54 protein-coding genes, 15 tRNA genes, 2 rRNA genes, 1 pseudogene and 1 other annotated feature (1 of these 73 running past the window's edge) are annotated in these 57,671 nt (G+C 44.4%); of the genes and pseudogenes, 6 read left to right on the top strand and 66 right to left on the bottom strand.

The window, feature by feature from the left end; translation table 11 throughout:
* The 19 genes from T355_RS0107770 to rsmD form a co-directional block, all read right to left on the bottom strand.
* Positions 1-684 carry the 5' portion of an NADH-quinone oxidoreductase subunit D gene (locus tag T355_RS0107770; RefSeq protein ID WP_027397254.1) on the bottom strand. Its footprint begins 414 nt before the window's first position, so 684 of the gene's 1,098 nt are visible here — the first part of the coding sequence; its start codon is at positions 682-684; its stop codon lies off the left edge, out of view.
* Complete coding sequence (locus T355_RS0107765) at positions 657-1,157, bottom strand: NADH-quinone oxidoreductase subunit C (RefSeq protein ID WP_027397253.1); 501 nt, start codon at positions 1,155-1,157, stop codon at positions 657-659. The genes T355_RS0107770 and T355_RS0107765 overlap by 28 nt, the downstream gene beginning before the upstream one ends.
* 1 nt (position 1,158) lies before the next feature.
* Positions 1,159-1,731 (bottom strand): NADH-quinone oxidoreductase subunit B, encoded by a 573-nt coding sequence (locus tag T355_RS13945; protein WP_051533530.1) that lies wholly within the window; start codon positions 1,729-1,731, stop codon positions 1,159-1,161.
* Positions 1,722-2,075, bottom strand: a complete 354-nt coding sequence (locus T355_RS0107755) for an NADH-quinone oxidoreductase subunit A (RefSeq protein ID WP_027397252.1) — start codon at positions 2,073-2,075, stop codon at positions 1,722-1,724. Before T355_RS0107755 ends, T355_RS13945 begins: the two co-directional genes overlap by 10 nt.
* 265 nt (positions 2,076-2,340) lie before the next feature.
* On the bottom strand, positions 2,341-3,087 hold the full coding sequence (gene sigH / locus T355_RS0107750) for an RNA polymerase sporulation sigma factor SigH (protein WP_027397251.1): 747 nt from the start codon (positions 3,085-3,087) through the stop codon (positions 2,341-2,343).
* Positions 3,088-3,227: 140 nt separating this feature from the next.
* Complete coding sequence (locus T355_RS0107745; protein ID WP_027397250.1) at positions 3,228-3,761, bottom strand: NYN domain-containing protein; 534 nt, start codon at positions 3,759-3,761, stop codon at positions 3,228-3,230.
* A gap of 2 nt (positions 3,762-3,763) precedes the next feature.
* Positions 3,764-4,534, bottom strand: coding sequence for a 23S rRNA (guanosine(2251)-2'-O)-methyltransferase RlmB (rlmB, locus tag T355_RS0107740; RefSeq protein ID WP_231483011.1), 771 nt, complete (start codon positions 4,532-4,534; stop codon positions 3,764-3,766).
* 1 nt (position 4,535) lies between these two features.
* Positions 4,536-5,225, bottom strand: a complete 690-nt coding sequence (gene thyX / locus T355_RS0107735; RefSeq protein ID WP_037330021.1) for an FAD-dependent thymidylate synthase — start codon at positions 5,223-5,225, stop codon at positions 4,536-4,538.
* 30 nt (positions 5,226-5,255) lie between these two features.
* Positions 5,256-5,744, bottom strand: a complete 489-nt coding sequence (locus tag T355_RS0107730) for a Mini-ribonuclease 3 (RefSeq protein ID WP_027397247.1) — start codon at positions 5,742-5,744, stop codon at positions 5,256-5,258.
* Positions 5,745-5,747: 3 nt separating this feature from the next.
* On the bottom strand, positions 5,748-7,187 hold the full coding sequence (gene cysS, locus T355_RS0107725) for a cysteine--tRNA ligase (RefSeq protein ID WP_027397246.1): 1,440 nt from the start codon (positions 7,185-7,187) through the stop codon (positions 5,748-5,750).
* 56 nt (positions 7,188-7,243) lie between these two features.
* Positions 7,244-7,717, bottom strand: coding sequence for a 2-C-methyl-D-erythritol 2,4-cyclodiphosphate synthase (gene ispF, locus T355_RS0107720; protein WP_037330020.1), 474 nt, complete (start codon positions 7,715-7,717; stop codon positions 7,244-7,246).
* Between the two features lie 11 nt (positions 7,718-7,728).
* Positions 7,729-8,487 carry a 2-C-methyl-D-erythritol 4-phosphate cytidylyltransferase gene (gene ispD, locus T355_RS0107715; protein WP_027397244.1) on the bottom strand — a complete coding sequence of 253 codons (759 nt, stop codon included), beginning with the start codon at positions 8,485-8,487 and terminating at the stop codon, positions 7,729-7,731.
* Positions 8,488-8,566: 79 nt separating this feature from the next.
* Positions 8,567-9,736 carry a PIN/TRAM domain-containing protein gene (locus T355_RS0107710; RefSeq protein WP_027397243.1) on the bottom strand — a complete coding sequence of 390 codons (1,170 nt, stop codon included), beginning with the start codon at positions 9,734-9,736 and terminating at the stop codon, positions 8,567-8,569.
* Positions 9,737-9,846: 110 nt separating this feature from the next.
* Positions 9,847-10,338, bottom strand: coding sequence for a CarD family transcriptional regulator (locus tag T355_RS0107705; RefSeq protein ID WP_027397242.1), 492 nt, complete (start codon positions 10,336-10,338; stop codon positions 9,847-9,849).
* A gap of 308 nt (positions 10,339-10,646) precedes the next feature.
* Positions 10,647-12,026 (bottom strand): DNA repair protein RadA, encoded by a 1,380-nt coding sequence (radA, locus tag T355_RS0107700; protein WP_027397241.1) that lies wholly within the window; start codon positions 12,024-12,026, stop codon positions 10,647-10,649.
* A gap of 171 nt (positions 12,027-12,197) precedes the next feature.
* A complete protein-coding gene (locus T355_RS0107690; protein WP_027397240.1) occupies positions 12,198-12,647 on the bottom strand; it encodes a CtsR family transcriptional regulator in 450 nt (149 codons plus the stop codon).
* A gap of 225 nt (positions 12,648-12,872) precedes the next feature.
* Positions 12,873-13,391, bottom strand: coding sequence for a hypothetical protein (locus T355_RS0107685; RefSeq protein WP_051555462.1), 519 nt, complete (start codon positions 13,389-13,391; stop codon positions 12,873-12,875).
* Positions 13,392-13,436: 45 nt separating this feature from the next.
* Complete coding sequence (gene coaD, locus T355_RS0107680) at positions 13,437-13,916, bottom strand: pantetheine-phosphate adenylyltransferase (protein WP_027397238.1); 480 nt, start codon at positions 13,914-13,916, stop codon at positions 13,437-13,439.
* Positions 13,913-14,479, bottom strand: coding sequence for a 16S rRNA (guanine(966)-N(2))-methyltransferase RsmD (gene rsmD, locus T355_RS0107675; protein WP_027397237.1), 567 nt, complete (start codon positions 14,477-14,479; stop codon positions 13,913-13,915). Before rsmD ends, coaD begins: the two co-directional genes overlap by 4 nt.
* 350 nt (positions 14,480-14,829) lie before the next feature.
* On the opposite strand from rsmD, the gene T355_RS0107670 reads away from it, so the two are divergent.
* Both T355_RS0107670 and T355_RS0107665 read left to right on the top strand, forming a co-directional pair.
* Positions 14,830-16,407 carry a DUF4127 family protein gene (locus T355_RS0107670; protein WP_197019569.1) on the top strand — a complete coding sequence of 526 codons (1,578 nt, stop codon included), beginning with the start codon at positions 14,830-14,832 and terminating at the stop codon, positions 16,405-16,407.
* A gap of 63 nt (positions 16,408-16,470) precedes the next feature.
* Positions 16,471-16,546: transfer RNA gene (locus T355_RS0107665), tRNA-Gln, on the top strand.
* A gap of 63 nt (positions 16,547-16,609) precedes the next feature.
* Here T355_RS0107665 and T355_RS0107660 read toward each other — a convergent pair.
* The 24 genes from T355_RS0107660 to tsaE form a co-directional block, all read right to left on the bottom strand.
* Positions 16,610-17,479, bottom strand: a complete 870-nt coding sequence (locus T355_RS0107660; RefSeq protein ID WP_027397235.1) for an Asp23/Gls24 family envelope stress response protein — start codon at positions 17,477-17,479, stop codon at positions 16,610-16,612.
* A 26-nt stretch (positions 17,480-17,505) separates the two neighbouring features.
* Positions 17,506-18,333, bottom strand: coding sequence for a PHP domain-containing protein (locus tag T355_RS0107655; protein ID WP_027397234.1), 828 nt, complete (start codon positions 18,331-18,333; stop codon positions 17,506-17,508).
* Between the two features lie 71 nt (positions 18,334-18,404).
* Positions 18,405-19,181 (bottom strand): TIGR00282 family metallophosphoesterase, encoded by a 777-nt coding sequence (locus tag T355_RS0107650; protein WP_027397233.1) that lies wholly within the window; start codon positions 19,179-19,181, stop codon positions 18,405-18,407.
* A gap of 14 nt (positions 19,182-19,195) precedes the next feature.
* Positions 19,196-19,714, bottom strand: a complete 519-nt coding sequence (locus T355_RS0107645; protein WP_027397232.1) for a hypothetical protein — start codon at positions 19,712-19,714, stop codon at positions 19,196-19,198.
* Between the two features lie 113 nt (positions 19,715-19,827).
* Positions 19,828-20,511: a lipid-binding SYLF domain-containing protein gene (locus T355_RS13940; RefSeq protein WP_051555460.1), complete on the bottom strand. Its 684-nt coding sequence runs from the start codon at positions 20,509-20,511 to the stop codon at positions 19,828-19,830.
* 54 nt (positions 20,512-20,565) lie between these two features.
* Positions 20,566-21,384 carry an acetolactate decarboxylase gene (gene budA / locus T355_RS0107635; RefSeq protein WP_027397231.1) on the bottom strand — a complete coding sequence of 273 codons (819 nt, stop codon included), beginning with the start codon at positions 21,382-21,384 and terminating at the stop codon, positions 20,566-20,568.
* 84 nt (positions 21,385-21,468) lie between these two features.
* Complete coding sequence (locus T355_RS15270) at positions 21,469-21,642, bottom strand: hypothetical protein (protein ID WP_155851693.1); 174 nt, start codon at positions 21,640-21,642, stop codon at positions 21,469-21,471.
* A gap of 184 nt (positions 21,643-21,826) precedes the next feature.
* Positions 21,827-23,101 (bottom strand): zinc ribbon domain-containing protein, encoded by a 1,275-nt coding sequence (locus T355_RS0107625; RefSeq protein ID WP_027397230.1) that lies wholly within the window; start codon positions 23,099-23,101, stop codon positions 21,827-21,829.
* Positions 23,102-23,303: 202 nt separating this feature from the next.
* Entirely contained in the window at positions 23,304-24,839 is a 1,536-nt protein-coding gene (rny, locus tag T355_RS0107620) for a ribonuclease Y (RefSeq protein WP_269318800.1), read from the bottom strand.
* A 156-nt stretch (positions 24,840-24,995) separates the two neighbouring features.
* Positions 24,996-25,445: a D-aminoacyl-tRNA deacylase gene (dtd, locus tag T355_RS0107615; RefSeq protein ID WP_027397228.1), complete on the bottom strand. Its 450-nt coding sequence runs from the start codon at positions 25,443-25,445 to the stop codon at positions 24,996-24,998.
* Positions 25,446-25,729: 284 nt separating this feature from the next.
* On the bottom strand, positions 25,730-27,400 hold the full coding sequence (locus tag T355_RS0107610; protein WP_027397227.1) for a 2-isopropylmalate synthase: 1,671 nt from the start codon (positions 27,398-27,400) through the stop codon (positions 25,730-25,732).
* Between the two features lie 100 nt (positions 27,401-27,500).
* Positions 27,501-27,757: a binding site (T-box leader), on the bottom strand.
* 142 nt (positions 27,758-27,899) lie between these two features.
* Positions 27,900-30,467: an ATP-dependent chaperone ClpB gene (gene clpB, locus T355_RS0107600; RefSeq protein ID WP_027397226.1), complete on the bottom strand. Its 2,568-nt coding sequence runs from the start codon at positions 30,465-30,467 to the stop codon at positions 27,900-27,902.
* A 176-nt stretch (positions 30,468-30,643) separates the two neighbouring features.
* Complete coding sequence (locus tag T355_RS0107595) at positions 30,644-31,990, bottom strand: sensor histidine kinase (RefSeq protein ID WP_231483009.1); 1,347 nt, start codon at positions 31,988-31,990, stop codon at positions 30,644-30,646.
* A complete protein-coding gene (locus tag T355_RS0107590; RefSeq protein ID WP_027397224.1) occupies positions 31,962-32,636 on the bottom strand; it encodes a response regulator transcription factor in 675 nt (224 codons plus the stop codon). The genes T355_RS0107595 and T355_RS0107590 overlap by 29 nt, the downstream gene beginning before the upstream one ends.
* A gap of 174 nt (positions 32,637-32,810) precedes the next feature.
* Positions 32,811-34,319, bottom strand: a complete 1,509-nt coding sequence (locus T355_RS0107585) for an IMP dehydrogenase (protein WP_027397223.1) — start codon at positions 34,317-34,319, stop codon at positions 32,811-32,813.
* Positions 34,320-34,471: 152 nt separating this feature from the next.
* Entirely contained in the window at positions 34,472-36,301 is a 1,830-nt protein-coding gene (gene glmS, locus T355_RS0107580; RefSeq protein ID WP_027397222.1) for a glutamine--fructose-6-phosphate transaminase (isomerizing), read from the bottom strand.
* Between the two features lie 324 nt (positions 36,302-36,625).
* Entirely contained in the window at positions 36,626-38,260 is a 1,635-nt protein-coding gene (gene groL, locus T355_RS0107575; protein ID WP_027397221.1) for a chaperonin GroEL, read from the bottom strand.
* 63 nt (positions 38,261-38,323) lie between these two features.
* Positions 38,324-38,608, bottom strand: a complete 285-nt coding sequence (gene groES / locus T355_RS0107570) for a co-chaperone GroES (protein ID WP_027397220.1) — start codon at positions 38,606-38,608, stop codon at positions 38,324-38,326.
* Between the two features lie 178 nt (positions 38,609-38,786).
* Positions 38,787-39,362 (bottom strand): ANTAR domain-containing response regulator, encoded by a 576-nt coding sequence (locus tag T355_RS0107565; protein WP_027397219.1) that lies wholly within the window; start codon positions 39,360-39,362, stop codon positions 38,787-38,789.
* 2 nt (positions 39,363-39,364) lie between these two features.
* Positions 39,365-40,792, bottom strand: coding sequence for a histidine kinase N-terminal domain-containing protein (locus T355_RS0107560; RefSeq protein ID WP_037330019.1), 1,428 nt, complete (start codon positions 40,790-40,792; stop codon positions 39,365-39,367).
* Between the two features lie 21 nt (positions 40,793-40,813).
* Complete coding sequence (gene tsaD / locus T355_RS0107555) at positions 40,814-41,854, bottom strand: tRNA (adenosine(37)-N6)-threonylcarbamoyltransferase complex transferase subunit TsaD (protein WP_027397217.1); 1,041 nt, start codon at positions 41,852-41,854, stop codon at positions 40,814-40,816.
* A gap of 26 nt (positions 41,855-41,880) precedes the next feature.
* Positions 41,881-42,330: a ribosomal protein S18-alanine N-acetyltransferase gene (gene rimI, locus T355_RS0107550; RefSeq protein WP_027397216.1), complete on the bottom strand. Its 450-nt coding sequence runs from the start codon at positions 42,328-42,330 to the stop codon at positions 41,881-41,883.
* On the bottom strand, positions 42,327-43,046 hold the full coding sequence (gene tsaB / locus T355_RS0107545) for a tRNA (adenosine(37)-N6)-threonylcarbamoyltransferase complex dimerization subunit type 1 TsaB (protein WP_027397215.1): 720 nt from the start codon (positions 43,044-43,046) through the stop codon (positions 42,327-42,329). The genes rimI and tsaB overlap by 4 nt, the downstream gene beginning before the upstream one ends.
* On the bottom strand, positions 43,034-43,510 hold the full coding sequence (gene tsaE, locus T355_RS0107540) for a tRNA (adenosine(37)-N6)-threonylcarbamoyltransferase complex ATPase subunit type 1 TsaE (RefSeq protein ID WP_027397214.1): 477 nt from the start codon (positions 43,508-43,510) through the stop codon (positions 43,034-43,036). Before tsaE ends, tsaB begins: the two co-directional genes overlap by 13 nt.
* A 198-nt stretch (positions 43,511-43,708) precedes the next feature.
* Between tsaE and T355_RS0107535 the strand changes: the two genes are divergently transcribed.
* Positions 43,709-44,707 (top strand): hypothetical protein, encoded by a 999-nt coding sequence (locus T355_RS0107535; RefSeq protein WP_027397213.1) that lies wholly within the window; start codon positions 43,709-43,711, stop codon positions 44,705-44,707.
* Between the two features lie 114 nt (positions 44,708-44,821).
* Complete coding sequence (locus T355_RS0107530; protein WP_027397212.1) at positions 44,822-45,370, top strand: NADH peroxidase; 549 nt, start codon at positions 44,822-44,824, stop codon at positions 45,368-45,370.
* Positions 45,371-45,471: 101 nt separating this feature from the next.
* Here T355_RS0107530 and recO read toward each other — a convergent pair whose 3' ends face one another.
* The 6 genes and pseudogenes from recO to T355_RS13935 all read right to left on the bottom strand — a co-directional run bounded on the left by recO (position 45,472) and on the right by T355_RS13935 (position 51,294).
* Positions 45,472-46,209, bottom strand: a complete 738-nt coding sequence (gene recO, locus T355_RS0107525; protein WP_027397211.1) for a DNA repair protein RecO — start codon at positions 46,207-46,209, stop codon at positions 45,472-45,474.
* Positions 46,209-47,102: a GTPase Era gene (gene era / locus T355_RS15145; RefSeq protein WP_027397210.1), complete on the bottom strand. Its 894-nt coding sequence runs from the start codon at positions 47,100-47,102 to the stop codon at positions 46,209-46,211. The genes recO and era overlap by 1 nt, the downstream gene beginning before the upstream one ends.
* Before the next feature lie 114 nt (positions 47,103-47,216).
* Positions 47,217-47,681: pseudogene (gene ybeY / locus T355_RS15420) on the bottom strand (rRNA maturation RNase YbeY); the annotation flags it as partial.
* A gap of 15 nt (positions 47,682-47,696) precedes the next feature.
* Positions 47,697-48,620, bottom strand: coding sequence for a PhoH family protein (locus T355_RS0107515; protein ID WP_051555474.1), 924 nt, complete (start codon positions 48,618-48,620; stop codon positions 47,697-47,699).
* A gap of 321 nt (positions 48,621-48,941) precedes the next feature.
* Positions 48,942-49,514, bottom strand: coding sequence for a DUF805 domain-containing protein (locus T355_RS0107510; RefSeq protein ID WP_027397208.1), 573 nt, complete (start codon positions 49,512-49,514; stop codon positions 48,942-48,944).
* A 40-nt stretch (positions 49,515-49,554) separates the two neighbouring features.
* The gene (locus tag T355_RS13935) at positions 49,555-51,294 is read right to left on the bottom strand and encodes a transglycosylase domain-containing protein (RefSeq protein WP_081777646.1); all 1,740 of its coding nucleotides are present in this window, start codon (positions 51,292-51,294) and stop codon (positions 49,555-49,557) included.
* Between the two features lie 235 nt (positions 51,295-51,529).
* On the opposite strand from T355_RS13935, the gene T355_RS0107500 reads away from it, so the two are divergent.
* Both T355_RS0107500 and T355_RS0107495 read left to right on the top strand, forming a co-directional pair.
* Positions 51,530-51,618: transfer RNA gene (locus T355_RS0107500), tRNA-Ser, on the top strand.
* A gap of 5 nt (positions 51,619-51,623) precedes the next feature.
* Positions 51,624-51,712 (top strand) — tRNA-Ser (locus tag T355_RS0107495).
* A 75-nt stretch (positions 51,713-51,787) separates the two neighbouring features.
* Here T355_RS0107495 and T355_RS0107490 read toward each other — a convergent pair.
* The 17 genes from T355_RS0107490 to T355_RS0107410 all read right to left on the bottom strand — a co-directional run.
* Positions 51,788-52,639, bottom strand: coding sequence for a transporter substrate-binding domain-containing protein (locus T355_RS0107490; RefSeq protein WP_027397207.1), 852 nt, complete (start codon positions 52,637-52,639; stop codon positions 51,788-51,790).
* Positions 52,640-52,724: 85 nt separating this feature from the next.
* Positions 52,725-53,870 carry a metallophosphoesterase gene (locus T355_RS0107485; protein ID WP_027397206.1) on the bottom strand — a complete coding sequence of 382 codons (1,146 nt, stop codon included), beginning with the start codon at positions 53,868-53,870 and terminating at the stop codon, positions 52,725-52,727.
* Between the two features lie 139 nt (positions 53,871-54,009).
* Positions 54,010-56,079, bottom strand: coding sequence for a methyl-accepting chemotaxis protein (locus T355_RS0107480; protein ID WP_027397205.1), 2,070 nt, complete (start codon positions 56,077-56,079; stop codon positions 54,010-54,012).
* Between the two features lie 130 nt (positions 56,080-56,209).
* Positions 56,210-56,295, bottom strand: a tRNA-Leu gene (locus T355_RS0107475).
* A gap of 20 nt (positions 56,296-56,315) precedes the next feature.
* A tRNA-Leu gene (locus T355_RS0107470) sits at positions 56,316-56,402 on the bottom strand.
* A gap of 53 nt (positions 56,403-56,455) precedes the next feature.
* Positions 56,456-56,544 (bottom strand) — tRNA-Leu (locus T355_RS0107465).
* A gap of 15 nt (positions 56,545-56,559) precedes the next feature.
* A tRNA-Gly gene (locus T355_RS0107460) sits at positions 56,560-56,633 on the bottom strand.
* 10 nt (positions 56,634-56,643) lie between these two features.
* A tRNA-Thr gene (locus T355_RS0107455) sits at positions 56,644-56,719 on the bottom strand.
* Positions 56,720-56,726: 7 nt separating this feature from the next.
* Positions 56,727-56,802, bottom strand: a tRNA-Phe gene (locus T355_RS0107450).
* Positions 56,803-56,806: 4 nt separating this feature from the next.
* A tRNA-Asp gene (locus T355_RS0107445) sits at positions 56,807-56,883 on the bottom strand.
* Positions 56,884-56,890: 7 nt separating this feature from the next.
* Positions 56,891-56,966, bottom strand: a tRNA-Val gene (locus tag T355_RS0107440).
* 7 nt (positions 56,967-56,973) lie between these two features.
* Positions 56,974-57,049, bottom strand: a tRNA-Lys gene (locus T355_RS0107435).
* Positions 57,050-57,078: 29 nt separating this feature from the next.
* Positions 57,079-57,154: transfer RNA gene (locus T355_RS0107430), tRNA-Lys, on the bottom strand.
* Positions 57,155-57,158: 4 nt separating this feature from the next.
* Positions 57,159-57,235, bottom strand: a tRNA-Gln gene (locus T355_RS0107425).
* An 18-nt stretch (positions 57,236-57,253) separates the two neighbouring features.
* Positions 57,254-57,329, bottom strand: a tRNA-Asn gene (locus T355_RS0107420).
* A gap of 4 nt (positions 57,330-57,333) precedes the next feature.
* Positions 57,334-57,450 (bottom strand): 5S ribosomal RNA (gene rrf, locus T355_RS0107415).
* 77 nt (positions 57,451-57,527) lie between these two features.
* Positions 57,528-57,671: ribosomal RNA gene (locus T355_RS0107410) — 23S ribosomal RNA — on the bottom strand; the annotation flags it as partial.

Genomic DNA, 57,671 nt, shown 5'->3' with positions numbered 1-57,671 from the left:
ATCATAATCCACACCGCTGGCTCTGATATTTGGACCAGACATGCCAAACTTCAGGGCCATTTCCTTAGTTATAATAGAAGTCTTTTTCATACGGGCCTGGAAAATTTCATTGCCACTGAACAATTTATTGTACTCATCCAGCATTTCCGGCACATAATCAATAAACTTTTGGGTATCCCTTAAAAATTCGTCCTGGGCATCAGCTGCCACACCACCAATACGAATGTAGTGGGCTGTCATGCGTGCGCCACAGATAATATTAAATAAATCCAGAATCTTTTCTCTGTCACGGAAGGCGTAAATCATACCGGTGGCAGAACCAAGGTCATTGGTCAAAGAACCGATAAATACATGGTGGCTGGCAATTCTGTTAAGCTCAGCACAAATTACCCTTATATACTCTGCCCGCTCAGGCACCTCAATCCCCGCCAGCTTTTCCACAGCCATGCAGAAACCAAGATTATTATTCATGGCGGACACATAATCCAGTCTGTCGGTAAATGGGACACACTGAACATAAGTGCGGGATTCCATCAGCTTTTCAATACCACGATGGAGGTAACCCATTACAGGCTTTGCGCCAACGATATTTTCACCGTCAAGCTCCACCTGAACCTGAAGTACACCATGGGTACTTGGATGCTGAGGTCCCATGTTTAAGACATACTTCTCTGTTTGTGCCATGTCAGCACTCCTCCTTCGATTCTAGGCTCCAGAGGTACAAAATCCTTTCTTAAAGGATGTGCCTCGTAGTTATCCGGCATCAAAATACGACGAAGATCCGGATGATGCAAGAATTTAACCCCCATGAGATCATAGGTCTCCCTTTCCTCAAAATTGGTGCCTTCCCAAATCTGAGTCATGGATTCCACCTCTGGGTTATCCCTGTCAAGCTTTACCTTTACCGTAACCCACTTGTCATACCGACGGGAATAAAGGCTATATACCATTTCAATATAATCCTTATAATCCACTGCCGTCAGCATACCCATACGGTCGAAGGAGTAGGTAGGAGTCTCCCTTAACACACGCATCAAGTCCAAGAGCTGTTCCTTACCAATATATAGAGCTGGCTCAGCCTGCTCTGCATCATATTCAGCTGTATCAAACTGGGCCTTCAAAAGGTCCAGCTTATCTAATTCAAAATAAGTTCCCATACTATTCCGCCCTTTCTTCCACATTGCATACAGGACGGGTCATCAGCTCCAGATTAGCTCTGCTGAGAGCCTTGGCATCCGCGGCATCGCGGCCCAGCTCAGGATGACGAATCAGCTTTTTCAGCTTAAGCATAGCATCAATAAGAGCCTCTGGTCTTGGAGGACAACCAGGCAGATATACATCCACCGGCATAATTTTATCCAGCCCCGTCACCACCGAATAGGAATCTGCGAAAGGTCCGCCACCTATATTACAGTTGCCCATGGCAATAACATACTTTGGCTCAGGCATCTCCTCGTAGAGACGAATAAGCGGTGGTGTCATCTTCCATGTTAAGGTTCCTGCAACGATAAGAAGGTCAGACTGGCGAGGACAGGAACGAAATACCTCGTAACCAAAACGGGCCAAGTCAAATCTGGAAGCAGCAGCACACATCATTTCAATGGAGCAGCAGGCCAGGCCAGATGACAACGGCCAAATGGAGTTGGATTTACCCCATTTAAAAAGTGCATCCACGCTGGTAACAATAACATTATTTTTCAGCTCAGGTGGCACGATATCTACTATTTCCATGAGAGCGCCCCCTTCTTCCACGCATACCAGAGACCTATTGTTAATATCCCCACAAACACCAGCATTTCCACCAGTGCAAAAAGGCCCAGCTGGCTGTATTTTACAGCCCATGGATAAAGGAATACTGTCTCAACATCAAACAGCAGAAAGACAAGTGCGTACATAAAATAGCCTATATGAAACTGCACATTGTTCTTTCCAATGGTATTTACACCACATTCATAGGGGATATCTTTTTCATTGGTTGGTTGTTTAGGCTGAATAATATTGGCAATAATAATTGGCGCAATAGGAAAGCCCAAAGCCATGATGAAAAAAATTCCCAGTGTTGCATAACCATCCATATAAACCCCTCCTTAACCCCTTTATGCGTTTTAACATAATTGTATCTTGTAAAGATTACATTTATGTTACAATAAACGCCATTAATAAAGAGTATAATATACTGATTGTAAACTTGTCAACAAAAAGGCCCACTGTAAAGCCCGTTATACTTTCAAATTGTACTTCTCTTAAAAAAAAGTACCCCAGTATGTTATTTCTATATAGAAAGGAAAAATTTTAACAATGACGTTATAAAAAATATTTATATATAAAAAAAGAGGCGCATCACTGCACCCCTTCTCCTTTTTTAATCTCAGAGAAAATACGGCCCCTACGCTTAATTGTCGTAAGTCCCTTATATATAGTTCCAATATCTACTTCATTTCCGTTCATTTCCATATAGCGCTCCAGCTTGCGTTTAACACGCTGCAAAGCATTATCTATGGATTTAACATGACGGTCCAGGTCCAACGCTATTTCCTGATAAGACTTTCCATCGAGATATGCCATAAGAACACACCACTCCAGATCAGAGAGGATGTCTTCCATCTTGGCCTCAATATCAATAAACTCCTCACGGCTGATAACCAGTTCCTCAGGATCGGTTACCTTGGCACCGGACAAAACATCCAATAAGGTGCGGTCAGAGTCCTCATCATAAATTGGCTTATTCAACGAAATATAGGAGTTAAGCGGAATATGCTTCTGTCTGGTAGCGGTCTTAATAGCAGTAATAATCTGCCGGGTAACACACAGCTCAGCAAAAGCTCTGAACGAAGACAGCTTATCATTACGGAAGTCCCTGATGGCTTTATAAAGACCAATCATGCCCTCCTGAATAATATCCTCCCTGTCAGCACCAATAAGAAAGTAAGAACGTGCCTTGGCTCTGACAAAATTTCTGTACTTATTTATAAGATAATCCATGGCCACGCCATCTTGATTATCCTGAATTTTTACTATCACATCTTCATCGGGAAGATCAATGTAATCATCAAAGGATTCATCCCAGGTCAACAAGCTGTTTTCCATTAAGCCCCTGCCCCCTATAAACTGTCAGACTGTTTAATATCTTTATATACAGCCCACAAATTGATTATACAGCCCAGCAAAAAAATAATCAAGAGTTACAACTATTTCCCCAAATTAACTATAATTGATATTTATTTTGCCTATTTCATTTTACGAAGTGCATCTAATTTTGCCAAAGTATCAGCATCAAGATGGCTGCTGATTTCATTGCGGGAAATAGGGAATACCGGCTTATTCAGATACTCACGCCGTAATTCTTTCTTGGCCCGCTTCAATATACGATGAAATTCCTTGGAAGGGTGACGATAGGCTCCGGCACCCAAAATAACAGACTGCTCCGCCCCGTCAGAGGTGACCACATGGACCTCCTTACCCAAACGAACATACTCATAGGCATTGCGCTCAATGTAGCTGTCAGCAGTTTCCCCCTTGCCTGTATATACCACCGTAAAGTGTTCATTCACCTTTTCCACATGTTCCTCGGAATCGGTAAACAGGGCATCAAAAACCACTATCATTTCGTAACGCTCATAAGCACCATATTCTGACAAAAGATGGACAAGGGTATCCCTGGCCTCAGCCAGATTATTTCTTAGCTTCATGAGCTCCGGCCAGGAATTGATTACATTATAGCCATCAATAATATAATATTCTCTTGGCTTTTTCTTCATTATAGCTAGCCCCTTTGAATTCTCTGCTTCATGGCCTCATACATGAGAATTGAGCCTGCCACAGATGCATTCAGGGAATTGATTTTTCCCATCATTGGTATACGCACAACAAAATCGCATTGTTCCTTTACAAGACGTCCAACACCATGGCCCTCGCTGCCCACGATTAGTAACAACGGCCCTGTCATATCAGCCTCATAATAGTCAGTGCCATCCATATCCGCAGCAGCTACCCACAGTCCCTCATCCTTTAAACGACGAATAGTCTGTACCATATTTCCGATACGGGCCACTGGCACATATTCCACTGCACCGGCAGAGGTTTTGGCCACAGTTGCAGACAAAGGCACACTACGCCTTTTAGGAATCAGCACCCCATGAACACCGGCTGCATCGGCAGTACGAAGGAGAGCTCCCAAATTATGCGGGTCCTCCAGTTCATCCAATAACAGGATAAATGGAGGCTCATTCTTATCCCGGGCAATCTGTAAGATATCCTCCAGCTCCACATACTGAACTGGTGCCACCTGGGCCAGTACACCCTGATGACGGATTCCCCGGGCCATGGAGTCAATTTTACTGCGCTCCATGTACATAATATTAACGCCCTTCTCCTTGGCCACAGCAATTATTTCCTTAATGGAACCTTCATTGCTGCCCTTGGCCACCATAATTTTATTGACGCTGCGACTGCCCTTTAATGCTTCCATAACCGCATTGCGTCCAGCCACCATATCCTCGGGCATTTCTCGTTCAGGACTTTTTTTATTATCCATATCAGTCTTCTCTCATCTTTATCATTTCAGCAAATTTACCACAGGTCATGGCACCCTCAGGGCAATGGCCAGTGGCCACACAGGAGGCTCCTGCATTTTTAAACAGAAGCGGTGCAACCTTCTTCGCCTGTTCCAGCATCTTATAAGCAAGCTCACGAATTTCCCACTGAGCACGGTTGCAGCAACGAAGATTAAAAAAGTGCATCAAAGAACGGGCATTCATGGTTACCACAATCTTGGTTTCAGTGGCATTTGCCAGCACATATCTGGCATCCTCCTTAGGAATTCCCATATCAGCCAATTCATTATAAGCCTTCTGAATATCATCCATTAAACTCTGGAAGCGCTCCTTGGCCTCAGGCTTTTCCTCAATACTTGGTGGCAGGATATACTCGAAATCATGCTCTGCCACATAACGCTGTGACTGCTGGCTATAGGATGCCAGACGATGGCGTACCAGCTGATGAGTCAGCACACGGGATACACCTTCAATGCCAAATGTAAAAGAAACATGCTCCATGGTGGAGGCATGACCCATTTTAATAATCTTGGCCAGCAGCTTCTGAACCTGCTCATCAGTCATTCGCTCTGACAGCTCCTCAGCACCAGAGGCAGAATAGCAAAGCCTTGCAGACATAGCCACAACACGCTCTGGCTCAGGAGTATGCTCCAATAATTTAACCTTTATCATAGTTTTTCTCCAATAATATATACACAAAATTTATTTCTTATTTGATATTTCATCCATCATGGCCTTGGAAATAATCTTAAATGACTCTTCCGCCAGCTCATAAAGGCGTTCGCTTCTTTCCATGAGATACAGATATCCCAATAAGGCTTCAAAGCCTGTACTGGAATGATACTGGGCTACACTGGCACTTCTTGGGGCATGACTTTTTGCATTGCGACCACGCTTGTAGACAGTCTTTTCTTCCTCTGTCAGCATGGATTCGATACCACGATATGCCTTATCCTGCCACACAGCAGATACAATCTGGGCGCTGAACTGATGCAGCACCTGAACCTTGCTCTGCTCATAGGAAAGAATTCGTCCCCTTACAAACAGGTGAAAATAGGCATCACCTATATAGGCCAACACCAAGGGATTAAGGCTTTTGGGGTCAACAGAATCATATCTCTGCTGAACACCACCATTGCCATCATCCACGAACATCATATCAACTAGCTTCTTTAAATGCTCAAATGTCATATTTTACGCTTTCTTCCATTTGGTTCCGGCTGCAGAATCCTCAAGAATAATTCCCTGTGCCTTTAAACTGTCACGAATTTCATCAGCACGTCCCCAATTCTTGTTTTTCTTGGCCTCAGCTCTTTCAGCAATAAGCGCCTCGATTTCCTCTGAAGAAATTCCAGCCCCGTCATCAGACTCAGGCATTTCAAGGGAGCTTTCAAAAATACCGATTACAGCCGCCATATCCTTATAAACCTGCATCAGCTTACCAAAGTGAACTGCATCAAACTCAGTTCCCTTATTAATTACATTGTTGGCATAGGTATTAATTTCCTTGGACAGTGTAAACATATAGCCAATAGCCAGAGCGGTATTGAAGTCATCATCCATGGCCTCATAAAAATCAGCCATTGCCTTTTCAGCAATTTCTTCCAGCTGAGTATCCTGTTCCGTAGTGCCTGCCTTCTTTAGCACCTCATTACCAAGGTCAAAGGCGTTTTTCAGGCGCAAAAGACCAGCCTGGGCCTCCTTGATACGCTCCTCACTGAAATCCAACGGACTTCTGTAATGGGTACGCAAAATGAAGAAGCGAACAACCTCACCAGGATACTGCTTCAAAATATCTGGTACAGTAATAAAGTTATTCAAAGACTTGCTCATTTTCTCGTTATCAATGGTAATAAAGCCATTGTGAAGCCAATACTGGGCAAAACTCTTATAATTACCACAGCAGCACTGGGACTGGGCAATCTCATTCTCATGGTGAGGGAAGATAAGGTCACTGCCACCACCATGAAAATCAAAGGTTTCTCCCAAATACTTAAGGGACATGGTGGAGCATTCGATGTGCCAGCCTGGACGTCCCTTGCCCCATGGGCTTTCCCAGAATGGTTCCCCTGGCTTTGCAGACTTCCAAAGGGCAAAATCCATTGGATTATGCTTGCGGCTGTCCACCTCTACTCTGGCTCCCGCCTGCATGTCCTCCAGCTTGCGGCCGGAGAGCTTACCATACTCAGGGAATTTCTCAACACTGAAGTATACATCCCCGTCAATGACATAGCCAAAGCCGTTGTCAATAATTCGCTGAACCATATTGATAATATCAGGAATATGCTCCGTAACCTTAGGATAGATATCTGCACGCTGAACATTAAGGGCATCAATAGACTTGAAATAGCCGTCAATATAGCGCTCGGTAATGGTCTCCCAGGAAACGCCCTCGGTATTGGCAGCCTTGATAATCTTGTCATCCATGTCAGTAAAGTTCTGAATGTGCTTTACCTCAAAGCCACGATTTCTCAAATAACGCTTGATAACATCCCAAGTCACAAAGGGACGGGCATTACCAATATGAGGATAGTTATAAGGAGTTACACCACAGACATACATGCCTACTTTTCCAGGCTCCTGTGGAATAAACTCCTCTTTTTTGCGTGTTAAGGTATTATAAACTTTCAACATAACCTATATATACTCCTTTGATGGGTAAATTCAACTGAATAAATCTCATTTTATCATTAGCCCTCTATTCCTGCAACTGCGTAAGAGGAAATCCCCTGTCCATTGCCAGTGAAGCCAAGATGCTCCTCCGTAGTGGCCTTTACATTGATTCTGTCCACATCCACATTCAGGGCTTTGGCAATGTTTTCCCGCATCTGTGGAATATGCGGCAACATCTTTGGACGCTGAGCCACAATGGTGGCATCCACATTGCCAACGGAATAGCCCTTTTCATTCAGGAGCTTGCCCACATGTTCCAAAAGAATAATACTTGATATTCCCTTGTAGCGATCATCTGTATCCGGGAAATGCTTGCCAATATCTCCCAGGGCCGCCGCCCCCAACAGGGCATCTGCAATGGCATGAAGCAGCACATCGGCATCAGAATGTCCCAAAAGCCCCTTCTCAAAGGGAATTTCCACGCCACCTATAATAAGTTTTCTATTTTCAGTAAGCTGATGAACATCATATCCCATACCAAATCTTGTCATAAAACCGCCTCCTATTGCCAGCAATCCTTAATTAAATCATTTATTTCAGCCATAATCTGTTTATTTTCTTCAATGAGCGGGCTTTGCCCCTGGCTCTTAATAAAAGCCTCACCGACAATTATATCCTCCGGTGTGGTAATCTTTATATTCCTGTAATCGCTTTTTACTATATGAACCGAATGACCAATACGCTCCACCAGACTGGCATCATCTGTTCCCAAAAAGCCATCAGCTTGGGCCCTGTCATTGGCCTCAAGAAGTATTTTCCTCGTAAAGCCCTGAGGTGTCTGTATTTCCCACAAAGTTGAACGGTCCGGTGTTTCCTTGACCACCCCTTCATTATCACAGACCTTAATGGTATTCTTGGCAGCCACCGCCGCAATTACACCGCCATACTTTTTGGCACCATCAATTACTGCAGTTATGGTTTCATGGCTGATAAGAGGACGGGCTGCATCATGGACCAGAATAATATCATCATCACTTCCATTGACGCTTTTTATACCATTCAGTACAGAGTATTGCCTTTCACTGCCTCCCGCCACAACATTATAAGGCTTCAACCCCTGCACCTTACTCAGTACGGATTTAACAAAATCCACCTCTGCAGCAGCCACAACGACCACCATCTGATCAATTTCAGAACAGCTGGAATACCGCAACAGTGTTCTGATGAGTATTGGTACACCACCTAATGGCATAAACACTTTATTCATGCCGGCCTGCATTCTGCTCCCCTTGCCGGCGGCAGGAAAAATAACTGTAACCATAGTACCTCCAGAATTACCGAAATATCAGAAAAGGGCTCCAAAGGAGCCCTAAACCTTTAGTTTTTGAATCAAACAATAATCAAACCACCGGTTTGGCAAAAATCATTCTGCCAGCAGCAGTCTGCAGAGCAGAAGTAACCTCCACCGTAATGTTTTCGTTAATGTACCGACGACCATTTTCCACCACGATCATGGTACCATCCTCCAAGTAAGCCACGCCCTGGCCTTGTTCCTTTCCTTCACGAACAATCTGAACCTTCATGCTCTCACCTGGAATAGCCACTGGCTTAATGGCATTTGACAGCTCGTTGATATTAAGAACGGAAACACCTCTAAGCTCTGCCACCTTATTAAGGTTATAATCATTGGTTATGATTTTTCCCCCAGTAAGCTGCCCCAGCTCCACCAGCTTGGAATCCACTTCAGTAATATCATCAAAATCGTGATTTACAATCTCAACCTGAGAACCGAATTCATTTTGAAGCTGCTGTAAAATATCCAGTCCACGTCTTCCACGAACTCGCTTAAGGGAATCTGACATATCAGCTATATGCTGTAATTCCTCCAGCACAAAAACCGGAATCAGCAGCTTGCCATCTATAAACCCAGTACGGCAAATATCTGCAATGCGTCCATCGATGATTACGCTGGTATCCAGCAGCTTGCAAGGAATCTGAGATGAAGCAAATTCCTTAATGGCATCAAGGCCTGCCCCTTTAATCTTTTTATTGTTGCGAGATTGTTCCATATGCTGGCTGGTTTCCTTGAAAAATCTAGGGAGCTTGCCAATAAGGTCACCTAATTCCTTCTGCTTACGAATAACTATATGAATCCCTAAATAACCAAAAACGATACTGAAGATACCAGGAATATAATCTCCCACAACTGGTATCTTGGAAAATGCTATACCTAACAAATTAGCAATTATAAGTCCTATTGCCAGGCCAATAAGTCCAGCTATAACATCATGCAATGGCATTTTGTTTAGCTGCCCCTCAACCCAGACTGAAAATCTCTGAAGCTTTGAAGCGAAATAAGGTGATGTGGTGTAACCTATTGCTGCACCAGCTGCAATACCCAACACTAGAAATATCAGATGAGCCGCTGTCATCTTGAAGAGGCCGAGCTCACTCTTTAATACCTCTGTACTGATAAACTCCGTCAAAAACGGGCTGGCAATATGCATTGCAATACCGCCAATAATCGCCAGCAATGCAACCACAAATACTCTTAAAACTTTTTCCAACATCTTTCTCACCTCCTTTACCACATAATTTAATATAAAATGAAAAGTGGCTGCGATACCATTACCCAACGCTATGGCAGTGCAGCCTAAATCTTTCCATTGCAACCATAAAATCAATTTTCTCGCTCTAACATCTTCTGAAGCCATGCTTCAGTCGTCTCCATGGTGCCATCCAGGACATATACCATTTCCGTCAAAAAAATCTGCTTCGCCGTATCTAATAGGCGACGTTCGCCGCTGGATATTTTTTTAATCCTGTCCTGAAGCGCAAGATTACGAAGGACAGCGGCTACTTCCAAAATATCACCAGTCTTTAAACGGTTCAGGTTTGCATGAAACCTTTTATTCCAGCTTCCTACAGCCTTGACAGGGTCGCCCTTAAGCACTTCTTCGATCTTATCCACCATGTCAGTTGGGCTGACCTCTCGCAAACCAACCTTATCAATATTATCAGCAGGAAGCATAATTCTCATTCCGCCGATGGGCATCTCCATGACATAATACGACTTCATCTGTCCTTGCCCCATAACATCGTACTCTTCAATGCCAGTGATTTCTCCAGCACCATGCATCGGGTACACTACCCGGTCACCAATCTGCAGCAAACATTCACCCCCTATCGACATCTCTACACGTAAAATTATACCAAAAATTTCGTCAATAAAAAAGAATGAATTTTATCATATAAAAAAAAATATGTCAAGAAACGACACAGGGGCAATTCCCTGTCGCACGTCACCGTAACTAAAACTTTGTATTGCTATTAACAATAGCGAAAAAAATCATAACTCGCTTCGCTCAAACAGATGATTTTTTCCGCTAAAGCAGAAGAAAAGCAATAAAAGTTTCTATACGTTACGGTTCCTAATTGCTCCAGGCAACCGCCCCTGTGTCTTTTATCCGTATATATTTGCTATCTTGGCATAGCACTTGATAATGCTTCCGTTATATTTGATACTCCATAAAGTGTCATATCAGTAAACTTTTTATCAGCCAAAAGCTGCTCATAATTTTTCTGAGGCAGTACGATACTCTTGAAGCCAAGGCGTTTTGCCTCCCGAACTCTGTTTTCGGCCTGACTTACAGCGCGAATTTCTCCAGAGAGCCCTACCTCACCAAAGGCCACAGTAGCGGGGCGAAGGGGTCTGCTGGCGAAGCTGGAGGCCATGGCAACACAAATCCCTAAATCAGCTGCCGGCTCATCGATGCGGATTCCCCCCGCAGCCTTTACAAATACATCACATGCCCCCATGGCAAGATGAACCTTCTTTTCAAGGACCGCCAACAAAAGCTGCAGTCTTTTTAGATCCACTGAATCGGAAATTCTCTTAGGTGGCACATAGGGTGTCTTGGCCACCAGGGCCTGAATCTCCACCAACAAAGGTCGTGTTCCCTCCACCGTTGGCACAATTACGCTGCCATTATCATCCTGACGCTCAGACAAAAACAGCTTCGAGGCATCGGAAACATCCACAAGGCCTACATCACGCATTTCAAATACACCAATTTCATTGGTACTGCCGAAACGGTTTTTTATGGCCCGCAGCATACGGTATTCGGCATTATTACCACCTTCGAAATAAAGCACCGTATCCACAATGTGCTCCAGAACCCTTGGCCCAGCCAAGGTCCCATCCTTGGTCACATGTCCCACGATAAAGGCTGCAATACCATTTGTTTTTGCTACACGCAGGATTTCCACAGCACACTCCCGCACCTGGCTGACACTGCCCGGAGCACTTTGAATATCCGGGCGGAATACGGTCTGAATAGAGTCAATAACCAATACATCTGGTTTAAGATCAAGAATATGCTTTTCTATAACCTCAAGATTTGTCTCGCTTACCACCATCAAAGTATCCGAAACCGCATCAATACGGTCGGCACGCATACGAACCTGCTGTACACTTTCCTCGCCTGTGACATACAGCACCTTTCGGCCATCTCTGGCCTCATTGGCACATACTCTAAGCGTAAGACTTGACTTTCCTATTCCAGGATCACCTACAATCAGCACCATGGAGCCCGGTATCAAACCGCCTCCCAGCACCCTGTCCAGCTCAGCAGAACCAGTGGTGATGCGGGGCATTTTTTCCAGCACCACATCGCTGATGGGACAAGGCTTGCTCTGATTGGAAAGGCCCAAATTTAGCCCTCTCTGTTTTGTATTATCAGGCTTTATTACCTCTTCCACCAATGTATTCCATTGACCGCAGCCAGGACACTTTCCCAGCCATTTAGGAGTATCATAGCCACACTCCTGACAAACAAACATGGTCTTTGATTTTGCCATTACCGCTGCTTCCCTTTCCCGATAAACGGCTTAGCCAACAGCTTAAGAAGTGATCTGAATAACCATACCACCGCTATGCCAAAGCTAAGCAAAAAATTAACAATCCCCTTTAGAATGCCCCCTTCTGTGGGAGCCAATTTGTTTCTGCCCATAAGCTTATCACGAAGTCATTTAACGGGAAAATTCCGCCAGGGTTATAAACAACGTCTTTAGCATATTTACCCTGTCCTTAGTCTCCATACCATCATAGGCACAGTTTGCCGCCTGAATAACCAGAGCTCCCTCACGGGAATTAATCATCTGATGTTGAATAAGATAACGTACCATGCCCTTTATTTCTATAAATTCTGTATCAGCGTCAATCTTGCTGATCATGTCCTCATAAATAATATTCTGCAAAGGCACACGCACAATACGGATAAAGCCACCAAGCCCACGGCGGGATTCTACGGCAAACCCCTTGTCATGAGTAAAGCGGGTATTCAGAACATAGCTAATCTGGGAAGGCGCACAGGATATTTCGTCTGCTATATCGGTACGCCTCAGTTCCACCTGACCATTCTGCTGTTCAGCCAGCCGACGCAGGATATATTCTTCAATTAAATCTGCAATATTGCTCATAAGCTCACCTTCTTATACAATTAATTGATTAATTGACTATTTGACTTTATTATAACGCAATTGTTCAGATTTTGCCACAAGCAAAATTACCTCTGTCATCGTTTCGTCGAGGCATTAGACTCGACATAACGCAATTGTTCAAATTTTGCCATAAGCAAAATTACCTCTGTCAAAACCAAAAAAGGATGCCGCATCTGCGACATCCTAATCAAAACATATTCTATATTACTGCTGATTATTAAGCTGACCCTTGGCCTCCTGAACAGCCTGCAGGGCACTGCCCACAGTCTCCAGTACATGGTCAAAAATTTGGTTGGCATAATCATCAGCACTGGTTCTGAGCTGAGTAGCATACTGCTCAGTTTCATCCTTCATCTGCTGAGCGGCAGCCATAGTCTGATCCATAATAGCCTTTTCCTGTTCCTTGGCTCTCACAACGATTTCATTCTCGTCAACTGCCTTCTGGGCATAAGCATTAGCACGCTCAATGGTCTGCTCAGCCTCACGCTTCGCACCATCTACCAAACGCTCTGCTTCCATCTGAGCTGCACTGATAATCTCATCACGACGATTGACAATATCTCCTGCCTCCTGAATCTGCCGAGGAAGCTCACTCCTCAAAACATCCATCAGGCGAAACAGCTCTACGTCATCTATCATAACTTTATCCAAAAAAGGAACTCGATTGGAAGAAGCAACCAAATTCTCAATTTCTTCTAAGATCTTATCTATTTCCATTTCCATGAGCCCAAACCCACTTTCTTAATTATAATCTACCTTATTAGGATATCATTTATTGTTAAAATGTTCAATAGCTATTAAGACCGATTCTGGTACTAACGTGCTAATATCGCCACCGAATTTGTGCATTTCCCTTATCACTGAAGAACTTACATAAGACAATTTGGGCTTTGTCAACAGGAAAAATGTATCCAGCTCAGGGTGCATGCTCTTTATAATCTGTGCCTGTCCCTGCTCATACTCAAAATCAGTAACGGAACGAAGGCCACGTACAATAACCTGGATATCATTCTCAATCATATAATCCGCCAAAAGCCCATCAAAGGAAACCACTTCCACGTTTTCCATATCCGCTACTGCTTCCTTAAGGGCTTTCACCCTGGCTTCCACCGGCAGAAATGACTGCTTTCTGATATTGTTAAATACCCCTACCACCAGCCGGTCAAATATTTTGGCAGCTCTTTTTATTATATCGATATGACCATTGGTAACTGGGTCAAAGCTTCCTGGAAAAATTGCTGAACTCATTTGTCCGCACCTGCCTTCTTGTACTCGAAAATATAAATCTGGGTTGTTTTGCCATATTTCTGATTTCTCAAAATTCTCATGTGGGGAAGCTCCGGAATATTATTCTCATCCCCACCCATCTCGGCAATAATCAAAGCATCATCTGCCAGAATATCACTGGAATCCAGCCATAAAAGAGCCCTCTCCCATAGCCCCAAATGATATGGCGGATCACAAAATACCACATCGAACTCCTTTCCCTGAGTGGAAAGACGTTGCATTATGGCAAATACATCACCTTTATAAATCTCTGTTCTGTCCGCCAAATGTGTATGCTCTGCATTGTATTTCAAAATATCTGCTGTAGCCTTATCGACCAGGCAGGCATGCTCCGCCCCACGGCTAAGTGCCTCCAGCCCCAAGCCTCCAGTACCGGCAAATATATCAAGTATTCTCTTGCCTACGACCTCGCGCCCCAAAATACTGAACAGTGACTCCTTTACCCTGTCAGATGTTGGGCGGGTATTCATTCCTTTGGGTGTTTTTAAATTGCATCCCCGGGCCGAGCCAGTAATTATACGCATATAGAAACCTCATTACATTATTTTTTCCTTCATAATTCTAACACAAAATACTGCCACAAAAAAATATTAAAATTTTCATGTTATTTCCATAGTCTTCCATGGTTTTTCCATATTTCTTTAGTATTATATGACCATAGCAAATCGCTATACAACCCATTTTTTCATATTCCATCCCTCGAAAAGGAAGCCATTGCCCGTGGCTTCCTTTTCTTTTGCTTTTAAAGGGTATATTTTACACAGATAGGGTATAATATAGCAAGAATTTTTATTAAATAACAGAGGCTAATATGAAAAGATACATTCCTATATATCTAACAATAATATGTATTTTGCTTGGATCAGGATTCCTCATGTCACAAAAGCAACAGGGAGAAATAATAGATCAGATGCCAGCAACCACCAAGAAGGTGTTACTGGTACCTCTGGACAGCCGCCCACCATGTGGACAGCTGGTGGCAGACAACGGCCGCACCGCCGGCGTTGAAATTATCCTCCCCCCAAGTGAAACCATGGACTTTTACACCCTGCCGGGAGATACCTCAAAAATGCGGAAGTGGCTTTACGACGAAATAAAGAACTGCGACGAAGCCATTATTTCCATCGACCAGCTCCTTTACGGAGGGCTTATAGCATCCAGAAATAAGACCATAAAGGATGAGGATATCACTGCTCTGGCAGAATATCTGAAAAAGCTGCATGGAGATAACCCTAACATAAAAATACATGCCTTTTCCATTCTCCCTCGCATGAACCCTCCTGATTTTGTGGAAAAATATCAGGACCGCAAAAAGCTAATGGAATGGTCTCGTCTGGTTCACAAATACGATGATAATCCCCTGTCTGAAACTGCTGAGAAAATCCAAATACTGGAGAGAGAAATTCCATCAGAGCAAATAAAAGCATATACTGAAATATATAACAGAAATCTACGTCTTAACTGCCTGCTGGCAAATCTTGTAGCTGACGGAACACTTGAGGATCTGACCTTTGGACAGGACGACGGCGAAGTCTACAGCCTGCCAAATCTGAAGCTAAAGGAATTCATGCACTATCTCCACAAAAATCAGATTGCTAAAGACAAGCTGGCCATTTTGCACGGTGCCGACGAGGTTGCCCTGTCCATACTGACCAACATTATATCGAGGTCAAACAGCTTCAAGGTATATGTGGATTACAGCAGTGAAAAAGCCGCCACGAAAGTGATGCCCTATATGGCTATCTGCAATCAGGATACAGCCCACGAACGCTTGAATTTTCATCACGACGTTATTGTAAGCACCCCTGAAGAAGCAGATTATATTCTCTTTATAAGTGCCACAGATGAAGAAACCATGGATAGGCGACGCTACAACGCAGAAAAGCTGTTAGACTATCAGCAAAGAGGAAAGCCAGTGGCATTAGTGGATTTAAGCAAAAACTTCATAGCTCAGGAGGCACTTTTGCCTATCCTCATAAAGGAAGGTTATCCCGTAAATTCCCTAATAGCCTACGCTGGATGGAACACTGCCAGCAACTCCATAGGCACAGCCGTATCCCAGGCAGAAATATATCTTACTGCACTTAATCAAGGCTTGGAACAAGATAGCGTAGTATATAGCAACATAAACAATCTCAACAATCGAATTTGCGAAGACTATTATTATTTGAAAGATGTAATTGATCTGGTGAACATCAACCTTAAGAAAAAGGGTTACAGCAACGTATACGATCTGGATTTGGAGCACAATTATAAATGGGCAGTGGATATGATGGAAGCCGCCATGAATCAACGGCTTGTTCAATATAAGACTTCAGATGCTTTCACCAAATCTTTTTGGCTAAAAAACACTGAGTATACTGTAACTGATATGCAGATAAGCTCATATTTCCCTTGGCCAAGGACCTTCGAAATAAATCTAAAGGCTTCCCCAACTCTTCGTAAAAAATAAGTAAATTATTCTTGACAATCCCCTTTCTTTCACTTATACTAATTATCGTTGTGAAAACAGCATAGGGGTATCGCCAAGTTGGTAAGGCACTGGATTCTGAATCCAGCATTCGTAGGTTCGAGTCCTGCTACCCCTGCCATATAAAAAACTTAAGGGTTCTGCTAATGCAGAACCCTTTTTTGCTTTCTAAAAATTGAACATTTCATATATTTTTCGGCTGTACAAACAGTGCTTTAATGGTGATATTAACCTTTTTCACTGCCATACCTGTCAGTCGCTCTACTTCTTTCTTAATCTCCATCTGCATCTGCTGAACCAAAGTAGGTATGTGCTTGCCAAAGGATATGATAACTGCACAATCAAGCTCTATACCTTGAGATTCATATCCCACTGCACCATCCCCCCGATACACATGACGCACCTCTGCATCAGCCACCTTGGTAACATTTCCGCTATCTGTGAGAATACGACGCACGATGGCCTCAATACAGGAATCATCAATAATCAGCTTGCCATAATAGCTGAATACCGGGCGGACAATGGATTTTTCTCCCAGCAGGTGGCGCTGACGACGCTTCTGTTCATCCTCTCTTTTTACCATGGACTTCAAAGAATCCACTAAATACCCGGAAAAATGAGGCTTCAGTTCAATGGTAGGCACCGGAATAACGTGCTTGCCCTGCTCCAAACGATGCTTTCTGGCCTTATCCATCTCTCCCTGGGTAGCAATATCCTCAATGTGAACGAACTTGGATATCTCAGGCAATTTAAGGGCCTTGGCAATCTTAATAACCATATTTTCCGATGTTCCCAAAATGAGAATCCGCTTTGGCTGGGTCTCCTCAATAGCCCTGCTTACTTCCTTGGCATGGCCTGGCAATACGAAAATAGCCCTTTTAACAGCCAGCACCTTATTCTGCTCCTTCTTGGCAGAAGTACCAGCAATTATCTTGCCATCTTTAATGAAAAGACCATCATCAATAATGGCATCGGCCTGATTATTGTGGGCTACCAAAAGAGCTCTATGACTTTTTCCTGTCCCGCTGGGACCAACAAATGCAATAACGTCCATGTAACCACCCCTATTTAACGGCTTGTTCACATCCCTGGTTCGCGATAAATCTCAGCTGCATAGCTGTCCTCAATAACAAACTCGCCTAAATTTTCAGGCAAACGGCCAGGAATACCGTGAAAATCAGAACCGCCAGTAATCATAAGATTGTATTTATTGGCCATATCTATATAACGCTGAGTATCCTCAGGACTATGCTTTGGATAAATGGCCTCTACCCCTTCAATGCCTTTCTTAAGCAGCTCCTCCACCAGCTCATCATCGTGAATCAATCTTGGATGAGCCAATACGGGAATTCCGCCGCTTTGTTTTATTAAATCAATAATCTCCTCAGGCTCCAACAGGAAATGCGAAACATAAGCAGGACATCCCTTGCCCAACACCTTGTCAAAGCACTCCTTCACTGAGCCGAAGGCTCCCTTCTTCATCAGCGCCTGTGCAATATGGGAGCGACTTATAGAGGTGCTGTCGCCGGCGATTTCCAAAACATCCGTCTCGGAAATATCATAATCCAGCTCCTGTAATTTCTGCACTATACTGGAAAAGCGCAACCATCTGGCCTCCACCACATCATTAAGCCTATCAGCCAGCACCTTGTCATAAATATCAATGTTATAACCAAGAATATGAATTTCATGTAGCTCGTGATGAGCACTGAATTCAATTCCCGGAATAATTTTTATACCCTTGGCAGGATATAGACCTGCCTCATATAACTGACGGATACCATCAACAGTATCATGATCAGTTACTGCAATATAATTAAGGCCAGCAGCCTTAGCTGCATCAACCAGCTCCTCAGGAGTCAAATGACCATCAGAACTGGTAGTATGCATGTGTAAATCACTAGACATGATTTTTCTCCCCATAACATACTTTAGCATAATATATTCGTAGAAAAGAACTAAATATCCTGCTAAAATACTTATTCTTTAATCAGAATCCGCTCAACGCCCACTGGCTTATTGGTAGCATCATCAATTTCCACCACAATGGCCGAATACACAGCTGGTCCATCTGCCAAATCAAATCTTGCAGGCATACAGGTGGTAAATTTCTTGATGATAATATCGGATTTTACCCCCAGTACGGAATTCCACGGTCCAACCATTCCCAGATCGGTAATATAGGCTGTACCCTCAGGCAAAATGCGCTCATCAGCAGTCTGGATATGGGTATGGGTCCCCACCACCACCTGCACACGGCCATCGAGATAAAAGCCCATGGCCATCTTTTCCGAAGTAGTCTCCGCATGGAAATCCAAAATCTTTATATCCGCCTGATCCCCAATCTCAGACAACACATCCTCAATTTTCTGGAACGGGCAGTCCATCTCAGGCATAAAAGCGCGTCCGGACATATTAATCACTGCCAGATTTTTTGCTTTAAACGGATACAGGCACCAGCCCTTGCCAGGAGCCCCCTCAGGATAATTAGCAGGGCGAACAAGATAAGGATCAGTATCTATAACCTCATATACCTCACGCTTATCCCAAATATGATTGCCCGAGGTCACAATATCTGCTCCACCCGCATAAAGCTCATCAAGGGATTTACGGCTTACCCCTTTTCCAGCAGCAGAATTTTCACCATTTACAATAACTACATCTATATTATTTTTTTCGCGAAGCTCCTTGGTGTACTTCTTGAAAGCCTTACGGCCTGGACGTCCCACCACATCACCAACAATTAAAATCTTCACAGACAATACCTCATTTATATTAAATCATTGTCATAAACCATGACCCTGCCCTCTTCACGGACTCCCACCATGGACTCAGGAATCTTGTTTTCCTTTAGGAATCTGATGCGATGATCTATCATTTCCGACTGCATGTAGATCAAATCCTCATCAGGATTTCTCACCTCATCGGTTATGATAATATCAGCAAATTTTTCCTTTAGCAAGCTAACAATCAGACCAACCTCTCCTCTGGAAAGACTGGCAATATCTCTATATATTTGCAGAGAAAAATTCTCGTATGTAAATCCCAATTTTCCACCACTGGTATGCTCAATATTATGATAAAGCATAAGGCTGTCTTCAATAAGTCGTTCAGCCTCTTCAAATTTTTCTTTCTCAGGAGCCTCCCTTACGGAAATCTCCATAATAACAGCCTTCTCCTTGGAGTCCAGGCGAATCTTGGAAAATTCAGGGAAACAGATAAGAAGCCCTGCCACCAGCTGTACGCTATCCATGCTCACTTCACTCTCAGTGCCGTTAGAATAATCCATATTTCCCGCCTCCTTTGCAAAACAGTATAAAAAAACTCCAAAGAGCCGGCTAATGCCGGCTCAATTATTTCTACTTACAATACTCTTATATTATACCATATTTCCCCAGAGCTTTATGTATTTTTTACATCATTTAACTTTTTGTCTGGATAAATATTGGTCCCCTTAATGGATGCGTCCAATGCCAATCCCTTTTTGGTTATCTGGTAAACCCACAATCCATCATCTATAACAGTGGCACCTTCCAGTGAGGCACCATCTTCGCCGTCATTAGCAGCTGCTTCTGCAGAACCGCCAACCTTCCAGTCATCCTTGGTAAAGGAGTTCCAGGCTTGCTCATTGGCAATGACAAATACCAGATCATATTCCTTTACGCCGAGTCCTATGCCAACCCCCGCTTCACTCATCCGCATATATACCCGTTCTCCGGTATTATTGTTGATGGCCACCCCTCGTCCGTGAGCACTTCCGAAAAGTCCCAGCTTCATACCGGTATTACTAAGAGTGGCATAGGCGTAAGATTCGCCAATAACCCGCTGGGCCGATGGAACCTTTTCATATAGGCGTTCCAAGGCTTTTTGTGACAGCTCATCAATTTCAGCCCGCTCTTTTTGAGCCTTTTCAAGCTGTTTGCGTTCCTTTTCAGCTTTTTTATCAAGTTCCTTTTGTTCTTTTGACGTGTTGGTCGTTACCGTTTCTGTACCATTATCATTATTGGCCGCATATACGGGCATAGGCAACATCACACAGAGCAAAAATACCAGAGACATCGTCATAAAAACCTTTAAGTAACGCATATAATCCTCCCTATCCTTGCATATACTATTGCTATTTTACCAAAACCTTGCATTTTATTTCATGCCTGCCTGTTTATCCTGCTCCGCACTTCGGATTTCCTCTTTCATATCCTTTGCCAGGTTAAATTCATGAAAATGCTTATCATCAGGCAACATCATGGTAAATTTGTCGGTTTTATCAAAATGTACAGTGCCTTTATTCAATGACAGCTCCAAAATATGTCCACCCTGTTTTTTATCATCGGAGATAAAATGGAAATGCCATCCAGGTGTATTAAGGCCGCCCATATAGTTTGGACAATACAGACCAACCAAAGTACCCTTAATATTCTTTGCCGTAAATTCCGTCTGCTTTCCCTTTAGGGCTTCCAATAATGTTGGATAAGGTTGCTGGCTGCCATACTCACTACGAAACAGTATGGAAGAAAATTCAGCATGCATTTTCACCATGTAGAAGCTATTTTCACCGTATTCCTTTACGGCCTTATTCAAGGCATTTTCAAAGGCAGTTTTATCTGCAACATTGGTTAAATCTAAGGCTACATCATCATCAAACATCGTCACAGTAGCGTATGGCACTACCACCTTATCATCAGCCACAACGACTCTGCCATCCCCCAAAGCCTGATAAACGGTTCCATCCAATACAATCATTTCGCCATTTACCCCTTCAAAGGTTCCGATACCAGTATCCCCGACGGCTCTTATATCCTTTACTTTAATTGTGCCCCCTAAATAGCCCTGGGCCAAGGATTGCAGGAGAGCTACCTGATTAATGCTTTCCCGCTCCACAAGAGACGGAGTGGCATTTACCACACTTCCAGCTAAAAGACCGGCTAACAGGGTAACTGCTATCTTTTTCTTTATACTCATAATACTCAACCTCCACAATACAGTTATTAACTTCCGTTAATTTCGCCATTAGCCGTAAACATTCCTCTATTTTGATTATTTATTTTACTTATAACGCCTATATAATCGTTCCTTAGCTTCGGCTATGGAAATAGTTTCACTTCCTTCTATTCTGTACTGCTCCGCCGTCATAACTTTTTTCCTTAAAACGATTATCTCATGCTGTCTTTCGGAGTTAGTAGTATCATTATCTTCTTCCATAGGCATAAAATGTGCCATGTTCACCCCTCCAGATTATAAAAGCAACGAAATGTAATTTAGCTTACCATTCTATATTGACATACGAAATGCAAAAAAGGTTTACCACAATCAACTCGTGTAGTCCTTTCATAATATACCCCCAAACTTGAAATTTATATTTGACTATATGGCTCTATACATTGCATCCCCAAAGTCACTCTTCTCATAAATTTTTAATATTTGTAAGTCGCTCTTTCTCAGCCTTATACTTTGCCATGAAGTTATCATAGGAAGCTTGAATCTGTGGATCCATTTCCTTTGCCTTTTGTTCCACACGGCCAGCGGATACATAGTAATCACGGAATTGGAGATTAGCAGCGATACGCATCTGTTCACAATAACGAATTGATTCACTTAAAATATCTATCAATTCAGAACGCAATGCTTCGGTTCCCGCCGGAGCACTTAAACCAGATACCTTATTTTTTACCCCTTGCCTTGCAGATTTTACATTATCTAACTGGCGGAAATAATCCATCCAAAGCATATCACCTTTACGGGCTGTCTGAAGTAGCTGATGCATATCAGTTTTAGATGTATCATATTTCTGTATTGCATCATCCATGGCATTGAAGAATTTCTTCATTGCCTCAAGTTTTTCCATTTTCTCCTTATTAATCTTGCGTTGTTCTGTAACAATATTCTGCAAATGCTGATAAAGCATTGTAATATCAGAAGCTGTAGTCAAGCTTGTATTAGGAACAGAAATATCAGCACTCAATGTCTTTATAGCATCTGTATCATTCTTAACCTTCTCCAAAAGTGCATCATTATCTGGGGTTATAGGATTTGAACATATTGTTATAACACTGTCAAAAACTGAACTTTCTTTCTGAAGAAGCTCAATTACATCTTTATGTTGTTTTTCGTAATTTCTAAACGGTTTCATCCCGGCAAATGTCTCTGCCAAGGCATCTATCTCCTGCTTTTCCTGTTCCAAATCCTTCTTTAATTGCCCCACCTGTTCTTCTTTTACACTTGACATTGTTACATTATTGACAAGCATGTCATGAGATTCCGATAAAGTTCTGGAAACAGCACCATAGTTTTTTAAATAGTCATCTTCACTCATGCCACGGAAAAATAAAAATGATGCTATACCAACAATCAATGTCAATACTACACCTATTATAAGAAAGCGTTTATTATTACCTTCTGCCAGCCATGCCTGGAATCCTGTTAGTTCTTCATCATTGTAATCGTAGTTTTCTGGCGGAGATGGCTTGGTTGAAACCATAGATACATTACGAACCGCTGGAACACTATTTTTAGCAGTACCGCATTTACTGCAAAAACTGTCGCTTTCGTCATTATTGGCACCACATGAAGAACAAGTCCACCCTGCAGCAGCAGTTGAAGCTACTTTAGCTCCACATTTTGGGCAAAATACAGCTTCTTCATCGAGTTTATTTCCACATTTATGACAATACTGCGCCATGCTTATCCCTCCAAATTACATAAGTAACATAATAAGTATTAAACTCTTTTTCTGTTCTTTATTCGATATTACTTCTATAAATCCTTTAATTATTTTTAACAACATGGGACGTGGTTTCCATGGCATTATAAACGCAACCAAAAACCGGTGTAGTGCATCATTTATTGATGAACCACACCGGTTTTAATTTTGTTATTTAATATTATTTTGCGTAATCTACTACGCGGGTTTCGCGGATGATGGTTGCCTTGATCTGGCCTGGATATTCCAGCTCAGCCTCAATCTTCTTAACGATATCATGAGCAAGTGCAACTGCTTCCACATCATCAACCTTATCCGGCTTAACCATTACGCGGATTTCGCGGCCAGCCTGAATGGCGAAGCAACGCTCAACACCATTGAAGGACTCAGCGATTTCCTCGAGACGGGTAAGACGCTTCAGATAAGTTTCAAGGCTTTCACGACGGGCACCAGGACGGGCTGCAGATACAGCATCCGCTGCTGCCACCAGAACTGCCTCAACAGTCATAGGCTCCTCGTCGCCATGATGAGCGGCGATGGCATTAATAACATTCTTGGACTCTCTGTACTTCTTGGCAATATCAGCACCAATAGTAACATGAGTACCCTCAACCTCATTGTCGATAGACTTACCAATATCATGGATAAGACCTGCACGCTTTGCCAGCATAACATCTACGCCCAGCTCTGCAGCCATCATACCAGCCAAGTGAGAAACCTCAATAGAATGATTCAGTACATTCTGACCATAGCTTGTACGATATCTCAGACGACCCAGCAGCTTAATCATCTCTGGGTGCAGGCCATGAACACCAGTATCAAAGGTTGCCTGCTCGCCGGCTTCCTTAATACGCTGCTCCACCTCACGGCGGGCCTTGTCAACCATTTCCTCGATTCTTGCTGGATGAATACGGCCATCGGTAATTAGCTTTTCCAGTGCGATACGTGCCACCTCACGGCGAACAGGATCAAAACCGGAAAGGATAACAGCCTCTGGGGTGTCATCAATAATCAGGTCAATACCAGTCATGGTTTCAAGAGCGCGAATGTTACGGCCCTCGCGACCGATGATACGGCCCTTCATTTCGTCATTTGGCAGGGCTACAACAGAAACTGTAGTCTCTGCAACATGATCAGCAGCACAACGCTGAATTGCCAAAGAAATAATATTTCTTGCCTTCTTTTCAGCCTCGTCCTTAGTCTGCTGCTCATATTCCTTAATCATAATGGCCTTTTCATGCTTCAGCTCTTCCTCTACCTCTGCCAACAACATGTTCTTGGCCTCTTCAGGAGAAAGACCGGAAATACGCTCCAGCTCTTCCTTCTGCTTTTCATGCAGCTCCGTAATCTCAGCCTGGCTCTTTTCCAGCTTGGCCTCCCGAGAAGCAAGGTTCTCCTCCTTCTTCTCCAGGGCATCAATCTTGCGGTCAAGATTTTCTTCCTTCTGAACTATACGGCGCTCATGGCGCTGAATCTCGGAGCGACGCTCACGAGTATCCTTATCAAGCTCCTGACGCAGACGATGGACATCCTCCTTCGCCTCCAGCAGCTTCATTTTCTTTGCTGCTTCACCTTTTTCCTCAGCATCACGAACGATACGCTTTGCTTCTTCCTCAGCAGAACCAATCTGCTGCTCGGCTGCCTGCTTACGCATCATATATCCGCCAAAGCCGCCCAATACCAGGGCAACAACAGCTGCTCCAACTATTTCAATGATAATAACACACCTCCCTACTAATTTTTAAGCCTCTCTAAGCATTAATTATCATTATTTTTGACTGGAATGGTTTACCCAGCCATACTATTTTATTTTACTGAAATATGCAAATAGTGTCAAGGAAGGCAGGGGCTAAAGCATCACTAATTTAGCCTATTATTTGCGCCATTCGGCAGTATCAAACAATAAGGTTACAGGGCCATCATTTTCGGAAGAAACCTTCATCATAGCACCGAATTCACCATGCTCCACCCTAAATCCCTTTTCCCGGCAAATGGACATGAATTTCTCATAAAGAGGTATGGCTATATCAGGCTTGCCTGCTCCTGAAAAGCTGGGACGGCGCTTTTTCACATCGGCAAACAAGGTAAACTGGGACACCACCAGCAAGCTCCCACCCACTGCCTCCAAATTAAGATTCATCTTGTCCTCTTCATCAGGAAAGATACGGCAGTTGCAGATTTTCTCCGCCATAATAGCCGCATCCTCCTCTGTATCATCCGGGCCAACCCCCAGCAATACCAAAAAGCCCTTATCTATAGCTCCATGAATTTTACCATCAATTTCCACGGAAGCAGAATTAACACGGGTAACAACAGCTCTCATTTTTTCCTCCTGCTTACTGACAATAATAAAGAGGAGCAAAATACTCCTCTTAAAAGTACATAATACAATTATAGTGAATAATATGGGACGAGGACAAGTAGATAGCGCAGTTAAGTTTCGGTGCGTTAAGAAACTATTTTTTGCATTCTTACACATTGAGAAAACATCCATTGTTTGAGCGAAGCGAGTTTGGATTTTTCTCAATGACTAATTAAAAGCAAAACAATAGTTTTAGCAACGAAACTGTGCGATAGATACTTGTCCTTGTCCCTGATAGTTTCGTTTTATTTTCCAGCCTTCATTCTGTTCATGGCACTAAAGAGAGCCATTATGGACGCCGTGATAATATCTGTATCCATACCAGCACCCCATGTTATCTTGCCATCTGTGCCTGTAATACCAATATAGGCCATGGCCCGTGAATTGGCACCGATTTCCAAAGCATGCTCACTGTATGTCAGGTCTGTGTATTTTATATCGGTATTCTCCTGAATAGCGTTAGACACTGCATCCAGACGGCCGTTACCGCGGGCATTGAAGGTTACCATCTTACCGTCGATTTCCAGATCAACAACGCCACAGCGGCTGCCATCCACATCCTTTCTCAAAGTAAAATCAATGAGCTTATATGGAGTCTCCACATTTACATAATTATCATGGAAAATCTGATAGATTTCATCCGGCATAAGCTCCTTATGCTTGTGGTCAGATACACTCTTTACGCAATAGCCAAAATCCTCGCGCATCTTCTTAGGCATGGTAATGCCATATTTCTGCTCCATAATAAAGGCCACGCCACCCTTGCCGGACTGGCTGTTAATACGGATAACATCCCCATCATATTCGCGGCCCACATCGTGTGGATCAATAGGAAGATATGGTGTAGTCCAGTGGTCAGGATCCTTTTCATCACGCCACTTCATGCCCTTGGCAATAGCATCCTGATGAGAGCCGGAGAAGGCGGCAAATACCAGAGCCCCGGCATAAGGCTGACGAGGTGGCACCTGCATACGGGTTACCTTTTCATAAAGATCAACCAGCTTTGGCATATCGGTGAAATCCAGCTCAGGATCAACTCCTAAAACAAACATATTCATGGCAAGAGTGACAATATCCACGTTACCTGTACGCTCGCCGTTTCCAAAGAGAGTACCCTCAACGCGGTCAGCACCTGCCAGCAGCCCCAGCTCTGTATCTGCTACGCCACAGCCTCTGTCGTTGTGCGGATGAAGTGAAAGCTCCACTGCATCACGATATTTAAGGTTCTGGGAAATATATGCCACCTGCATGGCATATACATGGGGCATGGACATTTCCACAGTTACCGGGATATTAATAATGGCCTTGTGATCAGGAGTTGGCTGCCATACATCCAATACCGCATTACAAACCTCCAGAGCGTACTCTGGCTCAGTGCCAGTAAAGCTCTCTGGGGAATACTCGAAGCGATAATCTGCCCCAGCCTCTTCCGTCAGTTTCTTTAACAGCTTGGCACCATCCACGGCAATCTGCTTGATTTCTTCCTTGGACATTCTGAAAACCTGCTGACGCTGGGCCACAGAGGTGGAATTGTACACATGAACAATGGCGTTCTTTACACCTTCCAGTGCCTCAAAGGTTTTCTTTATAATATGCTCACGGGCCTGGGTCAGCACCTGAACCGTTACATCATCAGGAATAAGATTATCCTCTACCAATTTGCGCAGGAAGGTGTACTCCGTCTCGGAAGCAGCAGGGAAGCCAACTTCGATTTCCTTAAAGCCTACCTCCACCAGCATCTTAAAGAACTCTATCTTTTCATCCAAACTCATAGGAATAATAAGGGCCTGGTTGCCATCTCGAAGATCCACAGAACACCATTTAGGTGCCTTTTCCGGATGTTCCTTGTACATCCAGCTCATATCTGGCTTTGGTGGCATATAATACCCCTTGGAATATTTTGTAAAATTCTTCATTATATTCTCCCCCTATGTTGTATTGCCTTCCCCTATGGGAAAGGTGGCACGCGAAGCGTGACGGATGAGGCCAGCTTGCAATAAAAAAGCCTCTCATCTCCAAAGAGACGAAAGGCTGTCTTTCGTGGTACCACTCAATTTCGTGCCAAAGCACGCACTCAACGGATACGGTCAAACACCATGACTTCATATCCCCCTGATATAACGGTCAGACCCGGCGTCACCTACTATCACCTATAAGATGAATTCAGCTGGCTGTTCAAAGGCCAGTTCACAAAAGCTCACCTGCTGTCTCACACCTCCCGACAGCTCTCTGAAAGGCTCCCTTATGCTAATATTCCTCATCAACACATTCTCATATTTACTTACCCGTTAAATATATCACACCCATAGGTGTTTTTCAAGAAATTTTATAAAAAATATGGGTATCTGTAAAGTTTTTGTCCTCTACAAATACCCATTTGTTTATCTATTTGCAATTATTACATTGCAAGCCACCTTATTTAAAAGAAATATGTCCATCTGTCACTGTCATAGCTACATTATCTCCTTCTGCCACATCTCCTCGGATTATAGCCTTGGAAAGCTCCGTTTCCACTACACGGGTCAACAGACGGCGGAGAGGTCGGGCACCGAAGTTTGGTTCATAGCCCTCATCGGAAAGATACTGCAATACCTCATCATCCCAGCTGAGAGTAATCTTAACCTGCTTGCTTACACGCTCGTTGAGGTTCTTCAGCATCAGATCGGCAATCTCCCTTACCTGTGCCTTTGCCAAAGCCTTGAATACCACAATATCATCCACACGGTTCAGGAACTCAGGACGGAAATAATCCTTCAAAATTTCCTTTACAGCTGCCTCAGCCTCCTCATAATCCTTATTAAGAATCTCATGGGAGCCCAAATTTGAGGTCATAATTATTACGGTATTCTTGAAGTTTACCACACGTCCCTTGCCATCAGTAAGACGGCCATCATCCAAAATCTGCAGCAAGACATTAAATACATCACGATGTGCTTTCTCAATTTCATCCAGCAAAATAACACTATATGGCTGACGGCGAACTGCTTCCGTAAGCTGTCCACCTTCCTCATAGCCCACATAGCCAGGAGGCGCACCGATAAGACGAGCCACAGAATGCTTCTCCATGTACTCACTCATATCAATACGAATCATACTACGCTCAGAATCAAAGAGCGACTCTGCCAGTGTCTTGGCCAGCTCAGTCTTGCCCACTCCAGTAGGACCAAGGAATATAAAGGAACCAATTGGTCTGTCTGGAGCCTTGATACCAGCACGGGCACGGAGTATAGCCTCACTTACCACCGTTACAGCCTCGTCCTGACCTATAACCCGCTGATGCAGATTGTCTTCCAAATGCAGTAATTTTTCACGCTCGCCGGTCATCATCTTGGTAACAGGAATACCAGTCCAACGGCTGACAACCTTGGCAATATCTTCCTCGCCAACCTCTTCCTTCAAAAGCTGTTCATCACCGGCCTTGGCAGCCATTTCCTCCTCCTGCTCCTTAAGCTGTTTTTCCAGCTCCGGCAGTTTGCCGTATTTAAGCTCAGAGAGGCGGTTAAGATCATAGTCACGCTCTGCTGCTTCCATTTGACTGCGGACTGCATCCATTTCCTTCTTTATACCACGGATACGGAGAATGGCCTGGTGCTCAGAATCCCATTCCTCCTGTAAGGCCTCCTGCTCCTGCTGAAGCTGGGCTTTTTCCTTTTGAATAGCTGCCAGTTTTTCCTTACCAGCCTCATCTGTTTCCTTCTGCAGGGCCTGTTCTTCAATTTCCAGCTGTAAAATCTTACGACGAACCTCATCAAGAGGAGCCGGCATAGACTCAATTTCTGTACGGAGCTTGGCCGCAGCCTCATCCACCAAATCAATGGCCTTATCTGGCAGGAAACGGTCAGATATATATCTGTCTGAAAGAACTGCCGCTGAAACCAGAGCCGCATCACGAATTCTTACTCCGTGATGAACCTCATAGCGCTCCTTCAAGCCACGGAGAATGGAAATTGTATCCTCCACACTTGGCTCACCAACCATAACCGGCTGGAAACGACGCTCCAGGGCAGTATCCTTTTCAATGTATTTGCGGTATTCATTTAATGTTGTGGCACCAATACATCTAAGCTCACCGCGGGCCATCATTGGCTTCAGGAGATTTCCTGCATCCATAGAGCCCTCGGAAGCCCCTGCCCCGACAACGGTATGAACCTCATCAATAAAGAGAAGTATCTGGCCGTCAGATTTTACTACCTCATTAAGCACAGCCTTTAAGCGCTCCTCAAACTCACCACGATACTTGGCTCCGGCAATAAGGGCACCCATATCCAGTGAGTAAAGGGTCTTGCTCTTTAATGATTCAGGCACATCTCCAGCCACAATACGACGGGCCAGGCCCTCCACAATGGCAGTTTTACCAACACCTGGCTCACCGATAAGCACAGGATTGTTCTTGGTACGACGGGACAAAATCTCAATTGTTCTACGTATTTCCTCATCACGGCCAATTACAGGATCCAGCTTCCCCTGACGGGCCACTTGGGTCAGATCACGGCCATATTTTTCCAGTGCCTGATAGCTTTCCTCCGGGTTGCTGGAGTTAACATTCTGCTTTCTGTTTTTCTTGATGGAATCCTTCACCTTGCCGCTGGTAAGTCCGAAGCTCTTGCAAATCTCTCTGGCCTCATCCCCACCATCCTCGCAGATGGCAAGCAGCAGATGTTCAGTGCTGATATAGGAATCTCCCATCTTGCCAGCCAGCTGTTCAGCCTTGGCCATAACCCGTCCCAGCTCAATGCTCATGGTCAGACGGTCCTGTCCCTTGACGCTAGGAATCTTCTTTAAATGTTCCTCAACACTGGTCTGCAACATTCTGTTATCCACGCCAGCCTCCTGGAAAATAGTTCCAAGAAGTCCCTCAGGCTCCTGAGCCAGTGCCATAAGCACATGCAATGATGTGATTTCCTGATGATAACGAAGTGCCGCATTCTGTTGTGCGGACTGTAAGGTATTTAAAACTCTCTGAGTGTATTTTTCCTGTTCCATATTCCGCTCCCTCCATTCTCCATGAAAGTGATATTTAGTCTTCTAAGGTTATTATAGCTTAATAAGTCAAAAAGTCAATTAATATTTTAGACTTTTTGACTTTTATGATAAATGAAAAAAAAAGCTGTCCTCTCCTTGCTTTTGAGAAAGAACAGCTCTAAATTATGCATCATAATTTAATTTTTCTTAGGGATTTTCAAATTTTTAAGGGTAACCTTGAAAACCGTCCCCTTGCCCAGCTCACTGTCCACGTCTATATTACCGTGATGCGCATCAACGATAGTCTTGGCAATGGCAAGTCCCAGTCCATTGCCCCCCATGGAGCGGGAGCGGGCCTTATCAACCCTGAAGAAACGCTGAAAGAGCTTATCCAGGTCCTCAGCGGATATACCAATACCATTATCCCTTACAGAAAAATGAATACCGCCTAAATTGCCCAGCCCTTTACCATCATAGGACAGGGTGACAGTTCCACCTTCAGGAGTGTACTTCACGGCATTATCCACCAAAATCAGCATTAGCTGCTGAATCTTCTGCTCATCCCCTCTGTACATAACCTCACCAGAGGCATTTACATTAAGGGTAATATTCTTCTTTTCCGCCAATGGCTGCATTTTGCGGCCCAGCTGCTCCATCATGGCGATAATGTCAAACTCCTTGATGTCCAGAGATTCAGCGTTATTATCAGACCGGGCAATCTGCAAAAGAGAGCCCACAAGGTTGGACATCTTCTTAACCTCATCCTTCATGTCCTGAATTACCTGTTGCAGGAATGGCGACTGAATGGATTTGTCGTTGGAAAGGAGGTCCGCCGACGCCATAATAACACTAAGGGGGGTCCTAAGCTCATGGGAAGCATCTGCTGCAAACTGACGCTGCCTTATATAGGCCTGCTGCATATTGGCCACAACCCTGCCAGAAACCACATGTCCCAGCATAATAGCCGTAAGCAGTGCAATAAAGGAAATGGCCCCATAAAAATACGTAGCCTTTTTTATACCCTTATAAAGAGCCGACACGTCCTTGCCCAAATAAACCATACCGATTTTCTCGCCGGTAACCAGGCGTACATCACAAGCAGTCATCATCAGCACCTTTGGCTTGTCCTCATCCTGCTGTTGAACGTATATAGCCACTTCACCAGTTGGCACATCACCATGCTTTATTACCTCCAGCACATCATCCTCTATACGCTCCGGTGCCCTGGAATAATTCTGCAGATTACCATTTTTGTCATAGGTGTAAAAAAACATTCTCTCCCGCTTTCCCAGATCATCGTTGCCCACATAAACGCCATTGCGTATCATTGTGGACTCCGTTTCCGATACTGCGTGTACCGTTTCAGAAAGCTCCCTGGCCTGCTCTGATGTTACTGCCCATTCCATTGTCTGATGAGCCAAAAAAATAATTATGATGAACAAGCCAAACATCAACAGGGAATAGGCAAAGGTGAGCCTCATGCGGCTGCGGGAAAACAAGCCGCCAAACTTTAACCTATTTTGTTTCCAGTTTATAGCCAACACCTCTAATCGTGCTGATCATAATCTTACCATCAGCAGTATCCAGCTTTTTACGAATAAGTTTTACATAGGAATCGATGTTATTTGAGCTAACATCAGACTCAATACCCCAGATGCGGTCCAAAATAATTTCACGGGGCACAACGATGCCAATATTCTGCACCAACAAATCAAAAATCTGGAACTCTCTTGGAGAAAGCTGTATCTCCTGCTCTCCCTTTAAAAGCAGCTTGGATGTGCGATCCAGGGTAAATCCCCCTAACTCCACCACATCCTGCTGAATCTTCTGGCTGCTGCGGCGACTAAGAGCACGCAGACGGGCCATAAGCTCAGAAAACTCAAATGGTTTTACCAGATAATCATCCGCACCTGCATCAAGGCCGGTAACCCTGTCCTCCACTGCATCACGGGCAGTAAGAAGCAATATCGCCTTCTGATACCCCTCAGCACGAAGTCTACGGCAGGCATCCACGCCTGTTTCCTTGGGCATCATCCAGTCCAAAATCAGCACATCATAATCATCGTACATTGCACATTCATATATCATATCACCAGTGGTAACCCACTCAGTATTGATACCATCCTGCTCCAGCATATACTGGGTGAGCTTTCCCAGCTTCATATCATCCTCTGCCAACAAAACCCGCATATATATCACCTCATTGTTATCTGTCAAAATAATCTATTTAAACACCATGGAGCCACCGCTCCACTGTACTAATAATAGTATCATATTTTGAAAACTTTATGAAATAACAAGTAACTTTTCACCATGTAAAAAAGGACTGCAACCACTACAGTTACAGTCCGTAATAATTACTTTTTAAACATTTGAACGGGTAAACTGATCACGCAGAATTACATCATGGGAACCGCCCTCTACAATGGAAGTAGAAGATACCAGAGTCAGACGTGCCTTCTCCTGAAGCTCAGGAATGGTAAGAGCACCGCAGTTGCACATGGTAGAGCGAATCTTGCTGAGGGTTACACCTACATTATCATGGAGGGAACCGGCATAAGGTACATAGGAGTCAACGCCTTCCTCGAAGGACAGCTTCTTGGCACCGCCCAGATCATAGCGCATCCAGTTACGGGCACGGTTGGAACCCTCGCCCCAGTATTCCTTATAGTAGGTACCATTAATCTTAATTTTGTCAGTTGGGGACTCATCGAAGCGGGAGAAATATCTGCCCAGCATCATGAAGTCGGCACCCATAGCCAAAGCCAAAGTCATATGATGGTCATGTACGATACCACCGTCGGAGCATACAGGAATGTATACACCTGTCTTTTCATAATACTCATCACGAGCCTTGCAAACATCAATGAGAGCAGTTGCCTGGCCACGGCCAATACCCTTGGTCTCACGGGTGATACAGATGGAACCGCCACCGATACCGACCTTGATAAAGTCTGCTCCAGCCTCTGCCAGGAACATGAAGCCATCACGGTCAACAACATTACCGGCACCCACCTTTACATCCTCACCAAAGTGCTCATGGATGTACTTCAAGGTTATACGCTGCCACTCAGAGAAGCCCTCGGAGGAGTCAATACACAGTACATCAGCACCAGCCTTCAGCAGAGCAGGTACACGCTCAGCGTAGTCACGAGTGTTGATACCGGCACCAACGATGTAACGCTTGTTGGAATCAATGAGCTCCAGCTCGTGTTCCTTGTTGGCAGTATAATCCTTGCGGAATACCATATATACAAGGCGCTGATTTGCATCTACCAATGGCAGCATGTTCAGCTTGTGCTCCCAAATAAGGTCGTTGGCTTCGGACAGGGTGGTGTTTGCACCAGCATAAACCAGCTTGTCGAAAGGAGTCATAAACTCAGAAGCAGGAGTGTCCATAGTCATGCGGGTAATGCGATAATCACGGGAGGTTACGATACCCAGCAGCTTGCCTGTTGGTTCACCATTCTCGGTAACTGCCATAGTAGAATGGCCGGTCTTCTCCTTCAAATCGAGAATCTCACCCAGGGTGGTGGAAGGCATGATATTGGAATCGCTACGAACGAAACCGGACTTAAAGTTCTTAACCTTAGCCACCATAGCTGCTTCTTCTTCTATTGTCTGAGAACCATAGATAAAGGACACGCCGCCCTCACGAGCCAGTGCAATAGCCAAAGTGTCGTTGGATACGGACTGCATGATAGCAGAGGTCATAGGAATATTCATAGAAATCTTTGGTTCTTCACCCTTCTTGAACTTTACAAGAGGAGTCTTCAGAGAAACATTCGCAGGAATGCACTTATCAGAAGAATAACCAGGAACTAATAAATACTCTCCAAAAGTGTGTGATGGTTCTTCAAAATAGAATGCCAACTTAATCCCTTCTTTTCTGTAAATTTTTAAATATATTTCAGCCTTTAAACCCAGTCGGGTCAAAAGATATTGTTACTATACTAGTACAAACCATGCACCTTGTCAACAAAAAAAGGACTGTCCTTTCAGTAAGGACAGTCCTCTATTTAACCTTATTCTACTGTTACAGATTTAGCCAAATTTCTTGGCTTATCAACATCTGCACCACGGGTAATTGCGGTATAGTAGCTGAGGAGCTGGAGTGGCAGAACAGCCAAAAGTGGAATCAACAGCTCATCAGTGTTAGGAACGGAGATAACATGGTCAGCATACTTCTTCAGCTCGGTATCCCCCTCGGCAGCAATACCGATAACAACAGCATCACGGGCCTTAACTTCCTTGATGTTGCTGAGGGTCTTCTCATAAACGCTCTTCTGGGTAGCCAAAGCCACTACAGGAACGCCTGTGGTGATAAGAGCCAGAGTACCATGCTTCAGCTCACCTGCGGCATAGGCCTCAGCGTGAATATAGGAAATCTCCTTCAGCTTCAAGGAGCCCTCCAGAGCTACCTCATAGTCCAAAGCACGGCCAATGAAGAATACGTCGGTATTGAAGCCATACTTCTTGGCAAATACCTTAATAGGCTCCACATCCTCCAAAGTCTCACTGATCTGGGAAGGTATCTCACGCAGCTTACCCAAAAGCTCCTTCATTCGACGAGGAGCAACGGTGCCACGGAGGCCTGCCATATAAGCACCCAGCAGGAACATAACGATGAGCTGGGTAGTATAAGCCTTGGTGGATGCTACAGCAATCTCAGGACCTGCCATGGTGTAAATAACCTGATCTGCCTCACGGGCAATAGAAGAACCAACAACATTGGTTACAGCCAAGGTCTTGGCACCAAGACGCTTAGCCTCCTTCATGGCAGCCATAGTGTCGCTAGTCTCACCGGACTGACTTACCACGATGCAGAGAGTGTTATCATCGATAATTGGCTGACGATAACGGAACTCAGAGGCAATATCCACCTCTACCGGGATACGGGCCAAACGCTCAATATAATACTTACCTACAAGACCTGCATGGTATGCAGTACCACAGGCAACAATGAAAATCTTGGAGAAGGAATTTACATATTCCTCAGTCCAGCTGAGCTCCTCAAGAACTACAGCAGAATTGTCCTTGGCAATACGGGAAGCCAAGGTGTCGCGAACTGCCTTAGGCTGCTCGTGAATTTCCTTCAGCATGAAATGCTCATAGCCGCCCTTTTCAGCTGCCTCAGCATTCCAGTTAACCTCAAATACCTTCTTGGTAATAGGCTCGCCCAAGCTATTGGTAATCCATACGGAATCCTTCTTTACAACAGCAACCTCACCATCATTTACAATATAGGTGCGACGGGTACGGGAAATAATAGCAGGAATATCAGAAGCGATGAAATTCTCATCATCCCCCAGACCAATTACCATAGGGTTGTCCTGCTTGGTGCAAATCAGCTTATCAGGGTCATTCTTGCTCATGAATACGATGGCATAGGAACCCTCAATACGCTTAATAACCTCACGAACAGATGCCTCGAAATCGCCGTTATAAACTTCTTCCAAAAGATGAGGCAAAACCTCAGTATCTGTGTCAGACAGGAACTTGTGGCCCTTTGCAATCAAATCCTCTTTAAGAGTCATGTAGTTCTCAATAATACCGTTATGTACTACCGCAAAATCACCATGACAGTCAGTATGAGGATGAGAGTTATTGTCGGATGGACGACCATGGGTTGCCCAACGGGTATGACCGATACCAATGCTGCCCTCAGGAACATTGCCTTCAATCTTTTCCTCCAAAGCAGCCAGACGGCCTACAGACTTCTCTACGCGAATCTTCTCCCCATTGAGAACAGCAATACCAGCAGAGTCATAGCCACGATACTCCAGTTTGGTAAGACCCTCAATAAGGAATGGGGTAGCCTGCTTGCTACCAATGTAACCAACGATACCACACATAATAAAAAACCTCCAATATAAAACTGGAAGTCCCATGTCCTGCCCAAATACCGCTCTGGCCTGTCAGTCACCCAACAGTTTTAACAGCATTCTAACGACCGGCAAGCCGAGAGGCATCCGCTGATAAATCGACAACCTCTTCCTCGTCACCTTGCTTTATTCCAAAACAAGGCCATGCGCTAGAACAATAAGTTCTTTCATTAATATGAACATAAAGACTTCAAAAATAATATTACCGTGATTTTGACCCTAAAGCCAAAATCACGGTACGTATTATAGACTATTAATATATCTAAGTCAAGTATTATATACTATCCGACTTTTTTACATCATACCAGGCATGCCGCCCATTGCGCCTGCACCAGCCATAGGGTTTGCAGCACCCTCTGGAGCTGGCTTATCAGCAACCAAGGTCTCAGTGGTGAGAACCATAGCAGCGATGGAAGCAGCATTCTGCAGAGCAGAACGGGTAACCTTTGCAGGGTCAACAATACCATTGGCAATCATATCAACATACTCACCCTTGTAAGCATCGAAGCCAACACCTACAGCGCTGTTCTTAACCTCAGCAACTACTACAGAACCCTCAAGGCCTGCATTATTGGCAATCTGGCGAACTGGCTCCTCAACTGCACGGCGTACAATGTTGATACCAGTCTTAACATCACCATCAGCCTCCAGAGCATCCAGAGCTGGGAGAATATCGATAAAGGTAGTACCACCACCAGCAACTATACCTTCTTCAACAGCAGCACGGGTAGCATGGAGAGCATCCTCAACACGGAGCTTCTTGTCCTTCATCTCTACCTCGGTAGCAGCACCGATTTCAATAACAGCTACACCGCCGGAGAGCTTAGCCAGACGTTCCTGGAGCTTCTCCTTATCGAAGTCGGAGGTAGTGTCAGCAATCTGCTTCTTAATCTGCTCGATACGAGAAGTGATTGCACTCTTTTCACCCATACCATCAACAATAGTAGTATTTTCCTTGGAGGAATGTACCTGACGGGCACGACCAAGATCCTCGATAGTTACGCTGTCCAGCTTACGGCCCAGCTCCTCAGAAATCAGCTGGCCACCGGTGAGGATTGCAATATCCTCCAACATAGCCTTACGTCGATCACCAAAGCCAGGTGCCTTAACAGCCAGAGCCTTGAAGGTACCACGGAGCTTGTTTACAACGATGGTAGCCAGTGCCTCGCCATCCAAATCCTCAGCGATGATAACCAGCTCCTTACCCATCTTAACAACCTGCTCAAGAATTGGGAGAATATCGTTAACAGTGGAAATCTTCTTATCAGTAATGAGGATATAAGGATCGTTCATTACAGCTTCCATCTTATCAGTATCAGTAACCATGTAAGGGGAGATGTAGCCACGATCGAACTGCATACCCTCTACAACGGAAAGGCTGGTCTCCATACCCTTGGATTCCTCAACGGTGATAACACCTTCCTTACCAACCTTCTCCATAGCGTCAGCAATATACTGACCGATTTCCTCATCAGCAGAGGATACAGTTGCAACCTGTGCAATTGCCTTCTGGGACTCTACTGGCTTGGAAACCTTCTTAAGCTCAGCTACCAGAGTCTTAACTGCCTTTTCGATACCCTTCTTCAGAACCATAGGGTTAGCACCAGCAGCTACGTTACGCATACCCTCATGAATCATAGCCTGAGCCAAGAGAGTTGCAGTGGTAGTACCATCACCGGCAATGTCGTTGGTCTTGGTAGCAACCTGGCGAACCAGCTGTGCACCCATATTCTCAAATGGATCATCCAGCTCAATGTCACGGGCAATGGTAACACCATCATTAGTAATGGTAGGTGCACCAAACTTCTTATCAAGAACTACGTTACGGCCCTTTGGACCAAGAGTAACCTTTACTGCATTTGCCAATGCATCAACGCCCTTTTCCAGAGCACGACGAGCTTCTTCATCAAATAAAATCTGCTTTGCCATTTTAAATGCCTCCAATAATATATATTAGAAATAAGATAAACGATAGTTTCAGGCTTATTGTGATTACTCGATTACGCCGAGAATATCGCTCTGGCGCATAATGAGATAATCCTTGCCATCAATCTTAACCTCAGTGCCTGCATACTTGGAATAGAGAACGCTGTCCCCAGCCTTAACCTCCATAGCAATACGATTGCCGTCCTTATCAATGCTACCTGGGCCTGCTGCAATAACCTTGCCCTTCATAGGCTTTTCCTTTGCAGTGTCTGCAAGGATAATACCGCTGGCAGTCTTGGTTTCTGCCTCAGCAACTTCAATAACGACTCTGTCACCTAATGGTCTAATCATATTTATCTGCCTCCTAAAAGATAGTTTGTAAACTATTTTGTTAGCACTCCATATAGTTGAGTGCTAACTCCGAGTATTATGATAAATCTATTTGAGCAAAAAATCAAGTAAAAAGTCAAAAAAACAAAACTTCGTTCCCAAAGTGGAAACGAAGTTTATATGTGCATATATTATTGAATTATTTGGTTGCTGCCCTGATAATGGCCTCGGCAACCTCCTTTATCGTCTTTCGCTTTGCCATACTGTATTTTTGAATACGATTAAAGGCTTCACTTTCGCTGATATTATGGGCATCCATAAGAATTCCCTTGGCTCTGTCCAGCAGCTTTCGCATTTCCAGAGTATCCTTTACCTTGAAAAGCTCATCCTCCAGGCCCTGCAAATCCTGATATCTGGACATGGCCACCTCGATGGCAGGGAAAAGATTTGCTTCCTGCACCGGCTTTACCAGATAGGCCTGCACTCCGGCATCACTGGCCCGTTTTACAAATTCCGGCTGGCTAAAGGCTGTCAGCAAAACCACAGGGGCAATTTTTTCCTTACCCACTATTTTGGCCGCCTCAATGCCATCCATTTCCGGCATTTTCACATCAAATATACAAAGGTCTGGCTTTAGCTTCTTGGCCAGCTCCACAGCTCTGCGGCCATTTGGAGCCTCACCCACCACTTCGTGGCCGGCTTCTTCCAGCAGCTCCTTCATATCCATACGGATTAAGGCTTCATCATCGGCAATAAGGATTTTCAAGGGATTCATACTTACTCTCCTCCCACATTACTTACTGGTATACGCAAAATACAACGGGTTCCTTGATTGTTCTTCATTTCAAAGCTGCCACCTATATCATCCTGCACCAAAGTCTTTATTATTTGCAGTCCCAAAGATTTGGACTTGCTAATATCGAAATCATCAGGCAAACCTACGCCATCATCATACAACTCTATCAGATAGCCATCTTCCTCAATGGCAGTCCTAAGACCAATCATACCATGGCTGCGGCCTTCAAAGCCATGCTCTATGGCATTTAATATCAGCTCGTTTATTATGACTGCCAGATTGCTGGCATTCTGGGATGGCAGCACCACCTCCGGGCCTTCTATTTTGCTGGTAAGAACAAAATCCTTGTCCACCATATTAGGTACCACCCGCTCAATTATGCCCTTGGTAACTTCATTGACATTTATTTCTTCCGTATCATGCTGGGACAAAAATTCATGGGCCACAGCCATACTCAATATACGGTTGGTACTTTCCTGCAAGGCCGCCTTAACCTCTGGCGACTTGGACCGCCGCCCCTGAAGTCTCAACAGGCTGGCAATGGTCTGAAGGTTATTCTTTACACGATGATGTATCTCCTGAATAACCGCTGTTTTTATCTTAATCTCCCGCTCTTTTTTCCGAACCTCCGTAACATCAGAAAGCAACAAAATCCGCCGCTGCATTACCCCGGCTTCCTCCAGCTTAATATCCCGCTGAAGCAGTATCATGTCCCCTATCTGAATTTCCTTTTCAAAGGGACGACTGCTGTCGAAGGTTTCCCTATGAAGCATGGCACTAATCTCACGATCCGGAAGCCTTGCCCCCAAAAGATGATTTATGCCCAAGGCCCGGTATATTCTCTTGGCTGAAAGATTTACATAGGTAATGCGATTCTTCTTATCCGCAATAACCACACCAGTTCCGGCAAAAATAGGGCTAAACATTTCCAAATCAATATTCCGTTTGGAATACTGCATAAGGAGCTCCGCTGTATCCAGAGTCTGATAATAATTACTTCCGGAGGCATATTCCTTGCTTGTCTCAAGGGTAATAACACCAATAACCTCATTGCCTTCCTTTATAGGATAAGCGTACATATCAAGGGTCATGCCCAAACGCCACTCCCTACGGCCATGAATGGATTTTTCCTTCTCAAAAACATAGGCCACCAATGGCTCCATCTGGGCCTGCACCGTGCTTCCCACCTTTGGGAGCTCCACCTGACTATAAAAGGTATGGGGCTTATGATGCTTCATAATCATGTAAACATCAGGATTCTTGGTTTTCACATACAAAAGAAGATGGGCGTGGGCAAAATCAGCGATAAAGCCAAAGCAGCCGCTCATGCGCCGTATCAGCTCTATCTGCACCGCAGTAAGATTCGTATTTTGTCTGTATATTGAAGTATCACTTTCATTGTGGCTCATAAGAAAGAACTCCTCGTTATTTTACAAATCCTGTAACGCCAGCCCCGGCACCGCATTCAAATATAAGTCTGAGTAATTACCCGCCAAGGACTGATAGTATCCCCGGCAGCCTATCATGGCAGCATTATCAGTGCAAAGGATTTTATCCGGGAAATAGAATTTAATATTATTCTTGGCTGTTACCTCACGGAGTCTCTTTTCCAAAGAGCTGTTTGCGGCCACACCCCCGGCCAATACCAGAGTGTCACAGCCAGTTTCCTTTACAGCGTCCAAAGCCTTGGCCAACAACACCTCAATAACAGTATGCTGGAAAGAAGCTGCCACATCAGCCTTATTTACTTCAATACCCTTCAGCTTCATGCTGTTAAGATAGTTAAGCACCGCAGACTTCAAACCGCTGAAACTGAATTCGTAGTTGCCCTTTTCCTGTAATGCCCTAGGAAAGTCAATGGCCATAGGGTCACCCTCCTGGGCCAGCTTATCTATCTGCGGGCCACCAGGATATGGCAGTCCCATAACCCTTGCCACCTTGTCAAAGGCCTCCCCAGCCGCGTCATCCCTGGTCTGACCCATAAGGCTGAAGGAATTATAATCCTTTACATGAACCAGAGAGGTATGTCCACCGGAAACTACCAATGCCATAAATGGCGGTTTTAAATCGGGAGCACTGAGGAAATTGGCAAAAATGTGTCCCTCCAAATGATTTACTCCGATAAGGGGCACTCCCAAAGTAAAGGCCAACGCCTTGGCAGCAGATACACCTACCAACAAGGCTCCCACAAGCCCCGGGCCGTAGGTTACAGCCACCTGATCGATATCCTGCAGAGTAACGCCGGCCTTTTCCAAAGCCTCATCAATAACTGGCATCACATTGACAATATGCTTACGGGAGGCAATTTCCGGTACCACCCCTCCGAATTTTCTATGTATTGGAATCTGGGTAGCTATAATGTTGGAAAGCACAGTTCTGCCACCAACCAGCACAGCCGCCGAGGTCTCATCACAACTGGACTCAATGGCCAGAGTAACAATCTTTTCTTTATCCTTATTAACCTTATCCATATTTTTCTCCATATCAATAACCAGCCTTAAATATGGGTATTCCACATTATTTCGGCATCCTCCACAGGACTGGTATAATATTTCGGTCTCTGGCCTACACTTTTAAAGCCCAGGCCTTCATATAATTTAATAGCAGGAGTATTGGAAACCCTTGCCTCCAAAGTCATAGCTGTAACCCCACGGGCCTTAACCTCCTCAATTAACTTAAGGAGCATCTGCCGCCCAATTCCCTGACGGCGATAGTCTGGAGCTATGGCCACATTGGTAATACTGCCTTCATAGGCCAAAATCCAGCACCCCACATAGCCGATTACTTTGTTATCAGCTTCCTCATCAACAGCAAGAAGATAATAGGTATCACTGCTGGAGGCATCACGCCAGAAGGATTCGCGGGACCATGGCGTAGCAAAGCACTGCTTTTCAACCTCAGCCACCGCATCAGCATCCTCAGGCACCATTTTACGAAAGCTAATCATTTTGCCTCCTGCTGCAGCTTTTCCTGACGCTTTTCCCAAAGCACCTCTGCCTCAGACTTTCTTATATAAATAGGCTCCATATCCATCACTGAGCCCACCTGACCTGCCGCCAGCTTCTTCAAACCAGACATGGCGATATTGGCTGCCCGCGGCATCATGGTGTGCTTAGGTGGAATGATGAGATTTTCCGGCAGATTATCCAGCTTGGTCATCTTCTTGGAAACCATATCTCCCACAGCCACCACTGGGCCATCAATATCACTGCATATTTTAATTGCATTATCCAGAGATACTACCTCAATAGACTTTACCTCATCAAAATCACTGCCGTTCCACATGTAATGGGCGGTGTATACATTACCCTTTTGGGCATCAATAAAGCCAGCCACCCTTATTCCGGGAACAGGGTAATGCCAGGCCAGCCCCTCCATGGTGGGAATACCAATGAGAGGAATATTAAGACCATAGGCTATAGCCTTTGCAGCAGCCAGTCCGATACGAAGGCCAGTAAAGGAGCCTGGGCCAACGCTTACAGCCACAGCCTCCAGGGCATCTTTTTTTACCCCTGCCATATTGAGAACCTGCTCCACATGTGGAAGCAATGTCTCGGAATGGGTCAGCTTATTTTCTACAATTAATTCAGCCAGTAATTTTTTATTATCTGCAACTGCCACGCTGGAAACCATGGTAGCAGTATCCATTGCTAAAATTGGCACAGCCCTTCCACCTCCCGGAAAATATCTGTATAAACATCCCCTCTGATATCAAAAATCAGGCGACGCTCATTTTCGTCTGCTTCGGTTCTTTCAATAGTAAGCAACACAAAATCATCAGGCAGGCAGTCGGCAAACTTGTCCGCCCATTCAATAACCACAATACCGTCAGGATCATCCACATAGTCGTAAAAGCCAATATCCTCCAGCTCATATTCCTGCTCCAGACGATACAAATCAAAATGATAAAGGGGTAGCCTTCCTTCGTAAACATTCATTATATTAAATGTAGGAGAGGTAACATCCTCATCTATCTCCAAGCCCTTGGCCAAATTCTGCACAAACAGTGTCTTGCCGGCTCCCAAATCACCATATAGACAAATTACTGTCCCGGCAGAAAATAGCCTGCCGATTTTCTCCCCTATGGCCGCCGTTTCCTCAGGGGATTTTGTAATTATTTCAAACATTGTTTTCTCCTAGAAATTCCATGCTCTGTACGCATATTACAAAATAATACTAACATGCAATTTTATCATATTTGCCATGCAACTACAAATTATAACGCCCGCATACTGAAGTAGCAGCAGGATTTTTTCTGCACATGTGGAATTTACCTAAGTACAAAACCGAATGAAGATTCAAGACGATAGGAGGTTGCATAATTTATGTTAATGAAAAAAAATCGAATAGAGAAATCCGCTTGCAGTATATTTGCTGTGGTCTGTTCTCTGCTTATTATGCTAATGGCAACAGCCCAGGCCGCTGAAAAACAGGAGGCACCTATTTGGCGACTTGATTCCAAGCCAGGAGCCGTACTCCCCCGCAGCTTAAGATTTATGACAGATGAATTTCCGCAGGATTTAAATTCTGTGCCATCCCGTAAGGGAATGGACACCCTAAGATGTTCTGCCAGTGCAGAATTTTCTGGTTTTGGACTCTCCATGATCAGGGATAAAATTTACGAGCATGCTGGCAAAAATGCGGTCATCTATATGGTGGATTTACGGAAAGAATCCCACGGCTTTGTCAACGGTGAATTTGCCGTAAGCCATTACTTCAAAAAAAATTTAGGCAACCGTAACCTGGCTTCCGCAGCAGTACCACAGGCTGAGGAAAAAGCATTACAATCCATAATGGGCCAGGAAATAACCTTTGTTCCTTTGGGCAAAACAGATACAAAGCTGTTTACTGCTTCCACTGTAAAGGTGGAGCAGATTGAAACTGAGGAAGCAATCACTGCACGGCTGGGAATACATTATAAACGCATTCCTATTGCAGACCAATGTGCACCTAGCGATGAGGATATAGATGAATTTATGAACTTCTACAAAAATCTTCCTTCCAATTCCTGGCTGCATTTTCATTGCCATGCAGGACATGGACGTACTACAACCTTCATGGTATTCTATGACATTCTATGCAATCCGGATGTAGCTTTGGATGATATTGTGGCACGGCAGCATGCTTTGGGTGGCACGAATTTGTTCGCTCCAGGAAAAAAGAATAATTGGAAGGGCGAGGAAATTCGCAAACGTGCCCAACAGGTTCGTAACTTCTATGCTTATGTACAGGCCAATCACAGAAATAAATATGCACAGCCTTACTCCCAATGGATGAAGGCCCAAAATAGCAGAGTAGATAACGCTCAAAAAAGTAAGTCCTAAAAATAGCAAATACGATTCGTGAAAAATGTCAAATTATTCTTTATTTTTGCACCATTTTCGATATAATTATATGTAAGAAGCTGAGTGTGTGTACTATTATTAAGGAGGTACAGTATGGCTAAATATGTATGCAGCGTTTGTGGTTACGTTCACGAGGGAGATGCTCCACCAGATGAGTGCCCTATCTGCCATGTTGGTTCTGAAAAGTTCAACAAAATGGAAGAAGGCGGTCAGCAGTTAGCTGATGAGCACAAGCTGGGTGTAGCTCAGGGTGTTGACTCCGAAATTGTTGAAGGGCTGAAGCAGAACTTCAACGGCGAATGCACCGAGGTTGGTATGTATCTGGCAATGTCCCGTGTAGCTGACCGTGAAGGCTATCCTGAAGTAGCAGAGGCCTTCAAGCGTTATGCTTGGGAAGAAGCTGAGCATGCAGCAAAATTTGCAGAGCTGCTGGGTGAGGTGTTAACCGACAGCACAGAGAAAAATCTAAAGATGCGTGTTGATGCTGAGTTTGGTGCCTGCGAGGGCAAGAAGAAACTGGCAGTTCATGCCAAGAAGCTGAATCTTGACGCTATCCATGACACCGTTCATGAAATGTGCAAGGACGAGGCACGTCATTGCAAGGGCTTTGAAGGTCTGTTAAAGAGATACTTCGGTAAATAATTAAACGAAAAAGGGATGTCCCAAATGTGATATTTGGGTTCATCCCTCTTTTTTTGCAAAATAGCCTTCCCCTCTGGGGTGCCCGAATGGCGGAGCAGGTATCACAGCTGTTGAATAAATTTCAAGGATTTCATAGGCTTACCAAACATGCTGTATAAATACCCCAATAACAGGGATTCAGCCTGGACCATAATACTGCCGCTAACCTTAAAGGCTGGCTTTTCCAGCCAATTTAGCTTCAAAAGCTGGCCAATAAATACCCGCATAGCTTCAGGGTATTCCATAATCCCCTTATCATCTGGCTGCACCATTTTCGGAAGCAATGCTCCCCCCTCCTGAATGGAAAAAAAGGCGTCGCCCTCAATATCCAGACCGCTTCTGACACATCTTTCATAGGAAAGCTGCATACCGGAAAATTCCAGAATCTGAAAAGCCGCCGCCAGAGCCGCAATTCTTGGATTGCGGCTGCCAAAGGCGTTAAAGACCTCCAACAGCTTATCGTACATATCACTCTGAGGAAAGCCCTCCACCGCCAAGTTTGTGGCCAGCTCCGCCACAAAAGCCCCATAGGCCATGGCTGAAAAATCCGTACTCATTGTGCGGTTGGCATGCTTTAAGGAAGCCTGGCGAACGGTATCCAGACGATTGCCCTTGGTAAGCTGGATATCCACCTCATTGAACATCTGCAAGGCTCCCGCCAAAGGGCTTTTAGGGCGACGACAGCCAAAGGCCGTTGCCGTTATTTTCCCATGCTCACGGGAAAGCAGGGTAATTATTTTATCTGCTTCGCCCCAGTTCTTTACCCCCAGCACCAGGGCATCAGTCTGATACTGTCCCATTATTCAAAACCGAATCCTTTAAGGATATTGTCGCGGTTACGCCAATCCTTCTTTACCTTAACCCAAAGGTCAAGGAACACCTTACCTCCCAGGAGCATTTGAACATCCTGACGGGCCTGGGCACCGATTTCCTTCAGCATGGCACCCTTCTTGCCAATAATGATACCCTTTTGGGAATCACGCTCCACATAAATGGTCACCCGGACATAATTATCCCCGTTGTCACGAATCTTCATTTCATCCACATCAACAGCAATGGAATGAGGCACCTCATCACGGGTAAGATGCAGCACCTTTTCACGGACCATTTCCGCAATAATCAAACGCTCCGGCTGGTCAGTAACCATATCCTCCGGATAATACTGAGGTCCCTTTGGAAGGTACTTCTTTACCTCATCCAATAAACCCTCCAGATTGTTTTCCTCCAGAGCTGAAATAGGAACGGTAGCCGCAAAATCGTACTTACCGTTATAATTGGTGATAATCGGCAGCAACGCTTCCTTGTCCTCCAGCAAGTCCACCTTATTAATAGCCAACACAACAGGCTTTTTAGTGGCTTTGAGGCGCTCAAGAATATAATGCTCACCAGGACCAAACTTCTCGTTGGCATCCACCACGAAAATAATGGCGTCAACCTCCTGCAAAGTACCTTCAGCAGCCTTTACCATGTATTCTCCCAGCTTATCAATAGGCTTATGAATACCAGGAGTATCCAAAAATACCAGCTGGGCATCTGGCTTGGTCAGCACACACATAATTCTGTTGCGGGTAGTCTGAGGCTTATCGGACATAATGGCGATTTTCTGGCCGATAAGGCTGTTTATCAAAGTGGACTTGCCCACATTAGGACGGCCGATTACTGCCACAAAGCCGGACTTATAATCCTTTGGCAATTTCTTTGGCTCGTTTTTAGGAATAGAATTTATATCAATTTCTACGCCCTTGCCCTTTACAACATCAGGGGCCTGAGCCAGTGGAAGCTGCATATCCTTGTCATCACCGTCATCCCGGCTTATACCCAGCTTACCCATTACATAACGCTGCTCCTCCTCCATTTCAAGGCGTTCTTCCTCATCCATATGGTCATACCCCATAAGATGAAGCATGCCATGAACTGTAAGGAAGGACAGCTCCCTTTTAAGGCTGTGACCATATTCCTTGGCCTGCTCCTGAGCCTTTTCCACGGAAATAATAATATCTCCCAAAATCTCAGTCTCCAGACCGCCCTCTATCTCAGGCTCATCCTCCTGACTATCTGCAAAGGCAAAGGACAGTACATCAGTAGGACGGTCCAGCCCACGATATTTATTGTTAAGCTCATGGATATATTCATTATTGGTGAGGGTAATGCTTACCTCCCCATTTTCCACTCCATAAAGAGGCCCAGTAACCTCGGCAGCATTGCGCACAATTTCCTCAATTTCCGGCTCCAGCTTTAAATCTTCAGGCTCACGGCTGATAATAACATCCATTGGCAAATTCTCCTATTAATCTTCTTTGCGGGAAGCCTCATAACGGTCATAGGCCTCCACTATTCTTGATACAACGTCATGTCTGATTACATCCATGGCTTCCATACGTACTATTTCAATGCCCTTAACCTTTTCAAGGACCTTTGTTGCTTCTATCAAGCCTGAGGTAACTCCCCTTGGCAAGTCAATCTGCCCTGGGTCACCGGTTACCACCATCTTGGAGCCAAAGCCAAGACGTGTCAAAAACATTTTCATCTGCTTGGCAGTGGTGTTCTGTGCCTCATCGAGAATAACATAGGCATTTTCCAGAGTACGGCCACGCATATAGGCCAAGGGAGCAATCTCAATAACCCCTTTGGTCATCAGCTTCTGATATGTGTCCTGCCCCAATATATCCTGCAAGGCATCGTAAAGAGGACGAAGATATGGATCAACCTTTTCCTGCAAATCTCCTGGCAAAAAGCCCAGCTTTTCTCCAGCCTCCACCGCCGGGCGGGTAAGAATCAGCTTTTCCACCTCACGATTGCGAAGGGCTGCACAGGCCAAAACCACCGCCAGATATGTTTTTCCCGTTCCCGCAGGCCCCACACCAAAGGTGATGGAATTTCTTTTAATAGCATCCACATAAACACGCTGACCCAAAGTCTTAGGGCGTACATGACGGCCACGGGAGGTTACCAAAATGGTATCCCCAAATAAGCTGTGAAGGGCCTCGCCCTTGCCACCCTTTACCAAGCCTATACTATATCTTACTTCGTGCATGGTGATGGCATTGCCCTGTCTGTACAGGTACTGCAGCTCCCGCATAATTTTGGCAGCCGGCTCCACCTGTGAGGACTCACCGCTGATTTCCAGCACCTCTCCACGGCTAATGAACCGCGCGTCAAAATTCTCCATCAGTACACGAACATATTCGTCTCTTTCTCCCAGCAAAGCCATGGCTTCGCTTCTATCGGCAAATTCAATAATTTCTTCTGCTATATTCTGCAACTATTCACCGTAGCCTAATCTGCCAACTACGGTGTTTTCACCTCGCTTATAAAATGCTTCAAATACTCAGTCATATTATTTTACCGCAACTGGTATCCTAACACAATGGTATTTTATTGAGTAATCAAATGAAATAAAAAAGAACTGCCGCAATATATGCGACAGTTCCGAATAACGTATTATTGTATAAGCTACCATAATCACTACGATCAGCTATTACTCAGTCTATATTTTTCCTAAACTTCTTAAATCTTAGTCAAATAATACACTTTATATGGAGCCAGCATATTTAAGTGGGTTTTCACCATACTGGTTTGTTCCATCATTCCCCTCGGCAACGGCCAAATATATTGAAAGGAAAAAAGAGGCACCTAACAAACTAATAATTACAACAACCCAACCAGGAATATTCAAGTCATGTCCTCTCTTTATGGATATGAAAATACTTAATACAGTAAGTGGTAAGAAAAAAAACAATACACATAATAGCAGAATAACTATTACTCCAATAACGGTATCCTCGTTGTGGCCGCTCATCACTACATTAGTTCCTAACAAACTAGTCACCCCAAAAAGTATAATTCCAACCACAACAGTAATTGCCATAAGTATAAGATATCTAAATATAAATCTTTGCCTATTTAACCTACCTCTACAATTCCACCAGCTTAACGCCTCATCTTCGGTTGCATAGTCCGGTCCCAGAGATTGTCCATTACTATTATAAAAAAGTGCTGATGGTGCTGGCAACGAGCCACCACTAGCCACTTTTGTGCCGCAATTATCACAAAATACCGCATCATCATCAATTTTTTTGCCACATTTTTTACAAAACTTAGCCAATACCTTCACTCCTCTTTGTTACCATATTTAGATTATCACATTAGTGTCCCGTCGACTTCATAAAAATTCTCCATATATCCGCAGGTAGTGTACCACCAGTCATTGAACCCATAGGCTGGTTGTCATCTGTACCAATCCATACCCCCACCACCAGATCAGGAACATAGCCCACAAACCAGGCGTCGTGATAATCACTGGTGGTACCGGTTTTTCCTGCCACATGACCGCCGATATTGGCTCTGGTTCCTGTACCGTGGCTGACAACTCCCTGTAGCATGCTGTCAAGATTTGCAGCAGTCTCCTCCTTTAGCACTCGTCTGGAATTATTTGGATTAGGATATTCCTCCAGAACATTGCCATCACGGTCCAGCACTTTTACTATAGGAGTGCCCTTAGCGTAAATTCCCTTGTTGGCAAAGGTGCAATAGGCACTGGTAAGCTCCAATGGAGTTACGCCCCTTGTTATTCCGCCCAGCGCGGTGGAAAGATTAACATCATTACGTTCTCCCTCCAGTACCAAGGTGGATATCCCCATATCCTTGGCATACTTTATAACCTTATCAATACCTATATCATCTGCCACACGCACCGTTGCCACATTTAATGACTGAGCACAAACAGAGCTTAGTGGAACACTTCCATAAAAACTGCGGTCATAATTTTGTGGGTTCCAGCCATACTTAGTAAATGGTGTATCAGCAACAACTGAATCAGGCCTATAGCCAGACTCCAGGGCAGCAGCATAAACAAATGGTTTGAAGGCAGAACCAGGCTGTCTTTCCGCCAATGCTGCACGATTAAACATATCTGTCCCCCGACCACCTACCATAGCCTTGATATAGCCACTATGAGGCTCAATAGCCACCAATGCCCCCTGAGGTTGTTTCAGTCCATTAGCCTCATTCATCTCTGGAAGATTTTTCATGGCCTCCTCAGCGGCCCGCTGCATATCCATGTCAAGGGTGGTATAAATCTTCAGCCCACCCTTATATAATCCGTCATCGCCATATTTATCTATGATTGTCTGCTTTACATAATTAATAAAATAATAAGCATCCCCTACTTCTTTGGGAGCTGACTGAACTAAATGTACTTCCTGCTTAGCCGTCTTTTGGGCAGTTGAGGAACTTATGAAACCATATTTGGCCATTTGGTGTAGAACCACAGCCTTCCTTTTCTGAGCTTCCTCCAAATTATTTAAAGGAGAATAATGATTAGGGCTTTTCGGTATCCCTGCCAGCATAGCACATTCATTTAGGTCCAAGTCTTTCACGTTCTTGTTAAAATAATATTTTGATGCTGCTTGGATACCATAAACACCGCGCCCAAAGTAAATCTGATTAAGGTACATTTCCAAGATTTCTTCCTTGGTATGCCTATGTTCAATTTTAAGTGCCAAAAACATCTCCTGAATTTTGCGGCTAAAGGTACGCTCCTGATTTAAGTAAGCATTTCGTGCCAGCTGCTGAGTAATAGTGGAGCCACCCTCGGCAACTGCACGGTGTGTAATATTCTCCCACATAGCACGCATAACTCCACGATAATCAATGCCTATATGTTCGTAAAACCGCACATCCTCCGTTGCCAAAAAGGCTTTCTTTAAATTTTCCGGTATTTCCTCACTTTTGACTGGTTCCCTGTCCTCCTCAGCATGTACAACCGCTATTTCATTTCCTTTTATATCGTAAATGTGTGATGTAAGAGCTGGCTGAATATCCGGCAGGTTGCTTGGAATATTGGCCGAAGCCACCAAGAATCCACAGGCACTACCAATCCCCATCACTATTAAAGCAATAATAAAAACTGTAGAAATTTTCACATCTGTCCATCTTTCTAGTTATCTATCAAAAATCGTACATCGATTTCAAATACTACTATATAAATCTTAATTTATCAATAATTTTTTCAAAACATCGTACTCCCAGTCCAATTTCAGATTAACCGAACCATATTCATTTCATGGAGTTCTTTCCTTGACATGAATTATTTGATTTTGTTATAATGTTTATTGCTATGGAGAGGTGTCCGAGTGGTTTAAGGAGCTGGTCTTGAAAACCAGTGATGTCGCAAGGCACCGTGGGTTCGAATCCCACCCTCTCCGCCATATATGGAGTGGTACTCAAGAGGCTGAAGAGGACGGTTTGCTAAATCGTTAGGGTCGCAAGGCCGCGAGGGTTCGAACCCCTCCCACTCCGCCATGTATAAAAAATATCAGGGCACCGATTAATATCGGTGCCCTGTTTTTTATTTGTTACAAATATAGCTATATTAAATTATTTTTTCAGACCAACGTGAACTATTTTGTCCTGATAATATGGAGTAGTCATCTCCATATTCTGTGGTTTATCAATATCAGCCGGAACCTTTGAGTCTCCCTTTGGTACTGCTACCCAGAATACCACATCCACTTTCTTGGAGGCCAGAGCCGATGCACGTGCCGCACTGTCTATCTGCACCAGTTCCACGTCCATGTTTAGGCGCTTACCAATTTCCGACAGCACTGCTGTGTTGAAGCCTGCCGGTGTACCATCTGCCAAAACCAAATCCAAAGGAGGCAAATCGCCTGTTACTGCAATCTTCAGCTTTTTACCATTAGTAGTCGGCATCGTAACTGCAGGTGGTTCCTCCCCTTTTTTTAAATCAGTAATATAGGTTTTCACAAATTTATCAAGGGTACCATCCGCCTTCATCTCGCCAATTGCCTTATCCAGATCAGCCTTCAGCTGTTTATCTTCCGTGCGGACAGCGCAACAAAAGGAATCCTCCAAATTCATACCACGATGCTCTACTATATCCAGCTTGTCATTTCGTCCCATCAGGTACTGTGCCACACTATTGTAGAGGCTCACTTCCTTTACACTGCCGGATTCGAGCCCCATCAACATGGAGGTTAGCTTATCATAATAAGCATAATCATGGGCAAGGTTAACGTCTGTCTCTTCATCAATCTTCTTCATTACTTCGTTGATTCTTTCTTCACTGGCATTCAGATGAGTCAACGTACCAATCTTAATCTGAGTATCATGTGTTCCTACCTGATTACCCTGCTGTCCTCCGCAGCCAACGAGTACCGCGCCTGCCATGATGCAGCCAAACAAAACAGTACCCAGTTTTTTCATGTTCATGATGCATCCCTCCTATGATATTTCCAGTACGAACCTATCATATTCTCAATACGACGCCTAGTCATGAAAATCCTGCTTTTCTCTCTTACTTTTCTGTAAGCGTGAATACAGCAATCTCCGGTGGACAGCCAAAACGGAATGGGAACCAGCTGCCATTTCCTGAATGCACATACCCCATAGTATTTCCCACATGATATACACCACGCAAATATTTGAATATTGGCGGTACAAGAGGAATACCAAAGAAGCCCAGCTGTCCTCCATGGGTATGTCCTGTAAGTACCAAATTGGTTTTATACTTAGCCGCTGAGTCTATAAAGTCAGGATGATGGGCCAGCAATATCTTTACTGAGTTTGCCGGAATCTCCTTTAGAGCAAGCTCCGTATATTTTTCCTTCAAAAAATCAAACTGATCCCGTTTAATCGGATAATCCACTCCTGCAACATAAACTGGCAATGCTTCCCCTGTAACCATATCAAAGGAATTTTCCAGCTTCTTTATTCTGGTTCCCTCTATTGCGATATCAATGGCGGGAATACCACGCATGTGCTCATGATTTCCCCAGCAGTAATAAATCCCGTATTTAAATTTGTCAACATAGCTGTCCACCAGCTTGGCAGCCTTATAATTGATTTTATTATCATCAAATAAGTCACCGGTAATGGCCAGCATATCACATTCCAAACCGCTAACTTGCTGCAGCAGATTATCCAACTCCTCCAGCCCCATAAAAGGTCCGAGATGAATATCACTGAGCTGCGCTACAGAGAACCCATTTATATCATCAGGTATATTTTCCACTGGCACATTAAAGTGTCTTACCACAGTCTGATGTCTTTCGATAAGTCCGCCATAAGCAGAAACAGCCACTGCCGCAGCTGGCAAGACTGCAGCTCCCTTCAAAAATTTACGGCGCTGCGGATTCTCCGGCACATCAAACAGCTTTTTCTTTAAATATTTTACCAATACATAGGCCAAAGCCAACCAATCATAGACAATTTGAGCCATAAAAATCAGGGTGGACACCTGTAAAATAATGCCACCTGCTGTTGTACCATGCAGCTTGGTAAACCCAAGAATCATGCCAACTATTAAAATAAGATCAACATAAAGCAGTCTTCGCTGTGCCTTACCCAGTTTTTCAGGTGATATAATAACTCCCAATGCTTTTTGAGTAATCATTATAATTGCTGTCAGCACAACAAATAAAATAGAGAAAAATAATAACATAGCCTAACCTCTATACTAATATATAAATTAAAAGTAATGGTATTGTATCATATATTTATGGAAAAATTCTATACGTCACCCTTTTTATGGCAAAACAAAACCAGTGCCCCGAAAGACACTGGTTTTTATTAATGAAAAATTAGAATCTGAATTTCTTAAGCTCTCTCTGAAGCTCATCAGCCAAATCAGACAGATTGCGGGTAGAAGCAGCAATCTCTTCCATGGTAGCTGACTGTTCCTCAGTAGCAGAAGATATAGCATCTATGCTGGCGGTTACGGTCTTGGTAACCTGTTCAACATCCTCAGCGGAATTCAGTACAGCCATACTGGAATCAGCAGTTGCATTTGCAGCCTTGGCAGCCTCCTTGATAAGAGCATCTACCTCATTTACGTTGTCTACAATCTGCTGGAACTGAGTACCAGCCTCAGCCACTACTTCACTACCAGTTCTAACTGCAGCAGTACCTTCCTTCATGCTGTTTACAGCCTTCTGAGTTTCACTCTGGATGGCCTGGATGATGGAAGCAACCTCAGCAGCAGCTTCGGAGGACTGCTCTGCCAGCTTACGTACCTCATCAGCAACAACGGCGAAGCCACGACCATGCTCACCAGCTCTTGCCGCCTCGATAGCCGCATTGAGAGCCAGCAGGTTGGTCTGATCTGCAATACCGGAAATGGTATTAATAATCTCGCCAATTTCCTGGGAACGAACACCAAGGTTAGCAACTGCACCAGCAGACTGCTCCACAGTGGTAGAAATCTGATTCATCTGACTAACTGCACGCTTAATAGAGGCTTCACCCTTATTAGCAGCCTCCCCTGCATTTGCAGATGCACTGCTCATGCGCTCAGCACTGGATGCAATGGAAGATACATTATCAGTCATGTTACGAATCTGATCAACAACAGTAATCATGGTATCATTCTGCTGCTGAGCAGCACCGGCAATATCAGAAACCTTACCAGCAACATGGGTAATTGTCTCTGCACACTGATCGGAACCATCAGACAGGTCATTAGATGCCGCAGAAACCTGCTGAGAGCTGGACTGAATCTGCTCTAAAAGGCTCTTTAAATGCTCAGTCATCTGGACAAAGGCAGTACAAAGACGACCAATTTCATCGTTGGCATCATAATCCATACGGAACTGACGAATATTACCATCAGCAATCTCTTCAGACGCATTAGCCAATACTCTAAGAGGTCTAAAGAGAGCAGTACACATCATGTAGATCATACCAAGAACAAGAGCAAGAGCTACAACAAGAACAATAACCAAGGTAATACGCATATGACGAACCGGTGCTAGAAGCTGAGATTCATCAACAACAGTCAAATACTTGTAACCAGTCTGCTGGGATGTATAAACAGAAACAACCTTTTTTACACCATCCATTTCAATCTCTACCATGCCATCATTTACAGATGCCAGGGAACTGAACTCACCTTCAACCTCAGATAACTTCTTAAAGTTCAAATCTGGATTTGCAGGATCAGCAAATATGGTACCCTCGGAATCAACCACTACCATGTAACCACTTTCACCGATTTTAATCTCACTGATCATATCAGTAATAACTGGAAGGTCAATGTTAATACCAAGAACACCAATAGGATTATTTACATTGTCCTTAAGTACCATAAAAATACCGATAGTAGGAGTACCCTTGGATGTCATAAATGGAGCAGTAATACGAACCTTGTCCATTGCTGCCATGCTCTCCTTATACCAGTCACGGGTACGGGAATCATAGCCCTTCTTACGCTTAACAGCAGGATACTGTAGATAACCGCCATCGGTGGTACCAAGACTTACAACAGACACTGAACCCTTATTAGCTTCAGCAAAGCGATGGAAAACATCGTATGCAGCAAGCTCATATCCGCCCTTGGCTGCAGGATCCATAGCAATCATGCCCTTGGAATCAACCTCACCATCACTATAGACGGTAATATTACCGCCCGCACGCAAAACAGGGTCATTACTCATGTTAACTAAACCATCACGAAGTCCCTCCAGGAAAATGTGCATGGTGTTATCCACCTGAACAGCCTGAAGTTTTGTTTCTTCCTGGAATGATTCTTTCTGATTACTGGTAATTATCCCGTTAAGAACAATACCCATAACCAGCATTGCTATAAAGATGGTCACTCCAGCTACCAGCATCAATTTAGTCTTAACACTGGAATCTTTCATAAAATCTGCCATAAAATCCCTCCAAATTAATGTAAAACGTTAACTAACATAATCACCCTTAGTACGGTTATATTTCGTCATAAACCTCTAAATTCCTTTTAAAGTCACAAAAAAACCGAGTATAAACTCGGTTATTTTTTAATGGTGCGGTTGGTGGGACTTGAACCCACACGACTTGTGATCACTACCCCCTCAAAGTAGCGCGTCTGCCTATTCCGCCACAACCGCATGTTATTGCTTAATATATATGGTGCGGCCGAGTGGATTTGAACCACCACGGGGTCAACCCCCACTAGCGCCTGAAGCTAGCGCGTCTGCCGTTTCGCCACGGCCGCATAACATCAAATATTATAGCATATTAAATTAGCACAATCAAGCATTTTATTAGTGGTGCCGAGGACCGGAATCGAACCGGTACGGTAGTCTCCTACCGCGGGATTTTAAGTCCCGTGCGTCTGCCAGTTCCGCCACCCCGGCAAAAATACTTTATTATGGAGCGGGTGATGGGAATCGAACCCACGTGACCAGCTTGGAAGGCTGGGGCTCTACCATTGAGCTACACCCGCGAAGGATCAATGGAGCTGGCGAGAGGAATTGAACCCCCAACCTGCTGATTACAAGTCAGCTGCTCTACCTATTGAGCTACACCAGCATAAAAATGGTGCCTCAGAGCGGAATCGAACCACTGACACGGGGATTTTCAGTCCCCTGCTCTACCAACTGAGCTACCGAGGCATAATGGCGACCCGAAGGGGACTTGAACCCCTGACCTCCGCCGTGACAGGGCGGCATTCTAACCAACTAAACTACCGGGCCATAATAATGGTGGGCGCTAACGGGATCGAACCGCTGACATTCTGCTTGTAAGGCAGACGCTCTCCCAGCTGAGCTAAGCGCCCATATAAATGGTGACCCACCGGGGACTCGAACCCCGAACCTGCTGATTAAGAGTCAGATGCTCTACCAGTTGAGCTAGTGAGTCATAATATTAACTTTCCAAAACAGAACTCATGGTGGCTCACCCGGGATTTGAACCCGGGACACCCTGATTAAAAGTCAGGTGCTCTGCCAACTGAGCTAGTGAACCGTTTTGGCTGGGGTAGTTGGACTCGAACCAACGAGTGCGGGAGTCAAAGTCCCGTGCCTTAACCAACTTGGCTATACCCCAATCACCCCAGGGGTAAAATGGCTCCTCGAGTAGGACTCGAACCTACGACATACGGATTAACAGTCCGTCGTTCTACCGGCTGAACTATCGAGGAATGTAACTGGCAACTTCCTATCCTCCCAGGCCGTCTCCAGCCAAGTACTTTCGGCGTTTATGTGCTTAACTACTGTGTTCGGAATGGGAACAGGTGGGACCACATAGCCATCATCACCAGATATACAATCAGAAAATACATTTTTATATGTACTCTCAAAACTATACAGAAACAAGAACCATCTTAGTAAGCGCTTTTTAAGTTAAGCCCTCGACTTATTAGTACTGGTCCGCTTCACATGTCACCACGCTTCCACTTCCAGCCTATCTACCTTATCGTCTATAAGGAGTCTTACCAGATTACTCTGTGAGAGATCTCATCTCAAGGCGGGTTTCACGCTTA

Origin of the sequence: Anaerovibrio lipolyticus LB2005, assembly GCF_000621545.1 — a bacterium.
Lineage (GTDB): Bacteria > Bacillota > Negativicutes > Selenomonadales > Selenomonadaceae > Anaerovibrio > Anaerovibrio lipolyticus_A.
The sequence above is the reverse complement of the archived record's forward strand: the minus strand, read 5'-3'. Positions and strand labels throughout refer to the sequence as shown.

Coding starts and splice junctions, on each gene's coding strand:
- T355_RS0107490 (WP_027397207.1), bottom strand. CDS start 52,639: ATGAACATGAAAAAACTGGGTACTGTTTTGTTTGGCTGCATCATGGCA.
- tsaE (WP_027397214.1), bottom strand. CDS start 43,510: ATGTTTGAAATAATTACAAAATCCCCTGAGGAAACGGCGGCCATAGGG.
- rsmD (WP_027397237.1), bottom strand. CDS start 14,479: ATGCGTATAATTACTGGCTCGGCCCGGGGATGCAATTTAAAAACACCC.
- sigH (WP_027397251.1), bottom strand. CDS start 3,087: ATGGAAAACAGCTTGTTGACCTGGGATGAATCCTTTGATGATTACATT.
- T355_RS0107690 (WP_027397240.1), bottom strand. CDS start 12,647: ATGAGCAATATTGCAGATTTAATTGAAGAATATATCCTGCGTCGGCTG.
- T355_RS13945 (WP_051533530.1), bottom strand. CDS start 1,731: ATGGAAATAGTAGATATCGTGCCACCTGAGCTGAAAAATAATGTTATT.
- dtd (WP_027397228.1), bottom strand. CDS start 25,445: ATGAGAGCTGTTGTTACCCGTGTTAATTCTGCTTCCGTGGAAATTGAT.
- cysS (WP_027397246.1), bottom strand. CDS start 7,187: ATGTTGAAAGTTTATAATACCTTAACACGCAAAAAAGAGGAGTTTATT.
- rlmB (WP_231483011.1), bottom strand. CDS start 4,534: ATGGATAATAAAAAAAGTCCTGAACGAGAAATGCCCGAGGATATGGTG.
- T355_RS0107530 (WP_027397212.1), top strand. CDS start 44,822: ATGGCTAAATATGTATGCAGCGTTTGTGGTTACGTTCACGAGGGAGAT.
- T355_RS13935 (WP_081777646.1), bottom strand. CDS start 51,294: ATGGGGATTGGTAGTGCCTGTGGATTCTTGGTGGCTTCGGCCAATATT.
- T355_RS0107625 (WP_027397230.1), bottom strand. CDS start 23,101: ATGGCGCAGTATTGTCATAAATGTGGAAATAAACTCGATGAAGAAGCT.
- recO (WP_027397211.1), bottom strand. CDS start 46,209: ATGGGACAGTATCAGACTGATGCCCTGGTGCTGGGGGTAAAGAACTGG.
- glmS (WP_027397222.1), bottom strand. CDS start 36,301: ATGTGTGGTATCGTTGGTTACATTGGTAGCAAGCAGGCTACCCCATTC.
- T355_RS0107610 (WP_027397227.1), bottom strand. CDS start 27,400: ATGAAGAATTTTACAAAATATTCCAAGGGGTATTATATGCCACCAAAG.
- T355_RS0107765 (WP_027397253.1), bottom strand. CDS start 1,157: ATGGGAACTTATTTTGAATTAGATAAGCTGGACCTTTTGAAGGCCCAG.
- thyX (WP_037330021.1), bottom strand. CDS start 5,225: ATGATAAAGGTTAAATTATTGGAGCATACTCCTGAGCCAGAGCGTGTT.
- T355_RS0107685 (WP_051555462.1), bottom strand. CDS start 13,391: ATGGAAATGGAAATAGATAAGATCTTAGAAGAAATTGAGAATTTGGTT.
- T355_RS0107560 (WP_037330019.1), bottom strand. CDS start 40,792: ATGAGCCACAATGAAAGTGATACTTCAATATACAGACAAAATACGAAT.
- budA (WP_027397231.1), bottom strand. CDS start 21,384: ATGAGTATAAAGAAAAAGATAGCAGTTACCCTGTTAGCCGGTCTTTTA.
- T355_RS0107535 (WP_027397213.1), top strand. CDS start 43,709: ATGTTAATGAAAAAAAATCGAATAGAGAAATCCGCTTGCAGTATATTT.
- rimI (WP_027397216.1), bottom strand. CDS start 42,330: ATGATTAGCTTTCGTAAAATGGTGCCTGAGGATGCTGATGCGGTGGCT.
- T355_RS13940 (WP_051555460.1), bottom strand. CDS start 20,511: ATGCGTTACTTAAAGGTTTTTATGACGATGTCTCTGGTATTTTTGCTC.
- clpB (WP_027397226.1), bottom strand. CDS start 30,467: ATGGAACAGGAAAAATACACTCAGAGAGTTTTAAATACCTTACAGTCC.
- tsaD (WP_027397217.1), bottom strand. CDS start 41,854: ATGGATAAGGTTAATAAGGATAAAGAAAAGATTGTTACTCTGGCCATT.
- radA (WP_027397241.1), bottom strand. CDS start 12,026: ATGGCAAAATCAAAGACCATGTTTGTTTGTCAGGAGTGTGGCTATGAT.
- T355_RS0107660 (WP_027397235.1), bottom strand. CDS start 17,479: ATGGACGTTATTGCATTTGTTGGTCCCAGCGGGACAGGAAAAAGTCAT.
- coaD (WP_027397238.1), bottom strand. CDS start 13,916: ATGAGTTCAGCAATTTTTCCAGGAAGCTTTGACCCAGTTACCAATGGT.
- T355_RS0107515 (WP_051555474.1), bottom strand. CDS start 48,620: ATGGCTTTGCTGGGAGAAAGAGACGAATATGTTCGTGTACTGATGGAG.
- ispF (WP_037330020.1), bottom strand. CDS start 7,717: ATGACAAGATTTGGTATGGGATATGATGTTCATCAGCTTACTGAAAAT.
- groES (WP_027397220.1), bottom strand. CDS start 38,608: ATGATTAGACCATTAGGTGACAGAGTCGTTATTGAAGTTGCTGAGGCA.
- T355_RS0107655 (WP_027397234.1), bottom strand. CDS start 18,333: ATGTCTAGTGATTTACACATGCATACTACCAGTTCTGATGGTCATTTG.
- ispD (WP_027397244.1), bottom strand. CDS start 8,487: ATGGTTACAGTTATTTTTCCTGCCGCCGGCAAGGGGAGCAGAATGCAG.
- T355_RS0107645 (WP_027397232.1), bottom strand. CDS start 19,714: ATGGATTATTCTAACGGCACTGAGAGTGAAGTGAGCATGGATAGCGTA.
- T355_RS0107565 (WP_027397219.1), bottom strand. CDS start 39,362: ATGAATCCCTTGAAAATCCTTATTGCCGATGATGAAGCCTTAATCCGT.
- T355_RS0107480 (WP_027397205.1), bottom strand. CDS start 56,079: ATGGCAGATTTTATGAAAGATTCCAGTGTTAAGACTAAATTGATGCTG.
- T355_RS15270 (WP_155851693.1), bottom strand. CDS start 21,642: ATGGCACATTTTATGCCTATGGAAGAAGATAATGATACTACTAACTCC.
- T355_RS0107670 (WP_197019569.1), top strand. CDS start 14,830: ATGTCACAAAAGCAACAGGGAGAAATAATAGATCAGATGCCAGCAACC.
- T355_RS0107590 (WP_027397224.1), bottom strand. CDS start 32,636: ATGCGGGTTTTGTTGGCAGAGGATGATATGAAGCTGGGAAAGCTCACC.
- T355_RS0107710 (WP_027397243.1), bottom strand. CDS start 9,736: ATGTTGGAAAAAGTTTTAAGAGTATTTGTGGTTGCATTGCTGGCGATT.
- T355_RS0107730 (WP_027397247.1), bottom strand. CDS start 5,744: ATGACATTTGAGCATTTAAAGAAGCTAGTTGATATGATGTTCGTGGAT.
- T355_RS0107485 (WP_027397206.1), bottom strand. CDS start 53,870: ATGTTATTATTTTTCTCTATTTTATTTGTTGTGCTGACAGCAATTATA.
- T355_RS0107755 (WP_027397252.1), bottom strand. CDS start 2,075: ATGGATGGTTATGCAACACTGGGAATTTTTTTCATCATGGCTTTGGGC.
- groL (WP_027397221.1), bottom strand. CDS start 38,260: ATGGCAAAGCAGATTTTATTTGATGAAGAAGCTCGTCGTGCTCTGGAA.